This window comes from Lederbergia sp. B243.17, from assembly GCF_057657925.1.
Genome location: NZ_JBWBKF010000084.1, coordinates 1 through 57,671, shown reverse-complemented (window position 1 = coordinate 57,671; position 57,671 = coordinate 1). Strand labels below are relative to the sequence as shown.

Here is a 57,671-nt window from a genome sequence, read left to right as displayed (position 1 = left end):
ATAGGACAGCTTTCCAATTGTCTGACCGTTGATTGCAGCATCATCATTCGTGTAATTCACGTACACGACAGTACCATTATCATAGGTTACCTTTGTTACACCATTGATCCGTTCATAGTCTGCAATCAAAGCGCCTTTTGTTTGATCATGTACCTTCTTTAAATCTGTATAATAGGAAACGATTGTGTCTTCATAACGGTCGAACCTGGAACTGTAAATGTCCGAGGAATTTGTATTCAACAGGTTCGCCGGATCTTCATGTGTAATATAGAAGGAAGGCAGCAAACCTTGTTCCACCAGCTGCAGGAAAAATTCCTTCTGATTCGCCTGGAAGTTGACATATTCCGAATACATCGGCATGATCCCTTTTAATGCGATTGAATAAAATGGAATGCTTTCATCCGTAAAGACATAATCAGATGACGCAGCCGGCATGTCGATCATCGCGCCTGTATATTTCCAGAAGTAGGAGTAAGGCTGTTCCAACAATAGATCGAAACTTTGGTTATACTCTTTTACAATCGATTCATACACTTCCCTCGTGCTGACCCGGTCATATTCCTTCCCGCTCTGACTATGGGAGAACAAAGTATTCGAGATGCCGCTTACCATGATGTTTTCGATTTTGTTGTCCGTGTATTCCTTTTCCATCCTTTTTAAAACAGCAACCGAAGATGAAGGAGCGAGATAGTTCAACTCTTTATATACTTTTCCATAGACCTTTTCCGTGTGCGTTCTCTTATTGAATTTCTTCATCACTTTATAATTTGACGTTCCGTTTTCTTCCGCATTGATTCTCAACGCATCTTGGTCCAGATACAATTCCACATTCTGTTTTTTGCTTTTGTCAATCAGTTCAGCCAGCTCATTTACCGATCCTAATGAGGAGTCGGTTTTGAATTTGGCGATCGGCAGCCCTCCGTATACACCGTCTTTCTGCCAGCCCTTATAGATGGACAAAATATTTTCTACTCCCTCTTTCTTGAGCTTCGTAAATATCTGGCCTGCCTGTCCGAATGTTGTCATTGGAACAGATTTTTTAGAGATGAGGCCATTCTCTTTATCTGCCCCCAGCAGATCCACACGGGCATTAAACTCCGGATCGTCCTTTTTCACTACGAGCTCCTCACCAAGCAAATAATCCCGATAAGTTGTCGCCAACCCTGTGTAATCAGCTTGCTCACCCGAAACAAAGTCATAGCGGACTTTAATATTGAAGTTGTTTTTGTTCTTCTGCCTGATGACGATTGTCCCTGAATCTTTGCTTGTCGGCTGATTATAGAACTGCCGATAAATGAACTTGGATGTAATCCAGTTATACGGAAGGATGGCCCCGCTTGGATATGCTTCAATCTTTGCACTCGCGTCGCCTTCCTCAATGATTCCTAAATATCCGATTTTAGAATCGGTTTGAACCATGCCGAACACTGGTGCCAGTATTTTCTCCGGATCGTTCACCGGGTTCATTTTGTTAAACAGGGATAATACATAGGAATCATCGATGCCGGGATTAGAGCCATATACCATTTCCGAATAAGGCTGCTTATATTTTCCGTTATTATCCTTGAGATGAATGAGCGCACCTGATCCATCCGGAATGAACATATACCCTTGCCGTTCCCCAAGATGGGAATAACCCAGGAACGGATATACATAGAAGCCGGACACTCTGTACATATCGTTTGTTTCAACGACTTTGTCCTTCGGTATTTCAACCTGGAGGCCGCTGTCTGTCAAAGTGGCATCGACAAGATAAGAGATACCTAGTTTTGGATAGGAAACAGTTGCTATAAAGCCGTCATCCTTTATCTTTACATCCTTTTCCGGGTCACCCGAATACATGTCAGCCCTGTACGTTACTATGTTGGTTCCTACCAAATACTCCATTACAATTCCTGATTGAACAAAATTGGTCCACTCTTCGTTGCTTTTGGCAGGGTCTTTTACAGTCGAGTACATAACGGCACCCGTATTCTTGTTCCGGACAATAACGGATAGGTTCTCTTGCTTTAAATACAATTCATATTCTGCATTTTCCGTGAGGAAGCGATGACCATCTATTTCCGCTTGGGAAGATTCCACAGTTTGCACACGGTTCTCTTTCCCTTCCATATCAGCCATCGGTGCTGCCGCGATGCCGCCATCCGCTCCTGCCGGCGGCTGTGTCTCGGTCTTTTGGGTGGCCGAGGTTGTTGTTTTCGCAGTTGTCACAGCTGCAGGAGGCCTGCTTGCTGTCTGCTTGTCCTTGCCAGTATCGGCTTTGTAGAAGAACATCAAATATATAAGTGATCCCATCGTTATAACGAATAAACTGAGCTTAAGTATGGATAATTTACTTTTGTTCAATTCGATACACCGCCTCGTTAAAGATGGAAACTACAAATGATATCACTTGTGAAACCAATACATAGACAATAAAGAGCAACAGCAGTCCAATGAGCAACGTAAACATCGTCAGCAAAATCACTTTAAACGTTTCTTTTACGCCGTAATTATTAATTTCCTTGATCATCAGGAAGAGTAAAATGGCTACCCACCCATAGATGAAGTAGTTTGCAAAATCTATCAGAAACAGTTCATTGTAAGTGGCAACATTGCTTCCAAGAATGACAAGCGGTTTAAAGAAGAAATACGGTGCCAAGGAATAAATGAACCCGCTGTAAACATCTCGGAAACGGCCTTCCCCATCGTTGATCGTGCATACGAGATAGTTTGAGATAATCAGCAGCAGGAACAGACCAAAGACTGTGGCAAAGTCGGTTCCGAGCGAGAACATCCCGTCTTGTACCCTTCGAAATATAAATCCTGAAAAATACCGGTCACAGATATAAATGATGAAGAAAATCACCAAAAGTACCGTCGCGGAACGATTGCTCGTTTTCTTCTCATTGCGGATCCCATAAAAACCGTCAATCGGATGGCGGATGAACGATTTTACATACCATACTTGCTTTGCCAATGTGAACTGAAAGGAATGAAAATAGCGCTCCTTAATTCTCTTGACAAATTGCTTTCTTCTATTAAAGAATGCGGCAATTTTCAAAAGTACGTAAGCAGCAACCGCTGCCAATAGGATTGTTATGATATGTTCTCGTAACCAATTGTTTCGAATCTCCCAAAAAGCATCGGAGTAGCCACTTTTATATTTTGCAAGACGGTATGAGGTTAATGCCTGGTCATAATTTTCTTCTTTAAAGTACGCTTCCCCCATGCCAAGATTGGCAAAGTCGAAAAGGCTGTTCATCCGCAGTACTTCTTCCCAAGGCTCTTTACTCGCTGTATAATCTCCATTTTGGTAGAGTTTCAGAGCCTTATGGACGAGGTTGGCAAACTCGGTCGGTTCGAAGATTTGAATTTCATTTTTCTCAGCATCCAGAATATAGAGCTGATCTTGTGAATCCAATGCGATCGCCGAAATTGTCTTGAACAATCCGACCCGTTGTCTTCCATCGTCACTGCCGCCATAGACGAACAATAGATTTCCTTCACTTGTATACTCGTAAACAAAACCATCTTTGCTGGCAACGAATATATTTTCCAATGATCCTACAGCCACCGAAGAAGGGAAGGGATCATAGACATTTGTGTGGATAATATTTTTGCCTGCCATATTCAATTTCTTCAATGTCTCTTGCTTTTCTGCTTGTGAAACCGTGTAGATCAGGCCTTTTTCATCGATTGTCATATTCCCCGCAGTGGCAGGAATGGAGTCAATCATCTTTTTCAATTGCTCTTCTGTAAAAAACGCTTTTCTGAACGTAGTCAACAGCGAGACCCTAGTTGAGTTCGGTGCAAAGTAGCCAAGGAATTCACCGGTTTTCGCGTTTATCTGGATAACACCATTGGAATTTCCCCGCGAAATGATATAAATGTTCTCCCTATTATCAACGACCACTTTTTCCGGAACAAATGTGGCCGTTTTCCCGAACAGGGGACTGTCCGGCTTTTGGTATTCGGCGAGCACCTCTCCATCAAACGAGAAGACGATCACTTTTGCTGCTGCTTCGTCCGCCACATAAATCTTTTGATCATCCGTTACAAAAATTCCGTTCGGTTTTTTGAGGATATCTTCACCGATGATTTTAATCAGCTTTCCTTGAGGGTCGCCGACGATGATCCTGTGATTGCCTGAATCAGAAACATAGAGCAGGCCATTCTTATCAATTTTCAGATCGGATGCCTGGGAAAAGAGCGTATCATCAAATTTCACAATTGAATCTTTTACTGTATAGGCGGTCTGGGTTTCCACATAATTGCCGTAACCGTCTTCCGTATACGTTTTATATGCTGTCGTACTAGCTGACACAGGAGTCACACTGGACAGAAGCAGCAGAAACATACTGACTATGAGGATTTGTATTTTTTTCCTTTTCATCTTCGCCACCTACTTAATCCCCGAGTGTGACATTGTATTCATGACCCTGCTCTGAAGGAAAACGAACAACAGCAAGTTCGGTATGAACATGATCAATGAAGCTACAGCCGCCATCCCCTGACCGACGACTACGTTCGTTTGCAGTGATACCGTGTTCATGTAGAATGCCAATGTCCTCAGATTTTCACTGGTAATATAAAGCGTCGAGGTTTCCAGGTTGTTCCATACCGCTTGGAAAGCAAGCAATGCGGCAGTCGCAATTGCCGGCTTGATTAGCGGAAGAATGATCCGCACATAAATCTTAAAGTCGCTTGCTCCGTCCATTACGGCTGCTTCGATCAATGAATCAGGAATTTGATCGATAAATTGCTTGATCAGGAAAAGCCCGACCGGCATCGCCAATAACGGCAGAATATGCGCCCAATATGTATCGTCAATTCCGAGAAAGTCGATTGTTAAATATCTCGGTATCGTTACAGCAATCGGAACAAACATCAGTGCTGCGTTGTTGATTTCAAATACTGTTTTCTTCCCTTTAAAGTTCTTTTTAGATAAGACGTAACCCGCCATTGTTGCAATGATGACCGACAAGATAACAACAGCCAGCGTCACAATGATACTGTTAAATACATAACGGCTCAAAGGGATTCCCGATGAAGTAGCCATTGAGAAAAGCGCATCAAAGTTCTCAAACGTTGGTTTCCTCACAAAAAATGTAGGAGGGAAAGCAAACAATTCATCCATCGGCTTGAAGGCATGGTTAAAGATAAATAGGATTGGCAGTATCATAAATAACGCAAAAGGAAGCAGCACTAGATAAAATTTGATTTGGCTTTTATGAAATTTCCGAGGGTTCATACCACTTCCTCTTAGTGCCATATCATCAATCCTCTCTTAGGCTTCGCTAAATAATTTTTTGGATATTGCGGAGAACAAGTAAATAATGAGAAGCAGGACAACGGAAACTGCCGCAGCATAACCCATTTCAAACCGGATAAAGCCATAGTCCTCAATATGGTTAACAATTAATTGTCCCGCATAATTCGGCGTTGGGTTCGAGCCGGTCAATTGGACTCCGATGATCCCTGTCGAAAATGTATTGACAATCGCCATAACAGCTCCAAAGAGCATTTGCGGTTTCATCGAAGGAATCGTGATATAGATCAATTCCTGGAAACGGTTCTTAATTCCGTCGATTGCTCCCGCTTCGTACAAGGTTTCATCCACATTCAGGACGCCTGCCAGCATAGCTAGGAATCCGACACCCATACTGCTCCATAAAGCGACAATAATCATAATCAGCATGATGAAGCGGGTGTCCTGCAGGAAAATGATCGGCTCGGTGAGCACACCCATTTTGATCAAGAGACTGTTTACATATCCTGACTGGTTGCCGCTGAATAAGATTTTCCATAGTACAGCCATTGCTACCCCTGAAGTCATGGAGGGGGAGTAGAAAATCAAAGCAAGGACCGTCCTTGGAATCTTTGGAACCTGAGCCAAACACCAGGCGAGCAAAAAGGATAAGATATACCCGCCTGGCCCGACAATGACCGCAAACAGGACGGTGTTCGGCAGTACGTATTGCATAAAGATCTCATCTTGCGTCAACAAATTGATATAGTTGAGAAACCCGACGAAATCCGGTGTTTCAATAGTATTAAAATTGGTAAATGACAAGTAGATTGCCATTATGATTGGGATGATGATAAAAGCTAAAAACAATAGAATATATGGAAGCAGAAAAAGATATGGTGTTCTTTTTTTCTCTTGCATTGACAATGTCCTCCGACGCTATTTTTTCGTTTCAGGGTTTTGATACGCTTTGATCATTTCACCATTTTTCATGTAGCCGAATTCTTCCAGCTTCCTATATGTTTCCCGATTGACCCTCTTGCTTGCCAAGTCGATTGCCGTTCGCAAATTCTCCCCATCCAAGACAATCGTGTTGTATGCATTACTTAATTCACGTTCCAGCATATAACTTCCAGGAACCCGCGGAACTTCCGTCAGCCACTTCGTTTGGTCCAGGATCACCGTTTTGTGTTTCGTGATCCAAGGCAAATCTTCGAATGCTTTTATTGTGGCTGTGTTCCAGATATACTCCTGACCGTACGTCACCTGTAGGGAATTGCCGAATGCTACCTGTGTTTCTTTGCTTGACCACCACTTGAGGAACTCCCAAGCTTCTTCCTTCATTTTCGAATCTTTGAAAATGACGTTACTTTCCGCTCCACCGGCTGACCATCTTTCAATATCGCCGTTATTTTCCACACCGGGCACTAAAGCAATTTCCCATGAATTTGCAATTTCCGGAGCCGCATTTAAGATCAGATTGTACATATAGTAATCTGAAATTCCGATTGGCAGGGAACCATCCCTGAATTGCTGATAGAAGCTCGGTACTTCAAATGGTGTATTGTAAATGGTTGACAGCTCGGTCAGCTCTCTCATGCCTTCTATCGCACTTTCTTCATTCAGTGTCGTCTTGCCAATTGTGTCCCCATAAAATCTTCCTCCGTGCTGATAGATGATCGGCGTGGTACCTGCGAAGAACTTCAGGCCGATCATGCCTGCGGTCGGATAAAAGAAGTTCATTCCTTTTCTTTGCAATTCAGGCAGATAGCTCTTCACATCCTGCATCGTCTGAGGAACCGGAAGCTGCATCGAATCCAGAATGTCTTTCCGGTAGAAAAGCACCCAGAAATTCATCGTTTCAGGGAGTGCATAAACCCCGTCATCTGTCGTCCCCGGTACGAGGAGCCCCTGAGGAAATCGGTCTTTCACTTCATCATAGTCCTCAAACTCCGTCAGATCCTGCAAAGCTCCCCTGATCGCAAGGTCATAGGGCAATGCATAGTTTAAGGCAGTGGCCACATCGGGTGCTTCGCCTGAAGCATTAGCAAGGATCAGTTTGTTTTGATCCGGCATTAGAGAAATGTCCACCTTCACTCCTGTCTGTGGTGTAAATTCCTCATCGATCAGCTTTTGCAGAATTTCGATATACTGCCTCGGCCTGTTCACCCACACTTGCAGGTGCTCATCATTTACGTTTTTCACAGAATAGTCCTGATTGCTGAAGGAAAGAACAAATCGCTTAACTCCCTCAAACGCTTTCACAAACATCCCTTTTTGTTTCGGGATGTCCTTTTCATCCTGGTAAAAATAAATTTTATCGATTGCTAAACCGTTATCATTTATCGCTTGGAGCAGATTTCCCAAATACGCTGTTACAGAGTTCGTGCCTGTTGCCAGTTCGTTTTTGCGGATATGCAATTTATCCGTTTCCGCTGCAAGACTTCTTAACTGTTTCTCCGCAATTGTTAGAGAAGAGAAAGCACCGATATCATCCACATCTTTGTTATACGTTTTCATATTTTCATATAATTTGTTCAGGTCATCTGCCAGCTTGAGCATGTCCTTTTCTGCATTCGGCATGTATTGCTTAATGTTAATATCACGATTGCGGTCAATGTTTGTGCCCGATAGCTTCGTCACTTCCAAGGAGAGGTTCTGGATCTCCTTGATCATGCTTTCAACTCTTTCCATTGTCGGTTTGACATAATCCAAGCTAATGGCAAGACCAATTGTATGGACACCTTCATCCAAATACACAGGAATCTTTTTATCTTTATCACCCATCGTCGAATTTTTGAAATCTTGTGAATATTGCAGCGGGTAATTTTTAAATTGCTTAAACGGAATTTCACCATCGATTGTAATATTCACAAAAACCGGGAAGTCTACTTTCGCCTTCTGGCGGTAATTCATTCCCAGATAGTAGTATCCGGACTTTTTGACCTCGAATTCATATTCCACTTTTTGACCGGCCTTTTTAAAGGCCGTGCTGTCAATAACATTCAATACACGTTTATCTGCCTTATATGGAGTTACGTCCACATTGTATTCTGCGCCTGCGCGGATCGAAGAGTCATTTCGGTTTGTTATGTTTTCCGCTTCGATCAAGATAAGCTCTGATCCGGATACTTTTTCTTTCTTGTACGATGGCAGTTGTTGCGGAGAAGCCAGGAAAAACGATTTAATCAGGATGCTGCCCTCCAGCACTTCCAAAGAAACTTCATTGTTTCCGCTGTTTAATTGGATTAGAAATGGGTCACTGGTTCGATAACTGGAGTCGGCGATCCGTTTCTCTTCCCATTTGATTATTTTTTCTGCTTCAGGAACAACTTCGTTCCCATATTTATCTTTAGGAATTGTGTCCGGTGTCTTCCAGCTGCTTTCAAACACCAGGTTTCTCAATTCATAAAACGGATAGTGTCCATTGACTTGCATGCCTGCTTGTGCGGGAAGGATATTCTGATTGTCGACCAAATAATTGATGCCGACTTGGTAAAGCCCGGCTTTCGGAACATCAATATGAAACACAACCGTCCCGCCCTGTTCGATTCTGACAACTTCCTCACCGTCAAATGATTCAATTTTTGCCTGATCCTTTGAAAGTTCTTTCATATTGTCATACCGGATCTTTTCTCCAGCATATGGCTGCCCGTTTTGTTTTTCTATGTACTCGCTATACTTTTCTTCCATGTTCCCCGTTGCCGCGTTCTCTAGTTTAGCGGTGCTCCCGGTTTGCGAGGATGGTGTTTCAGCCCTTACTGCCGCCCCATAGAAAAGTTGGGATAAACATAGAAAAATGGCTGTTACGATGATTACATTCCGTCTATGATTGAAGAAAACCTTCAAATTCATCACTCCCAAGGGTTTTACTATTTTATTGGTAGAGTTTATTCATTTTTATGATTTTTTGTTTGAAAGCGCATTCTAATATAAACAAAGTATAATCCGCTTGTTCGTACATGTCAATATTATTCTGACTATTATCCTGACAATCTCTTTAAACTTGTACGTGCTAAAATAATCATATACGTACTTCTTTAGATCTCTCCTTTGTTGCACAAAAAAAAGAAGAAATCCCTCAGGTTTCTTCAATAGTTCTTTACAAATGCCAGTTCGCTATTCTTCTCTTTTGTTGAATTCCGCAAAACAATTTCAGGTTCAAAGACATAAGAAGTCAGGACGTTGTCACTGTTTTCTAGATTCTTGCTTTCAATCATTTGAATAATCATTTCTGCCGCTACTTCCCCCATTTTACTTTTGGGATGCCGGACCGTCGTCAGCTTCACTTCTGAAACTTCCGCAAAAAAGGAGTCATCAAAGCCGATCAAGGATATCTCTTCCGGAACTTGGATCTCCTTTTGCCGAATCACGTCTAACAGCCTCATGGCCAATTCATCATTGTAACAGATGATTCCTGTCGGCCTCTCTTGTGATGTATCCAGTATATGACTGAGCAGTTCAACAGGTTTATTTGCTTTCTCTTTCGTATCGTAAGTTATAATATTTTTCGGCTTCAACGGAATGCCATAAGTACGGTGTGCACTTAAGTAACCTTTCATTCGTTTTGTCCCCTGCTGGTCATCGGTTTTAAAAAAGCCGATAATGTTCTCATGTCCTCGCTTGATTAAATGCTCTGTTTGAATAAAAGCACCCTTTTCATCATCGACCACAACGCATATCGGCTCTAGTACGTCGTAGTTTGCATTGATCATAATATACGGTATTCCAAGTACTTCCATTTTTAAATAGTAGCTAATATTCGGATTGGATGCCGCGCTTTTGGTCGGTTCCACTATAACCCCGTCAAATTTTTGCAAGATAATCGTCTCTAATATTCTTCGTTCACTCTCATAATCGTTATTGGTGCTGAAAAGACTGACTTGATAGCCTTTTTGGCTGAGGACGCTTTCAGCCCCCCGTATGATGGATGGGAAAATATAATCGGATATATAGGTCGTTATGATGGCAATATTTTTCTGCTTCGCGTCGCTCGTCATGCTGGATGCTGCGGTCCGGTCAGCCACAAAAGTGCCAGATCCCTGTTCACGGTACAGCCATCCTTCTCTGACCAGTTCGCCGATCGCAAGACGGATGGTATGACGGCTGACCGAGAGTTGTTTCATTAACTCACTTTCGGAATGTATCTTTTCATTTTGCTCGTACGTACCGGCTCGAATCTGGGACTTGATCCACCGTTTCACCATATTGTATTTTGTTTCGCTCAACTGCGTTTGCCCCCCATATCTAAATTAACTGCTTGTATCATTCTTCACCTGGAATAGGGGATGCAGCAGTCGGATAGGTCTTGTTTCATGTTAGTATAAAATGTACGTACAATCAATCAAAAAGTTTGATTTACTCTCGTAATGGGATATTTTGACCGGACGAGTTTATTTTCCTTTAAGACAAGGCAAAGAGGCCGTTTCGATAGAAACAGCCTCCATCCCGCTGGTGGACCCTTTAGGGTTACTGCGGTGTGCCAAAGTCAGGTGTTCCGTCCGGCTTCCATGTAATTGGCCTGGCGCAAGTGTGCCGGTTTGGGTCGTAGAGCGGGTCACCAACAATTTCTGTGTAATTTCTAACATGGTAGACAAGGATGTCTTCGCTTCCGTCTTCTGAGACAGTAAAACTATTGTGTCCGGGGCCGAATTGGCCCGTTTCATAATTGGTTTGGAATACAGGCGCTTCTGTTTTCGTCCAGGAAGCCGGATCCATGACATCGCTTGTTTCTTCAGCTATAAGCAATCCCATGCAGTAATTCTCATCCGTCGCACTCCCGGAAAAGGAAATAAAGATCTTTCCGTTCCGCTTCAATACAGCAGGGCCTTCGTTCACCCAAAAGACTTTCGTTTCCCAGTCATATTCCGGTTTTGAGATCATTACCTGCGGGCCTTTAATTGTCCACGGGTTTTCAAGCGGTGCGATATATATATTCGAGTGCCCCTTAATCGCAGGATCTTTTTGCGGCCAGACAAGATAGTGCTGGCCGTTATGTTCGAATGTGGTCGCATCAAGAGAAAATGATTCCCAATCTGTCTTTAACTGTCCTTTTTCTTCCCAAGTACCTTCTAGTGGATTCGCTGATCTATTTTCAATTACGAACATCCGGTGCTGAAATAACCCATCAGCAATTTCAGGTGAATGGGCTGCGGCGAAATAAATATACCATGCCCCGTCGATATAATGGATTTCCGGAGCCCATATCAAGTTGCTCATCGGTCCAGTTTCATGTTTTCGCCAAACTGCCACAGCTTCCGCCTCTGCAATACCTTTGATCGTTTTAGACCGCCTCAACTCAATCCGGTCGTATTCCGGGACGGAAGCGGTAAAGTAATAATATCCATCCGTATGCTTATATACCCATGGATCGGCCCTTTGCTCAATAATCAAATCCTTCGATCGTTTTGCTTCTGCTGCCGTCACGTTTACCATGATGGAATCTCCTTCCGAATAGCGTCAGTTGGCATCCGCTGCCGGTACGCCAAAATTTGGTTTGCCATCTTCATTCCACGTAAATACTTGAGCACGTGTATGCCGGTTCGGATCCCAAAGCGGATCCCCCTCGATTTCCTTATAATTGCGAGCATGGTAAATGAGCACGTCCCGGCTTCCATCTTCTGAAACGGTAAAGCTGTTATGTCCCGGTCCGTACTGGCCGGCTTCCTCATTTGTCGTAAATACAGGTACTTCCGTTTTATGCCAGGATGCCGGATCCAGTAGATCACTATTTTCATCTGCAGTCAAAAGGCCCATGCAGTAATGGTGATTGGTGGCACTGCCGGAATAGGTCATGAAGATTGTGCCATTCCGTTTGATTACGGCCGCCCCCTCATTTACAAGGAAACCGATTTTTTCCCAGTCATATTCCGGTGTTGAAATCATCACTTGCGGACCTTCGATTGTCCATGGATTGATCATTTTAGCGATGTAAAGGTTTGAATTCCCCTCAATTTTAGGATCCTTTTGTGCCCAGACGTAATAGCGCTTCCCTTTATTCTCAAAAACCGTAGCATCAAGGGAGAATGATTCCCAATCTGTTTTCACTTGCCCCTTTTCCACCCATTGTCCTTCGAGCGGGTTCGGTGAGGCATTTTCAATCACATACATTCGGTGATCAAAAATGGCATCCTCTCTTGCCGCAGCATAGTAGATATACCATTTTCCATCGAGAAAATGGATTTCCGGCGCCCAAATATTCGCGCTCATCGGCCCCTTTTCATGCTTGGTCCAAACCGTTACGGGCTCGGCCGTCCCGATACCTTGAATCGTCTTCGATCTTCTCAGCTCGATGCAGTCGAATTGAGGGACAGAAGCGGTAAAGTAATAGTATCCGTCCGTATGTTTGTACACCCAAGGGTCTGCTCTTTGTTCCAGAACGGGATTTTTATAGAGTTCTTGGTTTGCCATAGCAATCACCTTTCCTATTGGATTTATGTAAAATCTACTTTCGCAATGGTATTTATGAATTTTAGTGCCGTGAAACGGTCACGCAAATGATAGGCTCCCGCCAAAGCATTTCGCACAAGCTTTTGGTCGATTCCGAGCTCCTCAGGCAAGACTTTCCCGCCCACGCCTTCAATCATTTCACGTAGATGGGATGGTTCCGGAATGCTCCGGAAACAGGCAATGATGTCCGGCAATTGTTTGCGGATGGCGTTTTGCAGTTTCTCATCCATTGCCAGGGATTCGAATGATTGCAGCTGCTCAAGAAACGAATCGCGATATAAGCCGGCTAATAGCACCGTTGCTACACCAACTTTTGCTCCGTGCAGTACCATCGGCCTTTGCTGCTGTAAAAACGCCATCTCCCAAAAATGCGATAGATGATGCTCTCCTCCAGATGCTGGATGGGATTGTCCGAATATGAGCATCGCCAGACCTGATTGAATGAGGGAAGCCGTCAATACGCGGATTCCTTCTTCACTGCCTTTCGCAATTTCTTCCACATTTGCCGCACATTCATCCAAGGCATTTCTTGTCAGCTGGGCAACGAGCGGGCAGTATGGCTCACCAGCCGCCAGATGGCCAAATGTCCAATCGGGAAGCGAGGTGTATTTTGCCACCATATCGCCAAATCCTGCTGCAATCATTTCTCGCGGGGCCTTCTTTAGCAAGTCTAAATCCGCAAATACGGCAAGCGGTGAGATGGTTTTAAACGTCCGTTTCACTCCCCTGACAATGAGCGGCGCACCCATGGAAGTAAAACCGTCCACCGACGAGGCAGTTGGCACGGAAATGAACGGCAACCCCATCTTATAAGCACAAAAACGGGAAATATCATGAAGCGTGCCAGCTCCGACAGCAACGATCACATCCGCATTAGGGGGAATTTCCAAAAGTACTTGGACGAGTGACCGTTCATCCGCCACCACATCGTTGTTCCTGTCAGGCAGCACGATGGCTGCCGAACAATCGATCGAGGCTTCTGTCAATTGATTGTGGATGCGTCGCCCTGCGGCTTCGTATGTAATTTTATCCGCTGCTATAACAACTTGTTTGAAGCCCTTTTCCTGAATAAACGTGACTGCAGCCTCCAAGGCATCTGGAGCGATGCAGATTTGTTCAATTGGGATTGAATGATGTGCGTTTCCGCACTGGCATGTTCGAACCAAAGCCTTTATTTCTTCAAGAGTCTCTTGCATAGGCGTTCCCTCCTGCCCTCAGTTTTCGACTGTCCCGAATGTATATGTTGTTTCTGAACGGTATTCCTCATCCTTTTTCAATACGTATGACGGAAACGCAGGATAATGGATGGCGCCCGGCACTCCTTGTGTTTCCAAACAAATGCCCAAGTATTTGCTTGCTGGTACCTTGCCGACCTCTCCCACTTCCTTGATCTGGGTGCCGGAGTAGACGATAACCGCAGGTTCATCCGTTTCAATCGTCAAGATCCTGCCGCTTACCGAATCGGACAATACAATTTCCTTGTCATGATTACTTTTTAGAAGAAATGGGTGATCATACCCGCTGCCAGCCATCCTATTTTGCGGATGATCTGAAACTGTTCCGTCTTCAATTTTTCTTTCATTTAAAAAGTCAAATGCCGTCCCTTTCACATCCAAAAGAGTTCCTGTCGGGAGAAGCTCTTCATCCAGCTCAAGAAATTGCTCGCTCTTAATTCTTAAGGAATGCTGCAAAATATCGCGTTTCAAGTTTCCGCTTAAGTTAAAGTAGGAATGGTTTGTCAGCGTGACAAGCGTGTCCTGATCCGATTGTCCAGAATAACGGATGGAAAATTCATTTTCATTGTTCAATGTATAGGTGATCTTGACATGCAGCGTACCGGGATATCCTTCTTCCCCATCTGGGCTGACATGAGTAAAGACGACGCCGGCTTCCTGTTCATTTTCAAATTCCTCCGCTTCCCAGACCGCCTGATTGAAGCCTTTGTGTCCACCATGGAGATGGTTGTTGTTTTCATTCTTTGATATGGTATGCAGCTTGCCGTTCAATTCGAATTCCCCTGCGGCAATCCTTCCTGCCACCCGGCCGATGGCAGCGCCTAAATAATACGTATCTTTTTCGTATTCTTGAAGAGAATCATATCCCAAAACGACATTTTCAAAGTTTCCGCTGCGATCTGGAACGATAATTTTTGTAATGATGCAGCCAAAGTTGAGACAGTGGATCTCCACCCCATGATCGTTCACTAATGTGTAGGAGTAGACTGCCTTCCCATCCTTTTTTCCAAAGGGTTCTTTGTTCACCTTCATCTTAAACCAGCCTCTCTTTTCGGAAATACATCAAGTGCAGATAGTAGAATTTCCATATCCCTGCCTGTTTTATGGGTTAGGATATGGAAATCAATGATTACTTCTGTTTCTCCAGACGAATAACGTTCCATGATTTTTTCGGCAATACCGCCGTAACGGTGCCGCCATCAATGGAAGCATTTCCGTTGGAATGGGGAGCAACAGGCGTTGCCATCGCTGAGTTTGTCTTTTTCAGGTCCTCATTTTCCAGAACGATATGTTCAATCACCCGATACCCTTCGAAATTTCGGGTGTCCACGTCCAATTCCAACGCCTCTTCCAGATGACGGTTGACGGCAAAAATTGTCAGTTGCTCATTTTCCTCGTTATAAACAGCTGTTGATTCCAAGTAAGGAACATCGGTGAAATCTTTGCTGTCGTATTTCGGGCTGGAAATGATCGGATTCAACGCAACGCCGCGGCCATAAACGGAAGCGTGCATATACGGATAGAAAATCGTCTGCTTCCATGCGGCCCCATTATCTTCTGTCATAATGGGCGCAATCACATTAACTAATTGGGCAAGGCAGGCAATCTTAACCCTGTCGGCATGCTTCAATAAAGTAATAAGCATACAGCCGACAAGCAAAGCATCCTCAAAGTTATAAATATCCTCCAGCTGAGCCGGGGCAATGCTCCATGGCTCAATCAATTGATCCTGTTCGTTGCTGTGATACCAGACGTTCCACTCGTCAAACGACAGATTGATCTTCTTTTTCCCATGCTTTTTCGCCTTAATATAGTCAGCGATCGAAATGACTGATTGAATGAAATCATCCATTTCCAATGATAAAGCGAGGTAGTTTGCCGGATCATTGTCACGGTTGCCGTAATATTGATGGAGAGAAATATACTCAACATGATCGTATGTATAGTCAAGAACGGTTGCTTCCCAATCCGCGAAAGTCGGCATATTCCGGTGAGAGCTGCCGCATGCAACAAGTTCGATTGATGGGTCGACCCACTTCATCACTTTTGCCGTCTCTTGCGCAAGGCGTCCGTACTCATGGGCTGTTTTATGCCCGATTTGCCAGAATCCGTCCATTTCGTTGCCGAGGCACCACGTCTTGATCTTGTATGGTTCTTTTACTCCGTGGGAAATACGCAAATCACTGTAATAGGAACCGCCCGGATGATTGCAGTATTCAACTAGGTTTCTGGCCGCATCGATTCCGCGTGTGCCTAAGTTGACGGCCATATTCACGTCCGCATTCACCAGCTTGGCCCATTTCATAAACTCATTCGTTCCCATTTCATTTGTTTCTGTTGTCCGCCATGCAAGATCTAGACGGCGCGGGCGTTCCCCAACAGGGCCGACCCCATCTTCCCAATTGTAGCCGGAAACGAAGTTCCCTCCCGGATAGCGGACTAGGGGAACTTGAAGCTCCTTCACCAGTTCGATTACATCCTTGCGGAAGCCATTTTCATCCGCGTCAGGATGTCCAGGCTCATAGATTCCGCCATAAACTGCACGCCCGAGATGTTCGATGAAAGATCCATAGATGCGCTTGTCGATTTCGGATACTTTGAAATCCTTTTCAATAATCATTTTTGCTTTATTTTGCGCCATTTTTTCCTCTCCCTTTTCAACCGATATTTCGGATCCATGACAAATTTATAAGAGGGCGGGGTATCTCTACCCCACCCCGTCCCATTTTGGCTTCCCTGCATACGGGCACCGTTTCTGTTTAAATTTGGCCCGATAGCGGATAATATCTCCGCTATGGGCACAGGTTGTGCCATATTGCAAGGAAGGGCAAGCTTGGCATATTTGCAGGCGCGCTTCGTAGACTTCCGGGCTGACAATCTTTGACATGTCCTCCTCGGCTTCTTTCAATAATTCCTGGATCACTTCCTCCGTGACCATGACGCCCTCCACGCAGCCTCTGCACAGACTTCTTTCCATGGCGCAGCCCTGTTTTTATTCAACTGCCAATGTCACAACAGACATGGCAGGCAGTTCGATTGTCAGAGTCTGGTTTTCAATCGTCAAGTTCTTGAATTCCTCCGGTTTGACAACATCCGGCTGGTCGAAAGTATTATGGGCATTCATTTTATCAGCCGTCAAAATCGTGCCTCTAACTTTCGTTTCCGTTGCGTGGATGCCGCGAAGCTCCAAGCTGACCGTTGCTCCATTTTGATGGTCGATGTTCACCAAGCTGATATGGACTTTGCCTTCGCTGTTTTTTGAAGCAGTCACGCTTACTTGGCTGACCTTTTCCCCATTGCACTCATACGTGCCGAAGGAAGAATCTACTGCCAGGTGCTCTGCATCCTGATGGACTTTATACATATCGAATACATGATAAGTTGGCGTCAGGATCATTTTCTCGCCTTCCGTCAAAATCATCGCTTGCAGCACATTCACCGTTTGGGCGATGTTTGTCATCTGTACGCGGTCGCAATGATTGTGGAAAATGTTGAAATGGATACCTGCCACCAGTGCATCGCGGATTGTATTTTGTTGATAAAGGAAGCCTGGGTTCGTACCCGGTTCAACATCGAACCAAGTCCCCCACTCATCGATGACCATACCAATTCGTTTTTGCGGGTCATACTTGTCCATGATTGTAGAGTGCTTAGATATCAGTTCATCGATATGAAGGGCCCTTTTCATTGTGATGAACCATTCGTCTTCTTCGAAATTCAAGGCAGAACCTTTTCCTAACCAGAAATCTCCCGGAATCGTATAATAGTGCAGGCTGAGACCATCCATCAGCCAGTGCGCCTCTCTCATTAGTACTTCAGTCCAGTTGTAGTCATCGACATTTGCTCCGCCGGCAATTTTGTATAGTTTGTTGTCACCGTAGTTTCTTACATACGTTTGGTAGCGTCGATACAAATCAGCATAGTATTCGGGACGCATATTTCCGCCGCAGCCCCAGTTTTCATTCCCTACTCCAAAATATTTCAGCTTCCATGGCTCCTCATGCCCGTTTTCCCGGCGCCAATTGGCCATTGGGGATTCGCCTTCGAATGTCATGTATTCAACCCACTCGGACATTTCCTGGACCGTGCCACTGCCGACGTTTCCACAAATATACGGCTCACAGTCGAGCAATTCGCATAGAAGCATGAACTCATGTGTGCCAAAACTGTTGTCTTCAACAACACCGCCCCAGTGAGTGTTGACCATGCGCTTGCGATTTTCTTCCGGACCGACTCCATCCTTCCAATGGTACTCATCGGCGAAGCAGCCGCCCGGCCAGCGGAGAACCGGTATCTTCACATTTCTCAGCGCTTCGAGCACATCATTGCGGATCCCTTTCGTATTCGGAATCGGCGAATCCTCTCCTACCCAAATGCCTTCATAAATGCATCTGCCAAGGTGTTCAGCAAAATGGCCGTAAATATTTTTATTGATTTTCCCTTCTGAGATATCCGTGTTGATGATGACTTGATTCGTCATTCCAATCCCTCCAGTTACATGATCTTTATTTTTATGTATCCGCCCATATGAGTTCGCCGGGGCAGGACCTTGGATGCCGGTTCCTGCCTTGGCCAAGTTGTATGTTATTTATATGATGCTTCGTTCCAGCGCAGCTCGTTCGTTAGTTCGCTTGTTTTCGTCCCGTTGTTGATAACAATCATTTCAATGCCTGCGAGTTCAGCAAAGTCACGAAGCTGTTCTGTTGTGACCTTATATGAGAAGCCGGTATGATGTGCACCGCCCGCCTGAATCCAATTTTCCACCGCCTGGCTCAACGAAGGCTGTGTTTTCCACAGTACTCTTGCCACCGGAAGATTCGGCATGTCTTTCTCAGGCTGGATAGCGTCTACTTCATTCACAAGCAATCGGAATCTGTGACCTAGATCCACAATTGATGCGTTAAGAGCAGAACCTCCCTTGCCATTGAAAACGATTCTTGCTGGATCCTCACGATCGCCAATTCCAAGCGGATGAACCTCAATTTTCGGTCGTGTGGCCGCAATGGTTGGACATACTTCCAGCATATGTGAGCCGAGGACCATCTCATTTCCCGGTTCAAAATGATAGGTATAATCCTCCATGAACGATGTTCCTTCATTGCCGGCAATGATCTTCATCAGGCGGACAAGTGCTGCTGTTTTCCAATCCCCTTCACCGGCAAATCCATAGCCTTGCTCCATTAAGCGCTGCACAGCGAGGCCCGGAAGCTGGCGCATTCCATGCAAATCTTCAAATGTCGTTGTAAAAGCGGTATATCCGCCATCTGTCAGGAATGCTTTCATCCCAAGTTCAATCTTGCCCTGATAACGGATCGCCTCTCTGATCGGCCCATCATGGAGTCCTTCAGCGACAATATCGTATTTCTCTTCATACTCTGCCATGAGCCGGTCAAGTTCTTCTTCGGAGACTTCCTCCATTTTTTGGACAAGGTCTCCGATTCCATATCCATTGACCGTCCAGCCGAATTTGATTTGCGCCTCAATTTTATCTCCTTCGGTTACGGCAACTTGGCGCATGTTGTCTCCGAATCTAGCAATCTTCAAATTCTTACTCTCTTCAAAAGCTGCAGCAGCTCTCATCCAGCTGCCGATCCGTTCTCGGATCTCCCCGTTCTCCCAGTGGCCGACGACGACTTTGCGTTTTACCTTCAATCGTCCGGCTATAAAGCCATGCTCACGGTCCCCATGCGCTGATTGATTCAAGTTCATGAAATCCATGTCGATCGTATCCCATGGAATATCGCGGTTGAACTGGGTCGCAAAATGCAAATACGGTTTTTGCAAAGATGACAACCCGGATATCCACATTTTTGATGGTGAGAATGTATGCATCCACGTAATGATGCCTGCACAATTTTCATCGGCATTTGCTTCAAGGATCAATTTCCTGATGGCAGCTGCATCCTTCAAAACCGATTTGAAAACGATTTTATATGGGATCGCCGGGTCATGATCCAAACCGCTGACAATCTCTTTGGAATTTTCCTCAACTGCTAGCAGAACATCTTCACCGTATAGTAGCTGACTTCCTGTGACAAACCAGAACTCGTATGCTTTTGTCGTATTCAACATTCTTCCTCCTTAAATTCCAAAACTATAAGATTTTATTAGAGCAGTGCTTCTGCAGGGTTACTTCTGGCCATAGTAAGCATTGGCTCCGTGCTTGCGGAGATAATGCTTATCAAGCAAATATTGGTCGATCGGCGCTGCATTGGGGTTCAGCGTGAATGTGTTAAATGCCATCTTCGCCACTTCTTCCAAGACAACGGCATTGTGTACCGCTTCCCCGGGGTCCTTTCCCCAGCTGAATGGCGCATGCCCTGATAAGAGGACACCTGGCATCGCTACTGGATCTAGGTTCTCCTCCTCGAAAGTTGAGATGATGACATTGCCCGTCTCCTCTTCGTACCCCCGCTCAATCTCTTCTTGCGTCAGCGTTCGAGTACAAGGAATTTCACCGTAAAAATAATCAGCATGGGTCGTGCCGAGGGCTGGAATCCGGCGTCCGGCCTGGGCCCAGCTTGTTGCTGCCGGGGAGTGGGTATGTACAATCCCGCCGATCTGCGGGAAAGCGCGGTATAACGCCAGATGGGTAGGAGTATCGGAAGATGGGCGTAATTTCCCTTCAACGACTTTACCCTCCAAATTCAAAACGACAAGATCCTCCTCTTTAAGCTCGTCGTACGGTACACCGCTCGGTTTGATGACAACGAGCCCCTGTTTCCGATCGATCCCGCTGACATTGCCCCAAGTAAAGGTTACAAGGCCGTGTTGTGGCAGCTGTAAGTTCGCTTCCAACACTTCTTTCTTTAAAGTTCCAATCATTAAACCTCCACCTCCCGAGCGGAAGTGCTTGCCTTTTTAATATTCTTCAGTGTCTTCATTACATTGTTTTCGCCTCTGCCGAAATAATCGTATAGACGGGCATATTCTTTATACAGCAGTTCGTATGTCCCGGCGTTCGTGTTGTTCGGTGTATACACATGGTCTTTCACTCTTCCCATTTCCTTAGCCGCGTCCTTAATATTGTCATAACCTCCGCGTTCTTTGCCTGCTGCCACTGCCCCAAACATTGCTGATCCGAGAGCCGGGGTCTGCGACGATGCCGAGATTTTTATATCCATGTTCAAGACGTCCGCATAAATTTGCATCATCATCGCATTCTTTTCTGCAATTCCGCCTGCAGCATATACTTCATGGACCGGTACGCCGTTTGAACGGAAGGTTTCAACGATCATCCGTGTGCCATACGCTGTCGCTTCGATTAATGCACGGTAGATTTCTTCAGGCTTCGTAAGCAGCGTCGCTCCCATAAGAACACCTGTCAGGTCCGCATCGACAAGGGTTGATCGGTTTCCATTCCACCAATCCAATGCGAGCAGGCCGCTTTCGCCCACCTCCAGTTGGTTCGCTTTTTCTGTCAACAGTTGGTGAATGCTCATTCCTTTTTCTTTCGCTTCCTCAAAATAGCTCCCCGGAACACAGTTTTCGGTAAACCATTCAAAATGGTCACCTACACAGGACTGGCCTGCCTCATATCCCATAAAGCCAGGAATAACGCCGTCTTCAACGACTCCGCACATGCCTGGTACGATTTTTTCTTCTTCGCCAAGCAGGATGTGGCAAGTGGAGGTCCCCATGATCATCAACAATTTCCCGGGTTCCGTAATGCCTACGGCTGGAACTGCAACATGGGCATCAACATTTGCGACTGCAACGGCTGTTCCCGGAAGCAATCCTGTCAGCTTGGCAGCCGCTTCCGTAATTTCCCCAGCTTTGGAGCCGATCGGGATGATGTCTGTTGAAAGTTTCTCTTCCACTACATTTTCCAGCCGCGGATCTAGCGCTTTGAAAAATTCTTTGGTCGGGTAGCCCTCTTGCTTATGCCAGATCGCCTTATACCCGGCCGTACAACTATTACGTGAAACTTTGCCTGTCAGCTGTGAAACGACCCAATCCGTCGCCTCCAAAATCTGATCTGCAGCCTCATAGATATCTGGTGCTTCATTCACAATCTGCCATACTTTAGGGAACAACCACTCTGAGGAGATTTTCCCGCCATAGCGCTGCAAGAATTTTTCTCCGCGCACTTCCGCCAGTTCATTTAAAAGATTTGCCTCTTTCTGTGCGGCATGGTGCTTCCAAAGCTTTACATAGCTGTGCGGGTTCCCGGTGTATTCTTCCCGGAAGCATAACGGTGTTCCTTCCTTATCAACCGGTAGTACCGTACAAGCTGTAAAGTCAATCCCCAGGCCGATTACATCTTCCGCTAAAACGTTTGCATTTTTCAACACTTCTGGAATCGTAGTCTGCAGCACTTCAAGATAGTCTGCAGGGTGCTGGAGTGCCCAGTCATGTTCCAGTTTCGTAGTTTTATCCGGTAAGAACTCGTCCATAACCCCATGGGAATACGGCTTGACTGCAGTTGCCACTTCTCTGCCTGTGCCGATTTCCACAAGTACAGCTCTCCCGGACTGAGTTCCATAATCTACACCAATCGAGTACTTTGTCATTCCATCATCCACCCTTTATAAGAATACGTTTACATTACAACTAGATTGTTTGTTATAAAGCTTATCTTTCTTTCTGACGCATATGCCTACATTCTAATTGCTGTAAGCAACACAATTTATGCTGACAAGTGGTAAACCTTACTTTACTTGTACGTATAACCTTAATTAGAGTGTACCATCTATCTTTTATTTTTCAATAAAAACTTATCACCTTTTAAAAAAATTTTTTATTATTCAATCATCTGTGCTGCGATGCCAAAAGGCATATGCGCCTTCCCGTTCATGCTTGGGAAAGACGCACTGCCTTATTTTTCGCCATATAAACGATAAATGCGACCATGTAAATCAGGAATCCGACGACATCCATGAATAAAAGCTGCAGCAATCCCCAGCAGGCGATCCAAACAAGGATCTTTTTCTGTATTTCACTATCCTGGATACTCCTGGCGACTATGAAATTTACAATCGCCCCGACGAACATAAGCAGTCCAAATGTAACAATCACTTTCGACACACTATCAATCAATGTGGTTCCTACAATCACCGTTTGAGGATTGCTGTTCTGCAATTCTCTCAGTCCTGTTTGTTTAAACCAAGTGGAGTACCCAAAAAGAGTCACAATCGCTGTGAGTGCATTCCATATAGATCCCGCAATTAACAGTTTTCTTTCCAATCCGCGATTCATAATCATTCCCCGCTTTTTACATCATAGTGGATTACCCTTTTATGCCTGAATTTAGATTGATAGATTGGACAAAATATTTTTGCGCAAACAGGAACAACAGCAATGTGGGGATAATCGCCAATATCGCCGAACCCATTAGTTGCCCAATCATTCTATAGTTGCCATAGATATCCTGCAGCAGAAGCAATCCGGCAGTAATGGGCATCTTATCTACATCGGTATAGACAATGACCGGCCAAAGGAAGTCATTCCATGAACCCGTAAATGAAAAGAGTGCACAAACGATTAATACCGGTTTAATCAAAGGAAGAATGACGGAGAAAAAGATTCTGAACTCTCCTGCTCCATCTATTCTCGCCGACTCATCCAGTTCCTTGGGCAATGTTTTCATAAATTGTCTGACCAAGAAGATGTTCCCCATCCCTGCCAATCCGGGAATCACCATGGCCCATGCGGTGTTCACCCATCCCAACGCATCAATAATTTTATAGGAAGGAATCAGATTGACAACCGCTGGGAAAAAGGAAATGCCAAGTAAGGTGAAAAACAATGCGTCCCTTCCTTTGAAATGCAGCCGCGAGTAGCCGTAACCGGTAATAGAAATGACGACAACTACCAAAATGGTATGCGAAGTTGCAATAAAGATGGAATTTAACAACCAGCGTAATATCGGTGCGGTTGAGGAATTTTGCAAGATTGCAACATAGTTATCCACAATCCAATTTACAGGTAAAAGCCTGAAGCCTTGAGAAACAACTTCGGTTTGCGAGCGAAATGATGTTGTAATGCCGAAAATCACCGGGATGATCCATACAACACAGACGATAAGTAAAAATAGATAGGCCAAGTATTTTGTAATATCAATTTTTTTTACCAATGTTTACACCTGCCTTTTCATTTTCAGCAATATTCCGTTCTCAGGGCTTATGAATTCCTGTTCATTACAAAATATTGCAGCGCTGAGACGACCAAGATAACAAGACCAAGTAGTACCGCCATAGCAGATGCCATACCCGCAATTGATTCACCATGCCCGAATGCCAGTTGCCGTATATACATCATCAATACAGTTGTACCTTCACGCGGACCGCCATTTGTTAACATAAGCGGCTGTCCAAATACATTGAATGCCCCGGCTGTTGTCATGACGAACGTATAAATCAGCGGAAAACGGATGGAAGGCAAGGTTATGCTGAAAAATTTGCGTATTGGCCCCGCTCCATCCATTTCAGCCGACTCGTAAAGATCCTTGCCGACACCTGCCAAAGAAGCACGGTATATGATCATATTTCCGCCGACTCCCCCCCATACGGTGAGGACGATAATCATCAACCACGCATATGGCTGATGCGAAGCCCAAACTAAGTCAGATCCGAATACATTATTCGTCACCCCAAGCTGCTTATTGAAGATCAATGCCCATATCAATGCAGCGGCAGAAATGGAAATCAAACCAGGTACATAGATAATCGATTGGATCAGCGCCTTCGCCTTCACCTTTTTGTGTTCTAATGATACGGCTATCATCAACGGAATAATAATGAGGAGCGGCACACTGAAGAGAACGAATAAAAGGGTGTTTTTTAACCCATTAGTGAATTGGAAATGAAACGTAGATTCCTTGTCAAATAGAATTGTTTTATAGTTATCAAGCCCTACCCAAGTAGGATCACTCATCAAGTTCCATTGAGTAAAAGATGCATAGATTCCATATATGGTCGGCAATAAAATAAAGATTAAAAACAATATCAAGTGGGGACCCACAAAGAAAAGAGGTGATAAATTGAGTTTCTTGTTCATAGTCAGCCGATCCTCCTTTTAAAAAGTAATGTGCCGCAACGATAACGGCACATTACTTATACGATTACTTTTTCTCGCTCTTGCTGCTTCCCTCAGAAATTTTGTCTTCAACGAATTTTTGCATCGTCTTCAAACCTTTATCCATTTCTATCTCACCCCGAACGATATCAGGTGCATAATTATCAAGTGCTTCTTGAACATATGGATAATACTCATACGTGTAAATATAAAGCGACTCGGTCTCCTTCTCATTCTTTGTAAAGAAGGACTGGGTGTAATCCTGATATTCAGGACTTTCGATTACTTCCTTACTAGCTACAATCTGTCCGGCTTTTGCCCATTCAATCGAATTACCCCGGATAAATTCAAGAAAATTAGCGATTGCCTCTTCCTTTTCCTCTGTTCGGTCTTTATTTTTCAACATTGAGAACAAGTGGGACGAGGCACGGTTTGTAAATTTATCTGGAGTTGTGGAGTAAATGTTCGTTGCGCCAAAATCCAAAGTCTCCACTGCTGCGTGGGCTGTAGAACTCCATGTTCCATCCGTTGAGAATAGTACGTTGCCAGATTGGAACATTAAGTATCCGTCCTCACCGTACGGTGTCATCAAGCCTGCTTCGTCAATTTTCTTCACTTCTTCAAGCGCCGTTTTCATTACTTCAGAATCTACTAGAGGTTTGCCGTCCTCCTGGATATCGCCGCCAAGGTTTTGGATTTGAGCTAGAATTACCCAACTTAATAACGCATCGTTGACAGCATAGTCATCCTTTTTTAACTTTCCTTTCAATGACAGGATTTCGTCGATCGTGACTACATCGTCATCCAAGAATGATTCAGCGTTATACTTCTTCAGCAATTCTTTGTTGTAATACATCACATTGCTGTGAATATCGAGAGGCACCGTATACTGAACGCCATCAATAGTACCTGTAGACCATGCCTGCGGAAGATAGCTGTCTTCCTTGATGTTTGGCTGCTTGTCCATTACAGCGGTCATCGGCTCAAGCATATCTTGCTTTACGTAACCGGGGACCCGGTCAGCGTGAATGATAGTCAAATCGGGTACGCCTTTGCCTGAGTTTAATACAGTTGATAGCTTCGTATACATATCAGATGTAATAACATGTTTGACCTTGATCTCAGGGTTGGTATCGTTATATTCTTTGACCATCTGATCCATGTACGCTCCATCATCTCCTGTGAGCGGTGTCCAAAAAGTAATGGTATTCTTATCTGCCTTGCCGCTGCTTGTACTGCTGCAGCCAACTAGCAGAATTGCAGCCAGAAGTAAAAACATGATTGACTTACCCATTTTAATCTTCATTATTTTCCCTCCAATTTGGTTAAGCTCATTCTCTTTGCCAGATCGCTTGCGAAAGCATTGTAAGTAAAGTATCCTCTGTCTGGTCATTCTGTTTGGAATCGATTACAATGAATATAACGAACCGTCAAAGTTCTAAGTCTATCCATCACCTCGATGTACGTACATGCAAAATCAATCAATTCCTCCAGTCCAGCTCTTTTTCAAAGTTTATCTTGATTATATTGAAAAAAACAGATGCTTTATCTTATAATCTAACTCTTTTTTCTCTTGAAATAATTGAAAGCGCCTTCCCTACATAGAAATATAATATACACGTTCGTACATGTCAACGTTTTTCAGAAATTTTATTATTTTGTACGTACCTCTATACTTTTGACGGTATTTGGTATACTTTAGTAAGTAGCGTGATTCTTATTTATTCACCATACATCTAAACAACATACGCATAATAAATAGTTGATAAAAACATAGAAGGAAAGCGGTGATATCGTGGCACCCAAAGCAAAATATATCATGGTGAAAGAACAGATCACCGAATGGATTGATAGCGGGAAAATCCAGCCTGGAGAAAAAATTTATTCGGAGAATGAACTTGTCAAGATGTTCGGTGTCAGCAGGCATACAATTCGGCAGGCTGTGGGCGATTTGGTCCATGAGGGACTGCTTTATCGGGAACAAGGGGCAGGCACCTTTTGTTCAAAACAATCGATTGAACAGGAACCAACCGTTATAACTGCTGGAAACGGGAAAAATATTGGCGTTATCACAACGTATATTTCAGATTATATTTTTCCTTCCATAATCAAAGGTATTGAATCCAATCTCACGGCTGCAGGCTATTCGCTGACCTTCGCCTGCACAGATAATGATATTTCGAAAGAAAAGCAATGCCTCCAGACAATGCTGGATAGAAATATTGACGGGCTGATTGTCGAACCTACAAGAAGCAGCAATTATAATCCGAACATCCATTACTATTTGGAACTTGAACAGAGAAACATTCCCTATCTGATGATAAATCAATTCTACAGTCAATTAATGCCTCCTCATATGATTGTAAATGATGAGTATGGCGGCTTTATCGCGACGGAGCATTTAATCCAACTGGGCCACCGTAAAATCATCGGCCTTTTCAAAACGGATGATCTTCAAGGTGTTAACCGGATGAAAGGCTTCATCCGTGCTTACAGGGAGAACAATCTTCATTTCTTCCCTGAGATGGTGATCACATATACTACTGAGGACCAGCATCAGTTGCTTCTGAAGCAAATTGAAAAGCTGCTTCGTTCAGAGAATGTGCCGACTGCAATCGTCTGCTATAACGACCAGGCTGCCTTGGAGGTCCTGAATTTGCTGCGGGATCTGGAGCTTCGTGTACCTGAAGATGTTTCGATCGTTGGATATGATGACTCCTTTCTGGCAGTAGCCTCTGAAGTGAAATTAACTTCAGTAACCCACCCGAAAGCGTCTATGGGCATAGAGGCGGCAAAATGGATCATTGCCGCTGTCGAAAATAAGGACGAGCTTACCCAGGCAAAAATTTTTGAACCCGAACTGGTCATTAGGGACTCCACTGGACCAGTAAAAAAATGAAGTAAACAAAAAGAGGATTCCCGTAAGCCGGAGAATCCTCTTTTTGTTTTATCAAACTCATTGAGTCGACATGTCACTCTCTATCTTGGAATATACAATTACGTCGTAAAAGTCCTCTCCTTGGTACATATAGCTTCTCAGCACCCCTTCTTCAGTGAATGCTAGTTTTTTCAACAAGTTTTGCGATGCGATGTTTTCAGTGAAAACAATCGCCCCGATTCTCATCAAGTTTAATTCGGCGAACCCGTAAGCAGTGACTCTCTCAACCGCTTCTCCAGCATAGCCCTTTCCCCAATATGCCGGATGGAGTTCATAGCCGATTTCCGCACGTCTATGCTTTGGGGACCATAAATTGAAGCCAATCGTACCTGCAAGCCCCTCTTCTCCCCTAATTTGAATGCCCCAGCGGATTCCCCGCTTATCTTTCCAGATCTGTTTAAAATGATCAGCAAGCTGTTCAGCCTGCTCCAGCGTTGTCAGCGGATCCATTCCATAGTGCCGCAACACTTCCTTATTGGAGAAGCAGTTGAACAGATCCTCGGCATCATGTTGATGGATTTCCCGTAACACCAATCTTTCTGTCTCGATTTCCGGAAACATCGTCTCCCTCCTTTTCTTTCAATATTTGATGCTCAACATCATGTTGAGCGCTGCCGCTTCCACTACACTCAGTATTTGTGTACGCATCTCAATTGTAATGCGCCTTGGCATAATCGGGTTGTCCGGTATGAAAATGGCCACCTGCTGCCCAGCATCATCTAGAATGAAGGTCCTTCTGTCTCCTAAGTCTCTTTTCATCACATACTTGCCCGCTGATGTAGTCACTTCAAATCGAGGGTTTGTCCGGATTTTTGGAAACATCTATTAGGGTTCGTGTCATCGCCTCATCTGATTGGAGTCTCCACCTCGGCATACCCCAGCGAAACTCCTCCAGCCACCGGCCAACCGACTGACCATGCTTGTCAAACATCTGCATATTTACCATATAGTCATTATCGAAGACGCGGTCGACTATTTTCTGAATCCTGCCTGTATAAAATCGCTGCAAAGTCCCGGCAGTTTCTCCATCCTCGTCGAGAATAACTAACCGCTTTGTACTCCCTTTCAAAATGAGAGGTTTGTAATGATAGGTTTGCACTTCTCCCTGCCTCACTTCAAATTAATTGGAAAAAAGCCGGGACATTGTCTCGGCTTCACACTTCACAACTGATCCTTATTTTGCTGCTATTCAAATATGGTCACTCCGCGCTCCTCTAAGAAACGTACCGAGTAGGAAAGCGACTCTTCTTCAATCTGATAGATTTCCCGAATTGTCTCCAACCACTTATCCTGCCGGTGGAGCTGGATTTCACTGATGTTGCGGTACGTCATCACCTTCACCGAGCTATTCCTTAAATAAAAGCACTGATGACCGTTAAAACGGACAGCGGTGATCCGCCGCATCGTGATGTTTTCATCATCATCCAAATAAGACAAGCGGATTTCCTCCTCCAGGTCCTTTTCGGAGAGCGGCTTCCAGATGATCCGTTTTTTTACGAATGATTTCCCATTCGATTTGCGGTTAATTTCATAAACATTCTCCGCAAGCCGGGAAAAGCTGATCTCTTCGCCAAAACCATGAAGCACCTGCTGTGGCTTTGCTGAAAGATCAATCGGTTTTGTGATCGGTGATCCATAGCCGACATCAACATAATAGTTTCGGCCATTGACCGCTGCCATGATGGCCACATGGCCGGGTTCAACTTTCACGAGGGAGCAGTCAAACCCGAGCTCCTTCAGCAGTCTGGCAAAATTCATATTTAGCGTAAAACAGGTGCCTCCCCAGCCCTTTTCTTTTAAATTGCGGACAAAGACCGGCAAAGACGGCACATATTCAGGACCGTCCTGATAATAATGGAACTTGCTGAACGTTTCATAGGGAACGAGGGAAAGTTGGTGCTGAATAAGCCGCTGCAAATAATTCAGACTCGGCTCCTCCCGTTCTAGACGCAGATACTGTACATAATCGTCCGCTACCGGTTCCATGCCCATTCTTCCCCACTCCTTCACCTTTATCTATCTATTCATCTATGCCTTTTGCAGTCTTGATTTAATGCTCTCGTATATTTCCTTCCAAAGCTGCTCGTCACCCGTATACTTCTCTGTCATTTTCGCGAAAAGTGAACGCTGCTGCTCCTCAAAACCTGGATGGTCTTTCGCCGGAAGCTTGGCTCTCTCTTCATCGACAAAACGCTGGACCGCTTCCGCCCTCGGGCCCCATACTGCAAATTCCTCGCCCTCTTTATCCAAGAAAATAAAGATTGGAATCGAGCGGGAAGTGCCATTCGTTAAATATTGATCCATCAATTCGAGATTCTGATCACGAAGAAGCATTTTTGTTTCAATTCCTGCCTTTTCCGCCAGCCTGAGCAAAATGGGAACGTTGACCATCGCGTCCCCGCACCAATCCTCCGTCAGCACGATCGCCCGCAAGTTTTTCTTTTTTACTTCTTCCAAAAAGTCCTCTTCCCCTTGTGGCAATGTAAAAGAGTTGTAGACGGATTGTGTATTTTCTTTATGTTTTTCCATCGCTTCTATGTAGTCGGCCGCCGGGATGGCTTTTTCATACCATTCGTTTAATGTCATGTTTTGTTCTCCTTCCACCCTTTTGAAAATATTATACACCAAGAGGCTAGGCAAACAAATCCTTCCTATCAAAATCGTCGAGCCCGAAATGGCAGGAGTTGATGTTTTTCGCCTTGACTGTCATATAATGATCGCGGCAAAAGTAGCCGAGCAGTTTGCCGCTTTTCCAGTCGTTGACGGGCAGAACATATTCAATTTCCTCCCCGACTTTCCGCAAACAATAAGCGCATGTTGTATGTAACTCAAATGTGCCGTTCTGCACTTTATTTCACCTATTCCTTCAATCGCTATCCGTATTGACGGCCGCCTCCTTATCCGGAGAACGGCCGAAATAATCATCTATTAGTTTTTGGACCCAAATAGTACATACCCTTATTTGGGAAACGATAAACATAATGTCCGCTTCTGTATATGTGTACACAAAAATAAACTGCCCTTCTTCTGTGTATGTAGAATCGGTGTGCGGTTCTGGTTGCTAACCGTTTCGGGGCACGCTTTCCGCAGGGCTAGGCTTGAGCTTCGGGCCAACAGGACGTTGGTCATGCCGGCAATGCGACAGGCCGTCGCGTTCTCGCCTGTCTCAGTCGCTGCGCGCCTTGCGGGATCTCAAGACCAAGCTAGTCCCGCCGGAGTCGGCCCCTGCACTCCAAGCAACGGCCATGAAAGCGAGGAAAATCCTGCCCTCTTCCACCAACTTGAATGAGGAATCGCCCCATTCGCGGTTTCCAGTTCGAGTATAGACTTTTTCAGCGGACCGCAAAAAGGGTCCCGCTTTGCGGGACCCTTCAAGATTGATTAGCGTTTGTTCATTTCCTGCACGAGCAGTTTGTTGACCATTGGCGGGTTGGCTTGTCCTTTAGTCGCTTTCATGATTTGGCCGACAAGGAAGCCGAGTGCCCGGTCTTTTCCGTTTTTGTAGTCTTCGATCGACTGTTGGTTCGCATCGAGGATTTCCGTAACGATTTTGAGCAGGGCTCCTTCGTCGGAGATTTGGACGAGTCCTTTTTCTTCGACGATTTTCTTTGCATCTCCGCCTTTTTCAACGAGTTCGCGGAAGACTTTTTTGGCGATTTTAGAAGAAATCGTGCCGTCTTCGATCAACTTGATCATACCGGCAAGACCTTCTGGTGTCAGGGCGATGTCATGCAGTTCTTTTTGTTCTGCATTGAGATACGCCGATACTTCTCCCATCAGCCAGTTCGAAGCTTGCTTTCCATCCGCGCCTGCTGCGAGCACCGATTCAAAGAAATCGGACATTTCTTTCGTCAGCGTCAGCACCATCGCGTCGTATGCAGGCAAACCAAGTTCATCTACATAGCGTTTTTGGCGGGCATCCGGCAGCTCGGGAATTTCTGAGCGAATCCGGTTTTTCCAGTCCTCATCAATATAGAGCTGAACAAGATCCGGCTCTGGGAAGTAACGGTAATCGTCAGAACCTTCTTTAACACGCATGAGCGTCGTTTCACCCGTAGCTTCATCGTAACGGCGAGTTTCCTGCAGGATTTCTCCTCCAGAGAGAAGAACTTTTTCCTGGCGCTTTTCTTCAAACTCGAGCCCTCTTCTTACATAGTTGAAAGAGTTCAAGTTTTTCAGCTCGGCTTTCGTGCCGAATTCCTCTTGGCCTACCGGGCGCAAAGAAATATTGGCATCACAGCGGAGTGAACCTTCTTCCATCTTACAGTCGGAAACGCCTGTATATTGAATGATTGATTTCAGCTTCTCCAAGTAGGCATACGCTTCCTGCGGGCTCCGGATGTCCGGCTCGGAGACGATTTCGATCAGCGGCGTTCCCTGACGGTTCAAGTCGACAAGAGAATAGCCTTCGCTCGTATGCGTCAGTTTCCCTGCATCTTCCTCAAGATGGACGCGCGTTATGCCGATTTTCTTCTTTACGCCCTCTACTTCGATTTCGATCCAGCCATGCTCGCCGATCGGCTTGTCGAATTGTGAAATCTGATAGGCCTTCGGGTTATCCGGATAAAAGTAGTTTTTCCGGTCAAATTTCGTCTCGGTCGCGATTTCGCAGTTCAGCGCCATTGCCGCTTTCATTCCGAACTCGACCGCGCGCTTGTTCAGCACCGGCAGTACGCCCGGATAACCAAGGTCGATGACATTTGTATTTGTATTCGGCTCCGCACCGAAGTGGTTCGGCGACGTAGAAAATATTTTCGAATCTGTTTTTAATTCAACGTGTACCTCAAGTCCAATAACCGTTTCAAAGTTCATGTTTTTCACCCCTTACAATTGTGGTCTTTGTTTATGGAATTCCGTTGCCTGCTCATAGGCATGAGCGACACGGTATACGGTCTGTTCGTCAAAATGCTTGCCGATGATTTGCAAACCGAGCGGCAGGCCGCCGGAGAAACCGCAAGGGACGGAGATGCCAGGCAGACCGGCAAGGTTGACTGGAATTGTCAACAAGTCGCTTGCATACATCGTCAAAAGATCGTTGATCACTTCGCCGATTTTGAAAGCCGGAATTGGCGCAGACGGGCCGATAACAACATCATACTTTTCAAAAATGTCATCGAAGTCCTTTTTGATCAATGTTCTCGCTTGCTGTGCTTTTTTATAATAGGCATCATAGAAGCCTGAACTTAAAGCGAAGGTACCGAGCATGATCCGTCTTTTAACCTCATCGCCGAATCCTTCTGAACGAGTCTTCTTATAAAGATCCAAAAGGTTTTCCGGATTTGGTGTGCGGTATCCGTAGCGGACGCCGTCAAAACGTGCCAGATTGGACGATGCTTCCGAGGAAGCGAGCAGGTAGTAGGTTGCAACTCCATATTTGGAGTGTGGTAGCGATACTTCCTCCCAAGTAGCGCCGAGACCCTCAAGCACTTTCAATGCCGCGAGGACAGATTCGCGTGCCTCTTCGCTTACACCTTCACCGAGGTATTCCTTCGGCACAGCAATTTTCAGTCCTTTAATATCTCCAGTAAGGGCAGAGCGGAAATCAGGGACTTCCTTATCAACTGAAGTTGAATCATGCGGATCGACCCCGGAAATGGCTTCAAGCACGAGTGCATTGTCTTCGACTGTCCTTGTGATCGGTCCAATCTGATCCAGGGATGAGGCGAACGCAACGAGTCCGAAACGGGATACACGGCCATATGTAGGCTTCAGTCCGACAACGCCGCAGAAGGACGCAGGCTGGCGAATTGAGCCGCCTGTATCGGAACCAAGTGCGAACGGAACCATGCCAGCTGCAACTGCAGCCGCTGAACCGCCTGATGATCCGCCTGGTGTCGCATCCAAATTCCACGGATTATGTGTAGTTTGGAAAGCAGAATATTCATTGGTCGAACCCATGGCGAATTCATCCATGTTCAACTTTCCAACCGTAACGATGTCACGCTGCTCAAGTTTGTCCATTACGGTAGCATTGTAAATAGGATCGAAGTTTTCGAGCATTTTGCTCGCACAAGTTGTGCGGAGCCCTTTTGTAACAATATTGTCCTTGATGCCTGCAGGAATTCCAAACAATGCGCTGTTTGCTGCTTCAGTGCCGATTTTTCCATCCAGCTCCTCCGCTTTTTTCAGCGCGCGCTCCTCGTCAAGTGTCAAAAAGGCCTTGACCTTTCCGTCCCTCTCGCGGATGCGGCTGTAGGATTCCGATACAAGTTCTTTAACGGACGCTTCTTTCTTATGTAAAAGCTCATGGAGTTCAGTGATCTTTTTATCTACTAATGACATGAGGTCCCCTCCTTATTCCAGAATCGACGGAACTTTGATCTGCCCGTCCTGATGCTCTGGTACATTTTTCATCACTTCTTCGCGAGGCAATCCAGGTTCCGCTTTGTCTTCGCGCAAGATGTTCTTCTGGTCAAACACATGGGATGTCGGCTCGATATTGGCCGTATCCAGCTCATCCAGCATTTCCGCCATCGAAATGATGCGGTCCAGCTGATCTGCAAACAAGTCTGCCTCTTCGCCGCTCATTTCGAGACGCGCCAAATGGGCGACATGCAGTACTTGGTCCTTTGTAATTCTTGACAAGTTCTCCACCTCTTCACTCATTTTTGTTCCGCTTGCAATACTATTGATAATAGCAGAAGTTGCTAAATTTGCACAAGGGGCGGAACCGAATCATCGGGGATCCGCCGAATCCTTGTCAATATATATGAACAAACGGTTCTTTTTCGCCGGCATTTTTCACGATCAGTGCTTCAGCCCCATTCACGGACGTAACGTTCACTTCTACTTTCACGTAATCAGGGAAATGATCGAGAATAAGCGAGGTCGCCCACTGGGTAAAGCCGATCACTTCCGCTTTTCCGTACAGCTGAATCGGGATATCGATCTTCAGGTCAACAAGCTGTCCTTCTTTGTAAAAGCCCCTTCCGACGACTCCGTTGTAATTCGGGAAATACGTTTCGATATCGTCTTTGAAGCGGAGGAAGTAGGCATTGTCTTCCCTGTGGTTCTTTTCTGCATCTGACGACGGGAAGAGGACGTATTTTTCTTTGATGTCCTTCCAGTCTCCAAGCGAGGCGCTCCCTTTTGCCGCATTTGAGTAGGCGAAAAAGTTGCCGGGAACAACGGCGTTTTTGCCATTTTGTTCAAATAAGGCGATTGTAATCGGCACATCGCTGAGTCCCTTTGTCTGCCGCAGCCTTTTCAGTACTTCTTCAGCGATTTTCTTACCTTCCGCGGCCACCTTTTCGTGAGGGATTGTCTCTTGGAATGTGGCGCCGTACTGCTCTTTTTGATAATAGTGGACAGAATTGAGTGCAAGGCCGATCACTATGCCGCCAAGCGTGACGGTGTTGTCATTTTTCACGAGATAATCATGCTCAAGCACATGGGCAAGGTAGATCGGGTTCTTCTTGTTCTGCTCTTCAATAGTTCCAGCACCATCGTTTAACGGATTTAAACCGATATTTTCATCCGCTTTCAAGCCTTTCTGTTTCAGCTGCTCTTCCGTATATTTCCGGTTCAGCCAAAGGCCGACTGTTTTACGGTCGAGATATTGGCCTTCCTGAAAGACGAATTTGTCTGTTGAAAACTGATTTTTCGCTGCTCGCATCAGTCCCTCTTCAAATTCGGCCATGTCATATCTCGAATTCAGATTCCCGACGACCATTCCCCGTGATTTGCTCGCCTCAAACGGGATGATCGAACGGTAATGAGATTCCGAAATTTGATAGTTCGGGATGATGGACGTCTTTTCCTGATCATCCTTCTCTTGCACGACCTCATTGTTTTTATCGAAAGCCGGTGCGCATCCGGAGATCAGCAATGCTGCCAGAAGCAGCGGCCATACTTTTTTCATGCTCATTTTCCACCTTTTATTTTTCAAGTTCCGACAGAAGTCTGGCCTCATCCCACACTTCTATGCCAAGCTCCTCTGCTTTTGCCAGTTTGGAGCCAGCATCCTCTCCGGCTATGACCAGGTCTGTCTTTTTGCTGACGCTGCCTGCCACATTTCCGCCGAGGGCTTCGATTTTTCCCTTTGCCTCATTACGGCTCAGCGATTCCATTTTACCGGTCAAGACGATCGTCTTGCCAGAGAAAACGGTGTCCTCTTGATCGATTTGGGCCAGCTTCGGTCCAAGGTATTCCATATTGACTCCTGCTCGTTTCAGCTCGTCGATCAGCTCTTCGAATTCCTCGTTGTCAAAGAAAGTGGCAATCGCATCCGCCATTTTCTCTCCGACTTCCGGAACCTCCAGCAGTTCTTCCTTGGAGGCAGCAGCCAGGCGGTCCATCGTCTCAAAATGCTGCGACAGTGTTCTTGCCGCCTTTTCCCCGACATGGCGGATGCCAAGGCCAAACAGCAGCTTCTCCAGAGAGTTGCCCTTCGAATGCTGAATGGCAGCCAGCAAATTGGTTGCGGATTTTTCTCCCATCCGTTCCAATCCGAGCAGCTGCTCTTTCGTCAATCCGTAGATGTCGGCCGCATCCTGGACCAGCCTATGTGCAAACAATTGACCGATTACTTTTTCACCGAGTCCTTCGATATTCATCGCATTGCGTGAAACGAAATGGATGAGACTTTCCCGCCGCTGTGCCGGGCATTTTGGATTGATGCAGCGGAGTGCCACTTCCCCCTCCAGGCGGACTAGGTCGCTGCCGCAATCCGGGCAATGTTCCGGCATGGAAAAGTCGGTTTCTTCCCCGGTTCTGCGCTCAGGAAGTACATTGACAACTTCCGGTATGATATCGCCCGCTTTTTTTATGACAACATAATCGCCGATTTTGATATCTTTCTCGCGAATCAAATCTTCATTATGGAGCGAGGCGCGCCCGACCGTTGTGCCGGCTACGCGGACCGGCTCCAATATCGCCGTTGGGGTGATCACGCCGGTTCTGCCGACGCTCAATTCGATGTCGGTCAATTTCGTGACGACTTCTTCTGCAGGGAATTTATAGGCAATGGCCCAGCGCGGTGTTTTGGCTGTGGCGCCAAGCTGTTCCTGCTGCTCAAGCGAATCGACTTTTACGACAATCCCATCAATCTCGTAGTCAAGATCCGGCCGTCGTTCAGTCCAACTTTCAATAAAAGCAATCACTTCCTCGATATTCGTGCATGTCCTTCTTTCCGGGTTTACCTTCAGGCCCATTTCCTCAAGAAAATCAAGTCCGCCGCTGTGGCTGGAAACGGTCAGGGTGCTGTAGTCACCGATTCCATAGAGGAAGATGTCGAGTTTCCGGCTGGCGGCAATCCGCGGGTCAAGCTGGCGGAGAGAACCCGCTGCCGCGTTCCTCGGGTTGGCAAACAGCATTTCACCATTCTCTTCTCTGAGCTTGTTCAGGCGGATAAACGATTTTTTCGGCATGTACGCCTCTCCGCGCACTTCCATCGTTACAGGCTCCTTAAGGCGGAGCGGAATGGAGCGGATAGTCTTCAGGTTCGCCGTGATATCCTCGCCGACAGTCCCATCCCCTCTCGTTGATCCTTTTATGAACAGGCCGTTTTCATAAGCAAGTGAAACGGCAAGACCGTCGATTTTCAGCTCGCAAATATAGGAGTAGGCATCACCGATTCCCTGGCGGACTTTGCGGTCAAAGTCCCGCAAGTCCTCTTCTGAAAAAGCATTGGCCAGGCTCAGCATCGGTGTATCATGCCGAACCTTTTCGAACGCGGACAGCACTTCGCCGCCCACTCTCTGCGTTGGGGAATCAGGCGAGACCAAGTCAGAGTATTCCTCCTCGATCTTCTGCAGCTCCCGCAAAAGCCGGTCATATTCCGAATCAGGGACCGACGGCTGATCCAGCACGTAATATTCATAGGAATATTGGTTCAACAAATTATGCAGGCTCTTCACTTGTTTTTCCGCTTCATGTCGCTCCATGTATACAGCTCCTTCTTACACTTTTTCGATCGGTGCAAATTCTGCGAGCAGGCGCTTAATGCCAACCGGACTTGGAAAAGCGATATCGAGCTCTGCGCTTCCCTCTTCGCCTTTCACACTGACAACCGTGCCCTGGCCCCACTTCTTGTGCAAGGCTTTGTCGCCCACTTTCCATGAGGTTCCGCCGCCTGCTGCTGAAGCAGCCGGCCGGACTACCGGCCTTGCCCTTCGTGCTGCCCGATCTCCGAAACCGGCAGGCTGTGCGATCGGGCGTCTTTCTTCCGTCACCGCTTTGTCAACAAGCTCTTCAGGAATCTCCGCGATAAAACGCGATACAGGATTCATATTGGTTCGGCCGAACAATGTCCTCATTTGGGCATTCGTCAAATACAATTCTTCTTCGGCCCTCGTGATGCCAACATAAGCGAGCCTTCGCTCTTCTTCCATCTCCGCTTCTTCAACAAGAGAGCGGCTGTGCGGAAACACGCCTTCCTCGAGGCCGATCAAAAAGACAACCGGGAATTCCAGCCCTTTGGCGGCATGAAGCGTCATGAGCGTGACCGCATCCCCCGGCGTGCCATCTTCATCAAGCTTATCGATATCCGCGACTAGCGCCAAATCCGTCAGGAAGGCAATCAGGCTTTTATCATCATTCTGTTCTTCAAAGTTCTTCGTTACGGATAGAAACTCATCGATATTCTCCAGCCTGCTTTCGGCTTCCAGTGATTTTTCCGCAATCAACATTTCCCTGTAGCCGGATTTCTCGATAATTTCCTCGACCAATTCAGTGACCGAGAGAAACTCCTGCATTTGCGTGTAGTTTCGGATCATTTCATAGAAATTGAACGCGGCATTCGCCGTTCTTCCGCTTAAACCAAGGAAATCTACATCGTTGAGGGCCTCATATAGGGACAGATCTTTCTCCTGCGCATACCTGACAATCTTATCGAGAGAAGTTGCGCCGATGCCCCGTTTCGGCACATTGATTACCCGCTGGAGGGATATATCGTCATCTGGATTGGCAACAAGGCGCAGATAAGCGAGCAGGTCCTTGATTTCTTTCCGGTCATAGAACTTGGTTCCGCCGACCATATTGTATTCGATGTTCGATTTCAGCAAGACTTCCTCGACGACCCGTGACTGGGCGTTCGTCCGGTACAAAATCGCGATATCGGACAGTTTTCTTCCGGATGCAGTCAGTTCTTTGATTTTCCCGGCGATAAACTGGCCTTCCGCCTGTTCGCCTTGAGCGCGATGATAAATGATTTTCTGACCGTCATCATTATCGGTCCACAGGTTTTTCGCCTTGCGGTTGTAGTTATTTTTGATTACTTCATTGGCCGCCATCAGAATCCGCTTTGTCGAGCGGTAATTTTGCTCGAGGAGGATGACCTTCGCATTCGGATAATCCTTTTCGAAGGAGAGGATGTTGGCGATATCTGCTCCGCGCCACCCGTAGATCGACTGGTCAGAATCTCCGACAACGCATAGGTTTTTAAGGCGCGCTGCCAGCAATTTGACAAGCAAATATTGCGCCCGGTTCGTATCCTGGTATTCATCAACATGGATGTATTGGAATTTCCGCTGGTAAAACTCAAGCACTTCCGGCACGCGCTGGAAGAGCTGGATGGTGATCATGATTAAATCATCAAAATCAAGCGCATTGTTCCGGCGGAGCCGGCGCTGGTATTCCGTGTACACATCGCTTGTAATTTGGGCAAAATAGCCGGCTGCGGTCTTTTCATAATCAGACGGCGTAACGAGCTCATTTTTCGCACTGCTGATGGAACCGAGCACAGCTCGCGGTTCAAATTTCTTCACATCGATGTTGCGATCCTTCATGATGTTTTTCACGACGGACAGCTGGTCAGTCGAGTCCAGGATGGTGAAGTTTCGGCTGTAGCCGAGACGATCGATATCTCGGCGCAAAATCCTGACGCACATGGAGTGGAAAGTCGAAATCCAGACCTCTTCAGCTGTCCCACCCATAATTTTGCCGATTCTTTCCTTCATCTCTCTAGCAGCCTTGTTTGTAAAGGTGATGGCGAGAATATTATAAGGATTGACTCCCTTTTCCACCATCAGATAGGCGACACGATGCGTCAGTACCCTTGTCTTTCCGCTGCCTGCCCCTGCCATAATCAGAAGCGGGCCGTCCGTCGCCTTGACAGCCGCTTGCTGTTCAGGATTCAAACCGGACAGCAGCTTTTCTGTTAAAAATTGCATTTTTCCACCGCCTCTTGCATTGTTTCCCTATTTCACAGGAACATTTGTTCTATTATACCTCGGCCGGTTGAGCATGTCAGCCTTTTACAGCGTTGACCGTTTTCAAGGCCTCTTTTAAATCGTCATAAATCACATTTCCGACAACAATCACATCGGCATGTTTACCCATCTCAGCGGCCTGGGCAGCATTAGTGATGCCCCCTCCGTAAAAGAGCGTTGTTTCCTCCAGATTCTTTTTCACCTTGCGAACGAGCTCAGGGTCTCCGTATGTACCGCTATATTCGAGATAGAAAATCGGCATGCGGAACATTTTTTCCGCCATCAGCGCATAAGCCGCCGCGTCGTCCGCATCGATATCGGCATTTGCCTCTGTCAGCAAGGCTGCTTTGCAATCAGGATTGAGGATGCAATATCCTTCGACAAGGATTTCCTCCCAATCCATTAATTCTCCATATTCTTTTACCGCTTCATGGTGCAGACCAGTCAGCCATTTCGCTTTCGGGCTGTTGAGCACTGCCGGAATAAAATATAAGTCAAAGCCGGGCGTTACCGACTCGATATTGCTGATCTCAAGCACAATTGGAACCGTAAAGCGGCGGACTCGGGACATGACATGCAAAACTTTATCAAGTGTAATCCCATCGGTCCCTCCTACAATGATGGCATCCGTTCCGGATTCGCAGACAAGCTCCAGATCTTCATCCGAAATGTCCTTAGCCGGATCTAATTTAAAGGCGTGGCGCCACTGACTGACATCATACATATTCGATAAATCCTCCATTCTCCTATTCCTCCATCATTATAGCATTTCAGCCTCCATTGTCCGAATTGAAATAGAAGGAAATGATGAAAAACAGCCTGACTTTTCCCCGGTCTCCTGTTCCGCCCCGGAAAAATCCGCAAAAAAAGGCGGCTCTTCATTCATGGCAGAATGGGAGTCGCCTTTCCTATCTATTGCGCATTGCTCAATCCTCTTCAGTTTCCAATCTTTTCAGCACCACATCATAGGCATCATTTCCATAATTCAAACAGCGCTTGACCCGCGAAATGGTTGCCGTGCTGGCCCCGGTTTTCGCTTCGATCTTATGATAAGTGATCCCGTCTCTAAGCATCCTTGCCACTTCAAGCCGCTGTGACAGTGATTGGATCTCATTGATTGTACATAAATCATCAAAAAACCGGTAGCATTCCTCCAGATCTTCCAATGATAAAATCGCGTTGAATAATTGATCAAGCTCTTTTCCGCGAAGTTTATCGATTTGCATATTCCAGTTCCCCCTTACAACATGCTGTCCGGACAATCCTGGACAGTCCACTTCATTCTATCCTTTTCGGCGCAAATCATTCCCGTCCGGATTCAACTTTGGTAACAATGGATAGATCCGGCACGATGCAGATCCACGTTTTTCCCGGTACGAGCTTTGCAGGCTGCCCATCTTTAAAAGGCAGTAAACGGCCGTCCCTGTTTTTCCATTCCAGCTCCTGCTCTTTTCCTTTCTGGAACAGGAGGGCAGAGCCTCCCGAATTGAGGTCGATTGCATTCCGGCCTTCAGCATCAATAACCCGATGGGAGGTTTCCATGATGATCAGATTGTCGATCAGGACAGGTTTGTCCGTTTCGTAATCAGCCGTCTGCACCCCGTCGCTGTAGCGCTCATATTGCTTCCGTCCCTCATTGTACACATATTCGGATGTGAAATGGGAGCCGCCGTCGTAGGCGACTGTGACAGATCCGGCTTTTTCTCCTTTTATTCCGTCCATCTCTTCTTCTCTGAGGAAGGTAAGCGGTTCGGGGGTTTCCTGCATTTCGTAGCCCTCCGCCTCGGCACCTTTTTCAATTTGATCGTAGGCGATATAGGAATTATGCGGCGCTTTGCGGAAAGAGGCACGTTTAAAAAGGCTGCCGTCATATTGCATGCCGTTCAGTTGGTCATACTTTCCGGACATAAGCATCGAATAGGCATCCGGGCTGTATCCATGTGCAATATATAGGGCGTCATAGCCCTGGGCAAGTTCAATATAGTAATCTCTTGCACTGCGAACCGGGCCGATTTCTTCCGGCTTTTCACTTTGGAAAATGGCCAGAAACCTTGTGACCTCCCCTTCGGCAATCACTTCATAGACGATATCCGCCGAAGACAGGCCGGATTGCGGGCGGGCATCCATATGGTTGTTGATCATAACCGCTACTGCCCGTCCATCGCTTTCCACCTTTGTGCCCAGTCCTGTAAGCGGGTAGGAATAAGGCATATTTTCCTTCGTGTTCTCCTCGGCTTTGGCTTTTTCGGCCTCAGGCGGAAGCACCGGCAATATCTTGTCGCTTGGCGGTGACGCCTTCTCCTTGCCGCAGGCACCGAGGATGAGCGCGGACGCTAGTGCGAGCACTGTTATTTTATATAATCTCACTTTTCCAACCCCTAAACATATGATTCTTTATTATTTTAACGCATTAACGTCGGAAAGAGAACCGTTTTATTCATCACATCATACATGCCGCGCTGGGTAACCCGAATATACGGCAGATGCGTTGAAGAGAAGAACAACAAAGAATAGACAGGATCGGAGAAACGATAACCACGCTCCGTTAGCAGCTCCTTCATTCTCTCTTCCTCTTCGATCAGCTTCTCCATCGGTTTATCTGTCATCAACCCGGCGAGCGGAAGCGGAATTTCATGAAGCACCTTTCCTGATTCGACGAGTACTATTCCGCCCCCCAATTCTTTCATTCTGTCAAAAGCGAGCTTCATATCACTCTTATTTTTTCCGATCAGGATGAAATCACCCGTATTTGAAAAAGACGAAGCGAAACCGCTTACACGATTAGCGAACCCTTTGACAATCGTATTGATTCTCCACTTCCCGTGCCGATCAAGAAGCAGGAAAAAGCTTTCGTCCTGATTGTATGATATTTTGCCGACAGACATATCGGAAGCAATCGAATAGGGCTTTGTAATGACATCGTTCACCATTTCAATTCCAAACGGCATCGAAAACTCCATATCAGAGCTTTTCAGGTCCCAGTCAAGCTGAAGCGGGGACAGGTCAACCTCCGACCAGTCAATATCTTCGTCGACGATGATCTCTTCCCCATCCTTCTTCACCCACATGCCCTTTGCAAGAACAGATCTCGGCGTCGGATCGTTTTCATCGTTCAGCACGTTAATATTGGCGATCCTTCCTGTGGCGATCATGCCGTGATGATGCAGCAAATTATAGTGGCGTGCGACGTTGTAGGAGGCCATATGATAGGCATCGATCACCGGCACACCATGTTCAAGCGCGATTCGGATCATCATGTCGCACATTCCTTGTTTTTGGAATGCTGGGGTGGATCCATCTGTCGTAAAAACCATAGAATCGTATTGATCTAGATTCATTTTCTTCATCTCATCCAGCAATACCGGAAGATCCGGACGGATGGATGAATGGCGGAGCGAAACCGTGTAGCCGTGCAAAAGCCGTTTGTACACGTCTTCCCCTGTCATAGCCTCGTGGTCGCAGTCGGCCCCGAATAGCATCATTTTGGCGAGCGTTTTTTCCGACGCACCGGGAAAATGTCCTTCGACTTTCTTTCCGAGCCTCTTCGTCTCCTGAATCCAATGGAGCATCAGATCGTCCCCTGCCAGCAGCTTCGGCCAACCGGTCAGCTCTCCCCCTTGTACAACGCCTTCATGTTCGAGCCATGTTTTCACATTCCCATTTGAAAAGACCGATTCCTCCTGCCTCATTTCCGTCTGAGAATCGTAGCGGCTCCACCAGTACATTGTAACAGGGGACTGATTGAGCTTTTTCAATAAAGAAAACGCTTTCTTTTCTCCCAAATGCAAAAAGATGACAAGGTTGTCATTGATCATCGTCGTTGTGCCGGTTCCTGCCGCAAATCGTCCCAATGTTTGCGGATTATACAACTGAAACGGATGGACATGCGGCTCAATATAACCAGGCACGAGCGTCAAGCCGGTGCAGTCGGTGATTTCGCAGCCTTCCAGCTTTTCGGGCATTTCTTCCCCGGTATAAACGATTCTGTCATTATACATCCATATATTACCCGTCATCCACCTTTTGAGGGCAGAATGCAGGTAGCGCGCGTTCGTCAGTATTTTTGTAGGCGCAGTCCGACCATTGAGGACCGCAACTTGTTCGCGTATTTGCTTGTTCTTCCATCTGTAACGTTGTTCAAGCATTCCCATTCCTCCTGGGTCTTCTTTCATATAGACTTTATTCTAGCATAATTAATGATTTAACGCAGTAACGTTTTAACGTGATTTGTATAAATTTTGTGAAAAGGGCGTTTACTCCTCGGCAGTATGGCGAAAACAGCCGCAGGACCCAGCAAAGGACACGATGCCGGCTTTCCCGTAAAGGGGCCACTGCAGCTTAGATAAAGATCAACGACCTGGCTAGAAATTCGGCTACTTCCCGCTCCAATATAGATCAACGTCCGGCCAGGAATTTTGCCACTTCACCAGCGCGATCCCTGCCTGTCCGGTTACGTTATGCAGGCGGACCGGCGAATATGCCGGATGACGGCAAAAAAAAGAGACTGCCCAATCAAACCTCCCGCTTGATGGACAAGTCTCTTATCGCGATTACTTTTTGCCTAGGAATGCCTTCTCGCCGATATCCCGGCGGAAAAAGAATGGAGCATTTTCAGGAACTTGGATGGCGTTGTACACCTTCTCCCTCGCCGCTTCCAATGATTCCGCCTTTGCGGAGTAGAGGAGGACCCGCCCCCCGTTCGAGATGATATCCCCTTCTTCATTGCTGCTTACTCCTGCATAATAGACGGTAGCTTCTTCCTCAGCAGGAACCTGCGGAACCGGCATCCCTTTTTTGTAGTCACCCGGATAACCTTCCGAAGCGAGAACAATTCCTACAGCCGCATCACTCGACCAGACCGGCTCGATTTCTTTTCCAGCCAGCAGATCTAGCAGGAGTTCCGCCAGATCGCTCTCCAGCCTTTCGAGGACGACCTGTGTTTCCGGATCACCGAAGCGTGCATTGAATTCGATCACCTTCGGCCCTTCTGCTGTCAATATCAGGCCTGCGTAGAGGATGCCTGTGAACGGCCTGCCTTCCATGACCATTGCTTTTGCGACCGGCTTAAGGATGTTCTCGACTCCGCTTGTGACAGCATCAACGGGAATCTGCGGCACCGGAGAATAGGCGCCCATTCCGCCGGTATTCGGTCCTTTGTCTCCATCGTATGCCCGTTTATGATCCTGCGCAATGACCATGGGGTATACGTTCTCCTCTTTCACGAAAGCCATAAGCGAAAATTCCTCGCCCGCTAAAAACTCCTCGATCACCACCTGCGATGATGACTCCCCGAAGCGGTTCTCGACAAGCATTTCCTCAAGCGCCAGATCCGCCTCTTCTTCGGTTTCCGCAATGATGACCCCTTTGCCGGCGGCGAGCCCGTCCGCCTTGATGACAATCGGTGTCCCTTTTTCTTGCACATACGCCCTCGCCAGCCCGTAATCGGTGAAGACTGCATGGCCAGCCGTCGGTATATCGTATTTATTCATCAGTTCCTTCGCAAACGCTTTGCTTCCTTCGATCATGGCCGCATTGCTTTTCGGCCCGAAAATCGCAAGACCCGCCTCCTCGAACTCATCACAGATTCCGGCTGCAAGCGGCACTTCAGGTCCGACGATTGTTAAAGCGATCGCTTCTTCCTTAGCAAAGGCAATCAGATTGGCGAAGTCTGTCTCGCCGATAGGGACAAGCGCAGCATCTTTTGCCATGCCGGCATTCCCAGGTGCGCAAAACACCTCCGTGACAAGCGGGCTTCGTTTCAATTTTTTGCAGATGGCGTGCTCCCTGCCGCCTGAACCGACAACCAATACTTTCATGACGTCACCCTCCGCCTCATTTTCATTTAATGTTTAAAATGGCGGACACCGGTGAAGACCATCGCGATTCCGTGTTTGTCTGCCGCCTTGATCGAATCTTCGTCTTTAATCGAGCCTCCTGGCTGAATAATCGCCTTGATGCCGGCTTTCGCAGCTTCCTCAACCGTATCACCCATCGGGAAGAAAGCATCGGATGCCAGCACCGCACCATCTGCTTTCGTTCCTGCCTGCTCAATAGCGATTTTTGCTGCGCCAACCCGGTTCATCTGCCCTGCACCGACGCCGAGTGTCTTTTCATCGTCCGCAATCACAATTGCATTGGATTTCACATGCTTGACGATGTTCCATGCGAATTTCAATGCAGCCCATTCCTCATTGGAAGGCTTTCTTTCGGTAGGGACTGTGAATGAGGCCTCGTCAAGCGGAAGAGCATCTTCATCCTGAATAAGCAGCCCGCCCTTTACGGAGGTGAGCATGCTTTCTTTTTCCTTGTCCTCTTGAAATGGGATTTCCAGCAAGCGGAGGTTCTTTTTCTCTGTCAACAGCCCGAGCGCATCGTCTGTAAAGCCAGGAGCGATGATGATCTCTAAAAATATTTCCTTCAGCTTCTCTGCCGTCTCTTTGTCGACTTCCCGGTTGAGCGCGATGATGCCGCCGAAAATCGAGACGGGATCCGCTTCATATGCTTTCTGGAAAGCAGCAGCTGCCGTCTTTCCCGTTCCGACACCGCAAGGATTCATATGCTTGACGGCCACGGCTGCCGGGTCTTTGAATTCTCCTGCAATTTGCAGCGCTGTATTCGCATCGCGGATATTATTATAGGATAATTCTTTCCCATGCAGCTGCTTCGCTTTTGCAATCGAAAAGCTGGAGGAAAGCGGGCGCTCGTAGAAGGCCGCATGCTGATGCGGGTTTTCCCCGTATCGCAAGTTTTGCTTTAAATCGTATGTAAATGTTAATTGTTCCGGGAACTCTTCTCCGGATTTCTCTGTCAGATACCCGGCAATCAGTGCATCATAGGCTGCAGTATGGCGGAATACTTTTGCCGCAAGCCTTTGCTTTGTCGGCCGTGATACTTCTCCCTCCTCATCCAGTTCAGCAAGAACCGTGCCGTAATCTTCACTGTCGATCAATACCGTTACATACTCGTGGTTTTTCGCTGACGCCCTAAGCATGGCCGGACCGCCAATGTCGATGTTCTCAATCGCTTCATCAAAAGAGACATCGGGCTTCGAAATTGTTTTTTTGAACGGATAAAGATTAACGCAGACGATGTCAATTGGCGTAATCCCTTGCTCGGCAAGCTGTTGTGCATGACCCGGTTCATCGCGTTTCGCCAGCAATCCCCCGTGAATAAACGGATGCAAGGTTTTCACCCGTCCTTCCAAAATCTCAGGAAATCCGGTCACTTCGTCAACAGCCGTCACGCTGAGGCCCTGTTCCTCCAAAAGTTTTTTTGTTCCGCCTGTCGACAGAATTTCAAATCCCCGTTCCGCCAACGCTTTGGCAAATTCGGCAACACCTGTTTTATCTGATACGCTGATGAGCGCTCTTTTCATTTTGTCCCCTCCTTGATTTCTTCACCTGCAAACAGTTTTTCCAGAACGGCTGGGTAAAACTGATGTTCAATCGCATGGATTTTCTGGTAGATGTCTTCCTCCCTGTCATGGGGGCTGATGGAGAGCTCCTGCTGGGCGATGATCGGCCCGGTGTCCATACCGGCATCGACGAAATGGATGGTTACGCCCGTCTTATCCGACCCTGCCCGGATCGCCTGCCCGACGGCATCCTTTCCCGGGTAGTCGGGCAATAGCGATGGATGGATATTGATGATTCGATTTTTGTAAGCTGCAAGCAATGTCGGGCCGATCAGCCGCATATACCCCGCAAGGATGATCCAATCCACTTGGCGTGCTTTTAATTCATCGGCAAGCATTCTCTCAAACTGCGCTTTTGCGGGATAGGATTTCGGGTCGAAGACAATCGTTTCAATTCCCCTTGCTTCCGATTTTCCGATCACCGCCGCACCCGGGCGGTCGCAGACGAGGACAACGATCTCTGCTTGCAGGCTGCCGCTCTCCGCCGCTTTTGCAAGGGCCTCGAAATTGCTGCCGGTTCCGGATGCGAAGATTGCCAGACGCTTCATCGCGTCCTCTCCTTCGGAACAATTGTGACGCCTTCACCTTTTACAACGGATCCAATCCGGTAAGCAGTCTCGCCTTGTTCCGAAAAGAAGGTGAGAATGGCTTCGGCATCCTGTTCATCAACGGAAAGGATGAAGCCGATTCCCATATTGAAAACATGATACATTTCCTCTTTTTTAAGTTTTCCGTATTTTTCAAGCACGTTGAATACCGGCAATTCCGGCCACGATCCTTCTTCCACCTGGGCACCGAGTCCGTCGGGAAGCATCCGCGGAATGTTTTCATGAAAGCCGCCGCCCGTTATATGTGCCATCCCGTTAACACTGAATTTGTCCAGTGCCGCAAGGACAGGCTTCACATAGATCTTCGTCGGAATCAGCAGCTCCTCCCCGAGCGTCTTCTCCAGTTCAGGCAGTTCATCATCAAGCGACAATCCGCTGTCTTCCAAAAAGACCTTTCGCACGAGTGAGTAGCCGTTCGAGTGAATGCCGCTCGACGCGAGGCCAATCAGGACATTCCCTTCCCGTATAGAGCCTCCCGTGATCAAGCTGCCCTTTTCACAGGCGCCGACAGCAAATCCGGCCAGGTCGTATTCTTCTTCTTCATACAGTCCCGGCATTTCCGCCGTCTCTCCGCCGATCAAAGCACAGCCGGCCGCCTCACAGCCGTCTGCAATGCCAGAAACGATTTCCTCAATCTTGTCGGGCACCGCTTTTCCGAGGGCTACATAGTCAAGAAAATATAACGGCTCCGCTCCCTGGACGACGATATCGTTGACACACATGGCAACGCAGTCAATTCCGATTGTATCATGGCGTCCGGCCATGAACGCCAGCTTCAGCTTGGTGCCCACTCCATCTGTTCCCGAGACAAGTACAGGCTCACGCAAGCCCAATGCCGACAGATCGAAGACGCCGCCAAAGCTGCCAAGCCCGCCCCATACACCGGGCCGCTCTGTCCGTTTCGCATGCTTTTTGATTTTCTCAACCGCTTCGTAGCCAGCCTCAATGTCGACTCCGGCATTCCGATAGGCATTCGCCATTTCCGCTCTCTCCTGTTCCTCGTTTAGTAGATTTTCTCTTTCTGGTAGGGAAGAACCGTGTCCGGATAGATTTCGGTCGGATATTCCCCTGAAAAGCAGGCCATGCATTGGCCGCAGCTCTCTCCGTATCCATGCCTGCCGATCGCTTCAAGCGTTCCTTCTGCGCTGAGAAATGTGAGCGAATCGGCCCCGATGATTTCACGGATCTCCTCGACACTATGGTTAGAAGCGATCAACTCTTCATGCGTCGAAACATCAATGCCATAAAAGCAGGGATTGATCATTGGCGGAGAGGAAATGCAGACATGGACTTCAGCAGCCCCGGCTTCCTTAAGCATCGAGACAATCCTTTTCGACGTCGTACCCCTCACAATCGAATCGTCGATCATGATGACCCGCTTGCCTTCTACAACCTTCCTCACCGGCGAGAGTTTCATTTTGACCCCTTGCTCCCGCAATTCCTGTGACGGCTTGATGAAGGTTCGGCCGACATAGCGGTTTTTGATCAAACCGAGCTCATAAGGGATCCCTGCCGCTTCGGCATAGCCGATTGCAGCGGAAATACTTGAATCGGGCACGCCCGTCACCACATCGCCTTCCACTTTTGCTTCGTATGCAAGCCGCTTTCCGAGATTTTTCCTTGCCGTATGGATATTGATTCCTTGGATGTCGCTGTCCGGACGAGAAAAGTAGATGTATTCCATCGTGCACATCGTCCTTTTTCCCGTCAATGTAAACCGATCCGCCTCAAGCCCATCGTCCGTGATGATGATCAGCTCTCCCGGTTCCACATCCCGTACAAACTCAGCTCCGATCAAATCAAATGCACAAGTCTCGGAAGAAACACACCATGCATCCCCGACTTTCCCGATCGACAACGGCCGGATCCCGTTCGGATCAAGGGCAATCACGAGTTCATGCTCGGTCATCAGCAAAAAGGCGTACGCCCCTTTGATCATCGACAGCGCATTTTTCACCTTATCCTTAAGCGCCACATACCCGCTCCGCTTGATTAAATGGGCGATCACTTCCGTATCGGTGTTCGTCTGGAAGATACTTCCCTGTGTTTCAAGCATATGCTTCAAGTCATTTGCATTGGTGAGGTTTCCGTTATGGGCAAGAGCCAGGCTCCCGCTTTGGGAGTGGAAAAGAAGGGGCTGGACGTTTTCAAGTCCTGCCGTGTCCGCGCCGCCGTATTTCACATGCCCGATAGCCCCGCGGCCCGTAAGTCCATGAAGCTTCTTTTCGTCGAACACCTCATTGACCAGTCCTTCCCCGCGGATACCGTGCAGCCTCTCGCCATCCGTTGTGACGATGCCTGCCCCTTCCTGGCCCCGGTGCTGCAGGCTATGCAGACCGTAATAGGTGATTTGTGCCGCCTCAGGGTGATTCCAGATGCCAAAAACGCCGCATTCCTCGTTCAGCCCTTTGATGTCAGCAAACATGGAATGGCTCCTCTCCAAGTCGATTCCAATTCCTCAACCTTGCAATCAATCACTTTTTCGCTGCCTGCTTGAATCTGCAATTTCCCATCATCCGTCACTGTGCCGATTTGAACGGCATCCCCGGCAATGGCTTCGAAGGATTCTTTCTGCTCTTTTTTTATGGACAGGATGAACCTTGATTGGGATTCCGAGTAGAGAGCGGATACCGTATCGCCGGTTAATGTTATATCGGCGCCTAGCCCCGGTGTGCCAAAACAGCATTCAGCAAGTGCGACCGCAGTGCCGCCTTCTGCAACATCATGCGCAGAAGCGATAATTCCTTCCCTGATAGCCGAAAGCACCTGTCGTTGGCGTGCCGCTTCCGTCTCCAAATCGATGAAAGGAGCTTTGCCGAATATTTTTCCATAGACAAGCTTTTGCAGCTCGCTGCCGCCGAATTCAGGTTTTGTCTCACCCAGCAGATAAATAAGGTCTCCTGGCTGTTTGAAAACTTGTGTGACTGAAGCCTTTACATCCTGCATAAGGCCGACCATGCCGATGATCGGCGTGGGGTAGATCGGCTTTCCGCCCTTTTCGTTATAGAGGGAAACATTCCCGCTGATGACAGGCGTGCCGAGCGTACGGCAAGCGTCGCTGATCCCCTTTGCCGACTTCTCGATTTGCCAGTAAATTTCCGGCTTGTCAGGGCTGCCGAAATTCAAGCCGTCTGTAATGGCAAGCGGCTCGGCACCAGAGCAGACGATGTTTCTTGCCGCCTCAGCCACCGCAATTTTCCCGCCCATTTCCGGATCAAGGTATATATAGCGCGAGTTGCAATCCGTTGTGATCGCAATCGCCTTGTTTGTCCCCTCAATACGCACAACGGCTGCATCCGACCCCGGGCTGACAACGGTATTGGCGCCGACTTGATAATCAAATTGGCTGTATACCCATTCCTTCGAGGCGATAGTCGGCTGGGAAAGCAGACTTTTCAATGTTGCTTCCAGATCGGCGACCTCCGGGACTGTTTCTTCCATACTCTGAAACTCGTTAAAATACGCCGGCACCTCTGATTTCTTGTAATAGACTGGCGCATCTTCCGCCAAAGCATACGCCGGCACCTCAGCAGCTACTTCCCCTTTATGGAGAAGGCGCAGCATTTTATCATCCGTCACTTTTCCGACTGCTACCGCTTCTAAACCATATTTGGCGAACAGGTCGATCACTTCCTGCTCATGCCCTTTTTGAATGACGAGCAGCATCCGCTCCTGTGATTCGGACAGCATCATTTCATACGGTGTCATTTCCGCTTCACGCTGGGGAATCAAGTCCAGATCCATTTCAATTCCTGATCCCGCTTTGCTTGCCATTTCTGCTGAAGAGCTGGTCAGGCCGGCAGCTCCCATGTCCTGGATACCAATCAATATATCCGTCTTCACAAGTTCCAGGCAAGCTTCCATCAGCCTTTTTTCGGTAAAAGAATCTCCCGCTTGGACGGCGGCCCTGTTGCTACTTTCTCCTTGCGATAAGTCGACGGATGAAAATGTCGCCCCGTGGATGCCGTCCCTTCCTGTTGCAGCTCCCGCATACATGACCGTATTGCCGAGTCCTTTCGCCTGACCCTTCTGCATGTCCTCATGGTTGATGAGGCCGACCACCATGGCGTTGACGAGCGGGTTGAATTCGTGTGCCGGGTCGAACTGGATTTCTCCGCCGACAGTCGGAATGCCGAGCCCGTTGCCATAATCGGCAATACCGGCTACCGCCTGCTCAAGCAAATACTTCACCCGCGGTGTTTTCAGTTCGCCGAAACGGAGAGAATTCATCGATGCAATCGGACGGGCGCCCATCGAGAATACATCGCGGACAATGCCTCCGACGCCTGTCGCCGCCCCTTCATAAGGCTCAATCGCGGAAGGGGAGTTATGGCTTTCAATTTTAAACACAACCGCCTGGCCGTCGCCAATATCAACAATGCCCGCTCCTTCCCCGGGTCCTTGGAGAACCTGCGGCCCTTCAGTCGGGAAGGTTTTCAAAATCGGTTTGGAACTCTTGTAGCTGCAATGCTCTGACCACATGACGGAGAACAAGCCCGTCTCCGTATAATTCGGCGTACGCCCGAGCATTTTTTCAGCAAGCAAAAATTCTTCATCCGTTAGTCCCATGTCCCGGTAAAGCTTCTGTTCCTTGATCTGCTGTGGTTTTGGCTCAAGCGTTTGCAGCATGCAATCCCCTCCATTGATTCACGATTGATTTTAAAAGTTCCAGCCCATCGGTGGTGCCAAAAAGTGGATCTGCCGCTCTTTCAGGATGCGGCATCAACCCAAGAACATTGCCGGCACAATTAGAAATTCCTGCAATATTGAAAATACTGCCGTTAGGATTTGCCCCTGCATATGTAAAAAGGATCTGGTTATTTCTTTTCAATTCCGAAAGCGTTTGATCATCGCAGTAGTACTGCCCTTTCCCATGCGCAATCGGCATTCTGATCGTCCTTTTTCCGGCAAAACCGGAAGTGAACATCGTTTCCGTGTTTTCAACAGTAAGCTCAACAGGCTTGCAAATAAATTTCAATCCATCATTAATGAACAGCGTACCTGGAAGGAGACCGGCTTCCAGTAAAATCTGGAAGCCGTTTCCGATCCCAATAACCGGCTTGCCTGCGTCCGCCGCCTTGCGGACTTCAGCCATAATCTTTTGCCGTGCTGCGATGGCCCCCGGGCGGACTGCATCCCCATAGGAGGTACCGCCGGGCAGAATCACCGCGTCAAATCCATCTATCGTCTCTGCAGTATGCGGAACGAGGCTCGCTTCTTCCCCGAGCTCCTGCACAATTGCCCGGTGCGTGTCCTTTCCGCAGCTTGTTCCCGGAAACTCGATAATCGCAAACTTCATAGGGCCACAACCTCCCCAATTTCAAACCGGTACTCTTCAACCTCTTCGTTCACAAGCAATCGGCGGCACATTTCATCCACCTGTTCTTCCACATTGCCCGCTCCCTCTTCAAAAGAAAGCTCAATATATTTGCCGAAACGCACATCATTCAGATTGCTGTATTCCATTGCCTTCAATGCATCCAATGCTGCTTTCCCCTGCGGATCAATAACACTTTCTTTTAATGTAACGAATACCTTCACTTTTATCATCGGTTGTGGCCCCTCTCCTATTTGGCTATAAAAAGATTAACGCAATCCCAAACGCCCAAAGATCAAGTCGACATTTTTCAAGTGATACGAGTAATCAAAACAAGCAGCAATTTCATTCGGGGAGAGCAAGCTGCGGACAGTTTTATCCTGTTCAATCAGCTCTTTGAAGGACACCTGGTTTTCCCACGCCTCCATCGCCCTCGGCTGAACGGTGTCGTACGCCTTTTCCCGCGTCATCCCTTTTTCGATCAAGGCAAGCAGCACTTGCTGCGAGAAGATGAGGCCTAGCGTCCGGTCCATATTCCTCTTCATGTTTTCAGGGAATACCGTCAGATTTTTAACGACGTTTCCGAATCGGTTCAGCATATAGTTCAGCGCAGTCGTCGCATCCGGCAAGATGATCCGTTCTGCAGAGGAATGGGAAATGTCCCGTTCATGCCAAAGCGGCACGTTCTCATAGGCGGTCATCATGTAGCCGCGGAGGACCCGCGCCATGCCTGTCATATTTTCAGATGCAATCGGATTGCGCTTATGCGGCATCGCTGAAGAGCCTTTTTGTCCTTTAGCAAAAAACTCTTCCACCTCCCGCGTCTCGCTTTTTTGCAGGCCGCGGATTTCCACAGCAAATTTTTCAATTGATGTCGCAATCAATGACAGAACACTCATATATGCCGCATGGCGGTCACGCTGCAGCGTCTGAGTAGAAATTGGGGCCGGCTGAAGACCGAGCTTTTCACACACATATTGCTCTACGAACGGATCGATATTTGCATACGTTCCGACAGCTCCCGATAGTTTCCCGAATTCGACGCCTGCTGCCGCCGCATTGAAACGCTCTAGATTGCGCTTCATCTCCTCATGCCAAAGCGCCAGCTTCAAGCCAAATGTTGTCGGCTCGGCATGGACGCCATGCGTACGCCCCATCATTACCGTATCTTTATGCTCAATCGCCTTATTGCGCAAAATCTCGATAAACCGTTCAATATCATGGCGGATGATTTCATTCGCCTGCTTTAAAACAAAGGAGAGCGCGGTATCGACTACATCCGTGGATGTTAGACCATAATGGACCCATTTCCGCTCTTCCCCGAGTGTTTCCGACACGGCTCTTGTAAATGCGACAACGTCATGACGGGTCTCTTCCTCTATTTCTTTAATCCGATTTACATCGAAGGATGCATGTTTCCGAAGGCATATCACATCTTCCTTCGGGATCACTCCAAGTTCTGCCCAAGCCTCACAGGCAAGGATTTCCACCTCCAGCCATGCGTTAAAGCGATTTTCCTCCGACCAGATCTTGGCCATTTCCGGCCTAGTATACCGTTCTATCATAGAAATCCCTCACTTTTCAATTGCTACTCCAAACACCGCTCTCTGCTGCTTTTTTCAGAGCAAAGTCTGGATCTTCCGCCAAAATGGTGACATGGCCCATCTTCCGGTTGTGCTTGGCTTCCGCCTTCCCATATAAATGAACCGTCCAATCGGGATAGTGGGGAATGCTTTTGACGACTCCGTCCAAATGCTGGCCGAGAATGTTTACCATCAAAGCCGGCTTCTCCGATTCAATCGGCTGAAGCGGCCAGCCGCAGATTGCACGGATATGCTGCCCGAATTGGGAAACATTGCACCCTTCAATCGTATAATGCCCAGAATTATGCGGGCGCGGCGCCAATTCATTCACGAACAATTCTCCGTCGGCTGTCAAGAACAGTTCAACAGCAAGCGTTCCGACAACTTGCAGGGCCGAAACGATCTTTTCCGCCAAGGAAACAGCATCCTCTTTTATTTTCCGGGAAATACGAGCCGGAGCTACTGTCGTATGGAGGATATTGTTGACATGGATATTTTCCGCAATCGGAAAGACAGCCGTTTCCCCGTCTATCCCCCTTGTAATGATAACAGAAATCTCTTTTTCAAACTCCTGCCATTTCTCAAGTACGCACGGACCTCTTTCAAGCAGGGCCAGGGCACCCTCTACAGCTTTTTCCGAGCGGATGACAGCCTGCCCTTTCCCATCATATCCTCCCGTCGCTGTCTTTAAAACAGAGGGATAACCAAGTTCCTGAAGGGCTTCATCAAGCTCTTTATCCAATTGTATAACCCGGTAGGGAACGACCGCTGCCCCTGCATCCGTAATTGCCTTTTTCTCGAAAATTCGGTTCTGGGTAATCCGAATCAGTTCGGCCCCTTGTGGTACGTAGGCATCCTCCGTTATCTTCTTTAATGCCTCATAATCTATGTTTTCAAATTCATATGTAAGAACGTCGCTTTTCTCAGCCAGTTTCCGAAGACTCTCCCGATCATCATAAGGGGCAGTGATCTGCAGGTCTGCAACCTGTCCTGCGGGTGAATCCGGCGCGGGATCTAGGATTGCAATCCGATAGCCTGCTTCTCTAGCAGAGAGGGCCATCATCCTTCCAAGCTGGCCGCCGCCGATGATGCCGATCGTCTTCCCCGGTTCGATGAATGTTTTAGCCAAGTTGATCACTGCTTTCCAATACAGTCTTTTCCAAACGCGTCCGCCGCTCTTCCAGCCGTTCCGATAAAACAGTATCGTCTGTCGCAAGCATCGCTGCTGCAAGCAGACCAGCATTCGCCGCCCCGGCTTTGCCGATGGCGACCGTTGCGACCGGAACACCTCCAGGCATCTGCACGATCGAAAGCAAGGAATCGAGCCCTTTTAGCGACTTGGACTCCACCGGCACCCCGATCACCGGAACGAGCGTCTTGGCTGCCACCATACCAGGCAGATGAGCCGCCCCGCCAGCCCCTGCAATAATCACCTTCAGCCCACGTTCCTTCGCTGTTTCCGCATAGGAAAACATCAAGTCCGGTGTCCGGTGTGCAGAAACCACTTTCTTTTCATATGGTATCTGCAGCTCTTCCAATATGTCACATGCATGTTTCATCGTTTCCCAATCAGATGTGCTTCCCATGATGACGCCAACCTTTACCATCCCCACACCTCCTGAAAATAAAAAGGATAGACTGCCTCTGTCTATACAGAAAGCAGCCTATCCGGGACAAAAAAGCATATTTGAAAAAAGCACAAAATGCTTCCCAAATTCCACTTTCCCCATAGTCCGATCATTTACGGTAATCGGGTAGAAACGAATGGGCCGTATTCCCATCATATATGAGGTACCTTTTGATACCCCCATCTTAACAACCCCACTCCTTGAAGTCAAGGTAAAAATCGAACATTTTTGTTTCATAATTAATTATTGTTCGTGTTTTACTCCGTTTTCTCACCGACAAATACAATTTTTTGGATAACAGGGACTACATCTTTCCTGCCATTCTCCTTCACTTCCTTGAAAATCGGCTTCTCCATCCGGCGGACCGGATGAAATCCTTCCTGCTCCATTCGTTGCAGGCACTGATCAATCGTTTCGCCTTCCATTACTTCAAATTCCTTTTTCAATGTGATCACCTTATCATGTAGACTTTTTTGCTGGATTGGTGTTGGGGCCAATCCAGCTCTTTTAAGGGTACTTGGTTCAAAGGGCGATGTCCAGCGCGGGGCAGAAAGGGCGATTTATATCGTAAAGCGGGGAGCATGAATAAAGATGTAGTTGTGATTTTTTGTTTCGCGGGAAATTCTTCATGGATAGCAGGGAGATTGGTTTGTGCTTGCTATTAAGTAATTTTGCTTGTTAAAGAGGTGGCAGTTGCGGTTTATGATTGTTGAAGGAAATCACGGATTGTCCGTTAGATTGGGGAAATGGTCGATACTTTCGCTAGGAACGACATAAAGTGGCTAAGACGGTAGATAACTCTCTAAGGTGGTAGATAACTTTCCTGAGAGCGACATAATTTCGTGGAGGTGGTCGATATCTTTACTCGGGGCGATATATAGTTGCCGAGGCGGGGATATATTCTCCACTCCAGGAGGCGGCCAATGCAAAGAATGACACGATATTGAAGGTACTTGTTTACTTGCAGAGCTTAAGCGCGATTTATAAATGAAGGAAACCAAGGAACTGTCCGCGGATAGACGAAATGGTCGATACTTTCTCCAGGAACGACGTAAAATTGCTGAGGCGGTAGATAACTTCTCTAAGATGGTAGATAACTTTCCT

Annotated in this window: 49 protein-coding genes and 1 riboswitch (1 of these 50 running past the window's edge); of the genes, 1 reads left to right on the top strand and 48 read right to left on the bottom strand. The window is 47.2% G+C overall.

Translation table 11 applies throughout. From position 1 onward, the window contains the following. From AC0TWI_RS16500 to AC0TWI_RS16405, 20 genes are all read right to left on the bottom strand, one after another. A protein-coding gene (locus AC0TWI_RS16500) for a DUF5696 domain-containing protein (RefSeq protein ID WP_488127439.1) crosses the window boundary here: on the bottom strand, positions 1 to 2,346 show its 5' portion. Its footprint begins 21 nt before the window's first position; the window shows 2,346 of its 2,367 coding nt (coding positions 1–2,346); it begins with the start codon at positions 2,344 to 2,346; its stop codon lies beyond the left edge, outside the window. Beyond that, a complete protein-coding gene (locus AC0TWI_RS16495) occupies positions 2,333 to 4,375 on the bottom strand; it encodes a YIP1 family protein (RefSeq protein ID WP_488127438.1) in 2,043 nt (680 codons plus the stop codon). The genes AC0TWI_RS16500 and AC0TWI_RS16495 overlap by 14 nt, the downstream gene beginning before the upstream one ends. Before the next feature lie 9 nt (positions 4,376 to 4,384). Further along, on the bottom strand, positions 4,385 to 5,233 hold the full coding sequence (locus tag AC0TWI_RS16490; protein WP_488127437.1) for a carbohydrate ABC transporter permease: 849 nt from the start codon (positions 5,231 to 5,233) through the stop codon (positions 4,385 to 4,387). Between the two features lie 36 nt (positions 5,234 to 5,269). Beyond that, complete coding sequence (locus AC0TWI_RS16485; RefSeq protein ID WP_488127436.1) at positions 5,270 to 6,151, bottom strand: carbohydrate ABC transporter permease; 882 nt, start codon at positions 6,149 to 6,151, stop codon at positions 5,270 to 5,272. 18 nt (positions 6,152 to 6,169) lie between these two features. Next, complete coding sequence (locus AC0TWI_RS16480) at positions 6,170 to 9,079, bottom strand: extracellular solute-binding protein (RefSeq protein WP_488127435.1); 2,910 nt, start codon at positions 9,077 to 9,079, stop codon at positions 6,170 to 6,172. Between the two features lie 242 nt (positions 9,080 to 9,321). After that, on the bottom strand, positions 9,322 to 10,437 hold the full coding sequence (locus tag AC0TWI_RS16475) for a substrate-binding domain-containing protein (RefSeq protein ID WP_488127457.1): 1,116 nt from the start codon (positions 10,435 to 10,437) through the stop codon (positions 9,322 to 9,324). Positions 10,438 to 10,699: 262 nt separating this feature from the next. After that, positions 10,700 to 11,665: a glycoside hydrolase family 43 protein gene (locus tag AC0TWI_RS16470; RefSeq protein WP_488127434.1), complete on the bottom strand. Its 966-nt coding sequence runs from the start codon at positions 11,663 to 11,665 to the stop codon at positions 10,700 to 10,702. A gap of 24 nt (positions 11,666 to 11,689) precedes the next feature. Further along, a complete protein-coding gene (locus AC0TWI_RS16465) occupies positions 11,690 to 12,640 on the bottom strand; it encodes a glycoside hydrolase family 43 protein (protein ID WP_488127433.1) in 951 nt (316 codons plus the stop codon). A 23-nt stretch (positions 12,641 to 12,663) separates the two neighbouring features. Further along, positions 12,664 to 13,875, bottom strand: a complete 1,212-nt coding sequence (locus AC0TWI_RS16460; RefSeq protein WP_488127432.1) for a sn-glycerol-1-phosphate dehydrogenase — start codon at positions 13,873 to 13,875, stop codon at positions 12,664 to 12,666. Between the two features lie 18 nt (positions 13,876 to 13,893). After that, complete coding sequence (locus tag AC0TWI_RS16455) at positions 13,894 to 14,946, bottom strand: aldose epimerase family protein (RefSeq protein ID WP_488127431.1); 1,053 nt, start codon at positions 14,944 to 14,946, stop codon at positions 13,894 to 13,896. 97 nt (positions 14,947 to 15,043) lie between these two features. Continuing rightward, positions 15,044 to 16,555 (bottom strand): arabinosylfuranosidase ArfA, encoded by a 1,512-nt coding sequence (gene arfA, locus AC0TWI_RS16450; RefSeq protein ID WP_488127430.1) that lies wholly within the window; start codon positions 16,553 to 16,555, stop codon positions 15,044 to 15,046. A 66-nt stretch (positions 16,556 to 16,621) separates the two neighbouring features. Next, positions 16,622 to 16,891 carry a DUF6171 family protein gene (locus AC0TWI_RS16445; RefSeq protein ID WP_488127429.1) on the bottom strand — a complete coding sequence of 90 codons (270 nt, stop codon included), beginning with the start codon at positions 16,889 to 16,891 and terminating at the stop codon, positions 16,622 to 16,624. Between the two features lie 15 nt (positions 16,892 to 16,906). Beyond that, positions 16,907 to 18,394, bottom strand: coding sequence for an alpha-N-arabinofuranosidase (locus AC0TWI_RS16440; RefSeq protein WP_488127428.1), 1,488 nt, complete (start codon positions 18,392 to 18,394; stop codon positions 16,907 to 16,909). A gap of 104 nt (positions 18,395 to 18,498) precedes the next feature. Then, a complete protein-coding gene (gene araA, locus AC0TWI_RS16435; RefSeq protein WP_488127427.1) occupies positions 18,499 to 19,986 on the bottom strand; it encodes an L-arabinose isomerase in 1,488 nt (495 codons plus the stop codon). A 57-nt stretch (positions 19,987 to 20,043) separates the two neighbouring features. Continuing rightward, positions 20,044 to 20,739, bottom strand: a complete 696-nt coding sequence (gene araD / locus AC0TWI_RS16430) for an L-ribulose-5-phosphate 4-epimerase (RefSeq protein ID WP_488127426.1) — start codon at positions 20,737 to 20,739, stop codon at positions 20,044 to 20,046. Then, positions 20,739 to 22,427, bottom strand: coding sequence for a ribulokinase (gene araB / locus AC0TWI_RS16425; protein ID WP_488127425.1), 1,689 nt, complete (start codon positions 22,425 to 22,427; stop codon positions 20,739 to 20,741). The genes araD and araB overlap by 1 nt, the downstream gene beginning before the upstream one ends. Positions 22,428 to 22,707: 280 nt before the next feature. Then, positions 22,708 to 23,112 carry a hypothetical protein gene (locus AC0TWI_RS16420; RefSeq protein ID WP_488127424.1) on the bottom strand — a complete coding sequence of 135 codons (405 nt, stop codon included), beginning with the start codon at positions 23,110 to 23,112 and terminating at the stop codon, positions 22,708 to 22,710. Between the two features lie 31 nt (positions 23,113 to 23,143). Then, positions 23,144 to 23,989, bottom strand: a complete 846-nt coding sequence (locus AC0TWI_RS16415) for a carbohydrate ABC transporter permease (protein ID WP_488127423.1) — start codon at positions 23,987 to 23,989, stop codon at positions 23,144 to 23,146. A 47-nt stretch (positions 23,990 to 24,036) separates the two neighbouring features. After that, a complete protein-coding gene (locus AC0TWI_RS16410; RefSeq protein WP_488127422.1) occupies positions 24,037 to 24,912 on the bottom strand; it encodes a carbohydrate ABC transporter permease in 876 nt (291 codons plus the stop codon). 64 nt (positions 24,913 to 24,976) lie between these two features. After that, positions 24,977 to 26,236: an extracellular solute-binding protein gene (locus AC0TWI_RS16405; RefSeq protein WP_488127421.1), complete on the bottom strand. Its 1,260-nt coding sequence runs from the start codon at positions 26,234 to 26,236 to the stop codon at positions 24,977 to 24,979. A gap of 489 nt (positions 26,237 to 26,725) precedes the next feature. Between AC0TWI_RS16405 and AC0TWI_RS16400 the strand changes: the two genes are divergently transcribed. Then, positions 26,726 to 27,829, top strand: a complete 1,104-nt coding sequence (locus AC0TWI_RS16400; RefSeq protein WP_488127420.1) for a substrate-binding domain-containing protein — start codon at positions 26,726 to 26,728, stop codon at positions 27,827 to 27,829. A 57-nt stretch (positions 27,830 to 27,886) separates the two neighbouring features. Here AC0TWI_RS16400 and AC0TWI_RS16395 read toward each other — a convergent pair whose 3' ends face one another. From AC0TWI_RS16395 to AC0TWI_RS16260, 28 genes are all read right to left on the bottom strand, one after another. After that, positions 27,887 to 28,429 carry a GNAT family N-acetyltransferase gene (locus tag AC0TWI_RS16395; RefSeq protein ID WP_488127419.1) on the bottom strand — a complete coding sequence of 181 codons (543 nt, stop codon included), beginning with the start codon at positions 28,427 to 28,429 and terminating at the stop codon, positions 27,887 to 27,889. An 18-nt stretch (positions 28,430 to 28,447) separates the two neighbouring features. Further along, positions 28,448 to 28,627: a hypothetical protein gene (locus AC0TWI_RS16390; protein WP_488127418.1), complete on the bottom strand. Its 180-nt coding sequence runs from the start codon at positions 28,625 to 28,627 to the stop codon at positions 28,448 to 28,450. 28 nt (positions 28,628 to 28,655) lie between these two features. Beyond that, positions 28,656 to 28,967 (bottom strand): tubby C-terminal domain-like protein, encoded by a 312-nt coding sequence (locus AC0TWI_RS16385; protein ID WP_488127417.1) that lies wholly within the window; start codon positions 28,965 to 28,967, stop codon positions 28,656 to 28,658. An 86-nt stretch (positions 28,968 to 29,053) separates the two neighbouring features. After that, positions 29,054 to 29,860 (bottom strand): arylamine N-acetyltransferase, encoded by an 807-nt coding sequence (locus tag AC0TWI_RS16380; RefSeq protein WP_488127416.1) that lies wholly within the window; start codon positions 29,858 to 29,860, stop codon positions 29,054 to 29,056. Between the two features lie 36 nt (positions 29,861 to 29,896). Continuing rightward, positions 29,897 to 30,454 (bottom strand): thioredoxin family protein, encoded by a 558-nt coding sequence (locus AC0TWI_RS16375; protein ID WP_488127415.1) that lies wholly within the window; start codon positions 30,452 to 30,454, stop codon positions 29,897 to 29,899. A 46-nt stretch (positions 30,455 to 30,500) separates the two neighbouring features. Continuing rightward, the gene (locus tag AC0TWI_RS16370; RefSeq protein ID WP_488127414.1) at positions 30,501 to 30,716 is read right to left on the bottom strand and encodes a hypothetical protein; all 216 of its coding nucleotides are present in this window, start codon (positions 30,714 to 30,716) and stop codon (positions 30,501 to 30,503) included. Between the two features lie 533 nt (positions 30,717 to 31,249). Further along, positions 31,250 to 32,680: an Asp-tRNA(Asn)/Glu-tRNA(Gln) amidotransferase subunit GatB gene (gene gatB, locus AC0TWI_RS16365; protein WP_488127413.1), complete on the bottom strand. Its 1,431-nt coding sequence runs from the start codon at positions 32,678 to 32,680 to the stop codon at positions 31,250 to 31,252. Between the two features lie 12 nt (positions 32,681 to 32,692). Further along, entirely contained in the window at positions 32,693 to 34,150 is a 1,458-nt protein-coding gene (gatA, locus tag AC0TWI_RS16360) for an Asp-tRNA(Asn)/Glu-tRNA(Gln) amidotransferase subunit GatA (protein ID WP_488127412.1), read from the bottom strand. A 12-nt stretch (positions 34,151 to 34,162) separates the two neighbouring features. Continuing rightward, complete coding sequence (gene gatC / locus AC0TWI_RS16355; RefSeq protein WP_488127411.1) at positions 34,163 to 34,453, bottom strand: Asp-tRNA(Asn)/Glu-tRNA(Gln) amidotransferase subunit GatC; 291 nt, start codon at positions 34,451 to 34,453, stop codon at positions 34,163 to 34,165. A gap of 115 nt (positions 34,454 to 34,568) precedes the next feature. Continuing rightward, positions 34,569 to 35,729, bottom strand: coding sequence for a CamS family sex pheromone protein (locus AC0TWI_RS16350; protein WP_488127410.1), 1,161 nt, complete (start codon positions 35,727 to 35,729; stop codon positions 34,569 to 34,571). 16 nt (positions 35,730 to 35,745) lie between these two features. Next, a complete protein-coding gene (gene ligA, locus AC0TWI_RS16345) occupies positions 35,746 to 37,752 on the bottom strand; it encodes an NAD-dependent DNA ligase LigA (protein ID WP_488127409.1) in 2,007 nt (668 codons plus the stop codon). A gap of 15 nt (positions 37,753 to 37,767) precedes the next feature. After that, positions 37,768 to 39,978 (bottom strand): DNA helicase PcrA, encoded by a 2,211-nt coding sequence (pcrA, locus tag AC0TWI_RS16340; RefSeq protein WP_488127408.1) that lies wholly within the window; start codon positions 39,976 to 39,978, stop codon positions 37,768 to 37,770. 76 nt (positions 39,979 to 40,054) lie between these two features. Further along, positions 40,055 to 40,741 carry a heptaprenylglyceryl phosphate synthase gene (gene pcrB / locus AC0TWI_RS16335; RefSeq protein ID WP_488127456.1) on the bottom strand — a complete coding sequence of 229 codons (687 nt, stop codon included), beginning with the start codon at positions 40,739 to 40,741 and terminating at the stop codon, positions 40,055 to 40,057. A gap of 202 nt (positions 40,742 to 40,943) precedes the next feature. Beyond that, positions 40,944 to 41,243 carry a YerC/YecD family TrpR-related protein gene (locus AC0TWI_RS16330; protein ID WP_488127407.1) on the bottom strand — a complete coding sequence of 100 codons (300 nt, stop codon included), beginning with the start codon at positions 41,241 to 41,243 and terminating at the stop codon, positions 40,944 to 40,946. Between the two features lie 76 nt (positions 41,244 to 41,319). Beyond that, positions 41,320 to 42,384: a DUF3048 domain-containing protein gene (locus tag AC0TWI_RS16325; protein ID WP_488127406.1), complete on the bottom strand. Its 1,065-nt coding sequence runs from the start codon at positions 42,382 to 42,384 to the stop codon at positions 41,320 to 41,322. 35 nt (positions 42,385 to 42,419) lie between these two features. Next, on the bottom strand, positions 42,420 to 44,162 hold the full coding sequence (locus AC0TWI_RS16320; protein ID WP_488127405.1) for an adenine deaminase C-terminal domain-containing protein: 1,743 nt from the start codon (positions 44,160 to 44,162) through the stop codon (positions 42,420 to 42,422). A gap of 405 nt (positions 44,163 to 44,567) precedes the next feature. Further along, positions 44,568 to 45,833 (bottom strand): phosphoribosylamine--glycine ligase, encoded by a 1,266-nt coding sequence (purD, locus tag AC0TWI_RS16315; protein ID WP_488127404.1) that lies wholly within the window; start codon positions 45,831 to 45,833, stop codon positions 44,568 to 44,570. A gap of 26 nt (positions 45,834 to 45,859) precedes the next feature. After that, the gene (purH, locus tag AC0TWI_RS16310) at positions 45,860 to 47,392 is read right to left on the bottom strand and encodes a bifunctional phosphoribosylaminoimidazolecarboxamide formyltransferase/IMP cyclohydrolase (protein ID WP_488127403.1); all 1,533 of its coding nucleotides are present in this window, start codon (positions 47,390 to 47,392) and stop codon (positions 45,860 to 45,862) included. Further along, positions 47,389 to 47,979 (bottom strand): phosphoribosylglycinamide formyltransferase, encoded by a 591-nt coding sequence (gene purN / locus AC0TWI_RS16305; RefSeq protein ID WP_488127402.1) that lies wholly within the window; start codon positions 47,977 to 47,979, stop codon positions 47,389 to 47,391. The genes purH and purN overlap by 4 nt, the downstream gene beginning before the upstream one ends. Continuing rightward, positions 47,976 to 49,019 (bottom strand): phosphoribosylformylglycinamidine cyclo-ligase, encoded by a 1,044-nt coding sequence (gene purM / locus AC0TWI_RS16300; protein ID WP_488127401.1) that lies wholly within the window; start codon positions 49,017 to 49,019, stop codon positions 47,976 to 47,978. The genes purN and purM overlap by 4 nt, the downstream gene beginning before the upstream one ends. A gap of 23 nt (positions 49,020 to 49,042) precedes the next feature. After that, positions 49,043 to 50,464, bottom strand: coding sequence for an amidophosphoribosyltransferase (purF, locus tag AC0TWI_RS16295; protein WP_488127400.1), 1,422 nt, complete (start codon positions 50,462 to 50,464; stop codon positions 49,043 to 49,045). After that, entirely contained in the window at positions 50,440 to 52,668 is a 2,229-nt protein-coding gene (gene purL / locus AC0TWI_RS16290) for a phosphoribosylformylglycinamidine synthase subunit PurL (RefSeq protein ID WP_488127399.1), read from the bottom strand. Before purL ends, purF begins: the two co-directional genes overlap by 25 nt. Then, entirely contained in the window at positions 52,652 to 53,338 is a 687-nt protein-coding gene (gene purQ / locus AC0TWI_RS16285) for a phosphoribosylformylglycinamidine synthase subunit PurQ (RefSeq protein ID WP_488127398.1), read from the bottom strand. The genes purL and purQ overlap by 17 nt, the downstream gene beginning before the upstream one ends. Further along, positions 53,335 to 53,589 (bottom strand): phosphoribosylformylglycinamidine synthase subunit PurS, encoded by a 255-nt coding sequence (gene purS, locus AC0TWI_RS16280; RefSeq protein WP_488127397.1) that lies wholly within the window; start codon positions 53,587 to 53,589, stop codon positions 53,335 to 53,337. Before purS ends, purQ begins: the two co-directional genes overlap by 4 nt. Positions 53,590 to 53,625: 36 nt before the next feature. Beyond that, entirely contained in the window at positions 53,626 to 54,921 is a 1,296-nt protein-coding gene (gene purB, locus AC0TWI_RS16275) for an adenylosuccinate lyase (protein WP_488127396.1), read from the bottom strand. Between the two features lie 16 nt (positions 54,922 to 54,937). After that, positions 54,938 to 56,068 (bottom strand): 5-(carboxyamino)imidazole ribonucleotide synthase, encoded by a 1,131-nt coding sequence (gene purK, locus AC0TWI_RS16270; protein ID WP_488127395.1) that lies wholly within the window; start codon positions 56,066 to 56,068, stop codon positions 54,938 to 54,940. Continuing rightward, complete coding sequence (gene purE, locus AC0TWI_RS16265) at positions 56,061 to 56,546, bottom strand: 5-(carboxyamino)imidazole ribonucleotide mutase (protein ID WP_488127394.1); 486 nt, start codon at positions 56,544 to 56,546, stop codon at positions 56,061 to 56,063. Before purE ends, purK begins: the two co-directional genes overlap by 8 nt. A 102-nt stretch (positions 56,547 to 56,648) precedes the next feature. Further along, positions 56,649 to 56,749: riboswitch (purine riboswitch) on the bottom strand. A gap of 75 nt (positions 56,750 to 56,824) precedes the next feature. Beyond that, positions 56,825 to 57,013 carry an NETI motif-containing protein gene (locus AC0TWI_RS16260; RefSeq protein WP_488127393.1) on the bottom strand — a complete coding sequence of 63 codons (189 nt, stop codon included), beginning with the start codon at positions 57,011 to 57,013 and terminating at the stop codon, positions 56,825 to 56,827. Positions 57,014 to 57,671: the final 658 nt, after the last annotated feature.

Coding starts and splice junctions, on each gene's coding strand:
- AC0TWI_RS16495 (WP_488127438.1), bottom strand. CDS start 4,375: ATGAAAAGGAAAAAAATACAAATCCTCATAGTCAGTATGTTTCTGCTG.
- AC0TWI_RS16490 (WP_488127437.1), bottom strand. CDS start 5,233: ATGAACCCTCGGAAATTTCATAAAAGCCAAATCAAATTTTATCTAGTG.
- AC0TWI_RS16485 (WP_488127436.1), bottom strand. CDS start 6,151: ATGCAAGAGAAAAAAAGAACACCATATCTTTTTCTGCTTCCATATATT.
- AC0TWI_RS16475 (WP_488127457.1), bottom strand. CDS start 10,437: ATGGTGAAACGGTGGATCAAGTCCCAGATTCGAGCCGGTACGTACGAG.
- AC0TWI_RS16470 (WP_488127434.1), bottom strand. CDS start 11,665: ATGGTAAACGTGACGGCAGCAGAAGCAAAACGATCGAAGGATTTGATT.
- AC0TWI_RS16465 (WP_488127433.1), bottom strand. CDS start 12,640: ATGGCAAACCAAGAACTCTATAAAAATCCCGTTCTGGAACAAAGAGCA.
- AC0TWI_RS16460 (WP_488127432.1), bottom strand. CDS start 13,875: ATGCAAGAGACTCTTGAAGAAATAAAGGCTTTGGTTCGAACATGCCAG.
- AC0TWI_RS16455 (WP_488127431.1), bottom strand. CDS start 14,946: ATGAAGGTGAACAAAGAACCCTTTGGAAAAAAGGATGGGAAGGCAGTC.
- arfA (WP_488127430.1), bottom strand. CDS start 16,555: ATGGCGCAAAATAAAGCAAAAATGATTATTGAAAAGGATTTCAAAGTA.
- AC0TWI_RS16445 (WP_488127429.1), bottom strand. CDS start 16,891: ATGGAAAGAAGTCTGTGCAGAGGCTGCGTGGAGGGCGTCATGGTCACG.
- AC0TWI_RS16440 (WP_488127428.1), bottom strand. CDS start 18,394: ATGACGAATCAAGTCATCATCAACACGGATATCTCAGAAGGGAAAATC.
- araA (WP_488127427.1), bottom strand. CDS start 19,986: ATGTTGAATACGACAAAAGCATACGAGTTCTGGTTTGTCACAGGAAGT.
- araD (WP_488127426.1), bottom strand. CDS start 20,739: ATGATTGGAACTTTAAAGAAAGAAGTGTTGGAAGCGAACTTACAGCTG.
- araB (WP_488127425.1), bottom strand. CDS start 22,427: ATGACAAAGTACTCGATTGGTGTAGATTATGGAACTCAGTCCGGGAGA.
- AC0TWI_RS16420 (WP_488127424.1), bottom strand. CDS start 23,112: ATGAATCGCGGATTGGAAAGAAAACTGTTAATTGCGGGATCTATATGG.
- AC0TWI_RS16410 (WP_488127422.1), bottom strand. CDS start 24,912: ATGAACAAGAAACTCAATTTATCACCTCTTTTCTTTGTGGGTCCCCAC.
- AC0TWI_RS16405 (WP_488127421.1), bottom strand. CDS start 26,236: ATGAAGATTAAAATGGGTAAGTCAATCATGTTTTTACTTCTGGCTGCA.
- AC0TWI_RS16395 (WP_488127419.1), bottom strand. CDS start 28,429: ATGTTTCCGGAAATCGAGACAGAAAGATTGGTGTTACGGGAAATCCAT.
- AC0TWI_RS16390 (WP_488127418.1), bottom strand. CDS start 28,627: ATGAAAAGAGACTTAGGAGACAGAAGGACCTTCATTCTAGATGATGCT.
- AC0TWI_RS16380 (WP_488127416.1), bottom strand. CDS start 29,860: ATGGGCATGGAACCGGTAGCGGACGATTATGTACAGTATCTGCGTCTA.
- AC0TWI_RS16375 (WP_488127415.1), bottom strand. CDS start 30,454: ATGACATTAAACGAATGGTATGAAAAAGCCATCCCGGCGGCCGACTAC.
- gatB (WP_488127413.1), bottom strand. CDS start 32,680: ATGAACTTTGAAACGGTTATTGGACTTGAGGTACACGTTGAATTAAAA.
- gatA (WP_488127412.1), bottom strand. CDS start 34,150: ATGTCATTAGTAGATAAAAAGATCACTGAACTCCATGAGCTTTTACAT.
- AC0TWI_RS16350 (WP_488127410.1), bottom strand. CDS start 35,729: ATGAAAAAAGTATGGCCGCTGCTTCTGGCAGCATTGCTGATCTCCGGA.
- ligA (WP_488127409.1), bottom strand. CDS start 37,752: ATGGAGCGACATGAAGCGGAAAAACAAGTGAAGAGCCTGCATAATTTG.
- pcrA (WP_488127408.1), bottom strand. CDS start 39,978: ATGCAATTTTTAACAGAAAAGCTGCTGTCCGGTTTGAATCCTGAACAG.
- pcrB (WP_488127456.1), bottom strand. CDS start 40,741: ATGTATGATGTCAGTCAGTGGCGCCACGCCTTTAAATTAGATCCGGCT.
- AC0TWI_RS16330 (WP_488127407.1), bottom strand. CDS start 41,243: ATGCAAATCGATAAACTTCGCGGAAAAGAGCTTGATCAATTATTCAAC.
- AC0TWI_RS16320 (WP_488127405.1), bottom strand. CDS start 44,162: ATGCTTGAACAACGTTACAGATGGAAGAACAAGCAAATACGCGAACAA.
- purD (WP_488127404.1), bottom strand. CDS start 45,833: ATGAAAGTATTGGTTGTCGGTTCAGGCGGCAGGGAGCACGCCATCTGC.
- purH (WP_488127403.1), bottom strand. CDS start 47,392: ATGAAAAGAGCGCTCATCAGCGTATCAGATAAAACAGGTGTTGCCGAA.
- purN (WP_488127402.1), bottom strand. CDS start 47,979: ATGAAGCGTCTGGCAATCTTCGCATCCGGAACCGGCAGCAATTTCGAG.
- purM (WP_488127401.1), bottom strand. CDS start 49,019: ATGGCGAATGCCTATCGGAATGCCGGAGTCGACATTGAGGCTGGCTAC.
- purF (WP_488127400.1), bottom strand. CDS start 50,464: ATGTTTGCTGACATCAAAGGGCTGAACGAGGAATGCGGCGTTTTTGGC.
- purL (WP_488127399.1), bottom strand. CDS start 52,668: ATGCTGCAAACGCTTGAGCCAAAACCACAGCAGATCAAGGAACAGAAG.
- purQ (WP_488127398.1), bottom strand. CDS start 53,338: ATGAAGTTTGCGATTATCGAGTTTCCGGGAACAAGCTGCGGAAAGGAC.
- purS (WP_488127397.1), bottom strand. CDS start 53,589: ATGATAAAAGTGAAGGTATTCGTTACATTAAAAGAAAGTGTTATTGAT.
- purB (WP_488127396.1), bottom strand. CDS start 54,921: ATGATAGAACGGTATACTAGGCCGGAAATGGCCAAGATCTGGTCGGAG.
- purE (WP_488127394.1), bottom strand. CDS start 56,546: ATGGTAAAGGTTGGCGTCATCATGGGAAGCACATCTGATTGGGAAACG.